Here is a 57,519-nt window from a genome sequence, read left to right as displayed (position 1 = left end):
CCTACTCCTATGAGTACTTCGTAGCGGGCCCGTCCAGAGTAACCGCCGAGGACGGTATCCATCGTTGCGTCCACTGCGAGACCAGCGGTGTCGACGAGATGTACACGTATTGTCCGAACTGCGGGGCGATCGCCTGCGACAGCCACACCGAGACCGAACGGCTTGAACAGGAGCCGGTCTGTACGGGCTGTGCAGTCACCGAGCGATTCGCGCTGAAGACGAAGTACTTCTACGACGAGGAGAACCTCGAAGCGTTCCGCGAAGAGTACGCGAACATGCCGATTCACGAGAAGGCGATGGAGAATACACTGCTGGTCGGTGGTGGTATTGTAATGACGCTACTGGTGATCCTGGGCCTCCTCGCCGCATCCGGAGTGCTCTAGATGTCGCCAGTAGCCGTCAAAACTCTGCGAGACTCCGGTTCTGTGCTGGCGTCGTCGCTCTCCCAACCTGGATGAGCTCGAACTGCGCCAGATCGACATCGACGGCTCCGTCGATTTGGTTCCGAAGCTCGTCGTCCAGCGATGCGACCTCGATCGCCGTCAGTGGTCGCTGAGTCAACGCGTAGCTGCTCGCCAAACCTGTTGGTCTGATAGCGAGCACGGAATCGGCTGGCGCGTCCCTGAGCGCACACTCCGCATCTCGGTGGGTGTAAACTCTCGCCCGCAACTCTTCCACTGGCAGCAACGCAACTGCGTCCCCGTAGTCGAGATATCCGCCCGCATCGAAGAAATGCGCTATGCTCATCAAATTATACTTAATAATTACTTTCACTTATTTCTTGTGCTGGCCGAAGGATTATTCGCCGCGAAGCCGAGGGCTGGGATAATGGGACGAGACCTCTACGTCTGTACCGCGGGTGATCTCGCTACGCGGTCGATTGCGTCACAATCACCGGATGCCACGGTCGCTGCGACCACTGACTGGCTTGAGTCGGAGGGATATGATGTAGCACCTGTCATCGACGGAGAGACAGTTGTCGGATACGTCGAACTCGACCACCTGCAGGATGCAGCGGCGGACGATCAAATTGCAGCGCACACGAACCCAGTAACGCTCGAGGAGATCATCAGTACCGACGCCACGTTCGATGAGGTACTCTCGGCACTCTACGAGGCCCCGTTTTATTTTCTGGGCGGGCGGAACCGGCTGACGGGCATCCTGACGCGTGCCGACCTGAACACGTCGCCCGCGCTGATCCACCTCTTCGACCGCATTACACTACTCGAAGAGCGCTTCCGTGAGCTCATTCTTGACGAGGCCCCTGACTGGAAGGAACGTGTATCCCTCGATCCGAATATTGTGGAAGATATCGAAGAGAGACACGCTGACGCCCGCCAATCAAACATCGAACTCGATGAAACCCATTACGCTCAGTTCTCAACGCTTGCGACAATCATTAGCAGTATCGAGGCCTGCTGGGATGCCTGTGGCTTTTCGAGTGATCACCGAGCGTCGAGCCAGCTCGACGACTTGACCAAGTTGCGAAACTCCGTTGCTCATTCCCAACTGATCGTTCAGCACACTGGCGAGGGGTTGGGAAAGGGCAGAACGATCGGGTCCGTAGAGCAGACCTACACGACACTCACTGACTGTCTGGACGCTGTCTCGACGTAACTACGGACACCACAAGAATACCCTCGAAGAACCACCTGCTTTCGAGACTTCTACAATTCTATGAGTACCGATCAAACCATTTCCTACACGGGTTCAGCGAGCAGATCGTCGAGAGCGACTGTCAGCGCCCCTTCGAACTGCCAAGTCGCCTGTTCAAAGGCTTCGTCGGTTGGGCCGTCCCAGCGAGGGAATGCGGAGTGACCGCTCACTTTGACTGTCCACTCGGCGGGCTCGTCGAATGCGTTCGTCGTCGGAAGTTCGACGACGTAGAGGTACTCCTCGTCGCCGTGGATGCCGTCAGCCGGATTCTCGACGCCGTGGCCCAGCAGGAACAGCGGCTGGTCGAGGTGCTCTATGTTGGACGGCTCGAGGAGGTCTGCTGGCTGCGCCGCATCGATTGTTCGTTCCGGGTCGCCATCCAGATAGAAGCCGACCGTCGAGAGCTTATCGAGAAACACGAACGTCGCCGCCGTGTAGGCTGGACCGCGCTCGGCACGGGTCGCGTCGAGAAGTTCCTTCAACTGAGCGAGGTCGCGCAGTACACTCGCCGGATATCCGTCTGAATGCCGGTACACCTGCGCGATCCGCTCGTCGTCGCCGTCCGTTTCACTGGGCTGTTCGACTCGTTGAACGAATCGGAGTTGACTACGTGTCGACATCGATCACCGCCGGCGCGTTTGCGCCGGCACCCATCGCCGGCGCAAAAATAACATTACATACCCTATAACAACAGTCTCAACGCCCCTGTATTATGTCAGAGTCGGATCTCTCTCGACGTGAACTCGTTGCCAACTTAATTTTGATACTATCAATAGTCGGGTTCCTGTTTGGGGCGCCTGGAGTGATTGAGGATGAAGGTGGCCCTTCAGCCTGGGGAAGTGGTGGCTTTGCGATGTTCGCTGATGGTCCAGGGGACGATAATAATCAAGCGGACTCTGAGGATCCAGCGATTTGGATTGGTGTAGAATCACGCGTCTCTGACACCCTAATAACAACTGAGCAAAAGGCAGAGGTTGAGGTTCGCTTGTCGAACGATGACCACAGACTGGCTCATGATGTAGATTTTGAACTGGTGGTCACTGAGAATGGGTATCGAGATACTGTTATCCTCCGGGATACGATAACAATCCCCGCTGGTGAGACGAAAGAGGTCACTTACGAATTTTCGCCGAATGAGGTGACACAGAGTTCAATCAGTTACCCTCACACCGTTTGGGTAGATACTGTCATTAGCTCTGATGAGGGAAGAGTCGGCCATTCTTCTCGAGCAACTTCCGGTCAAATCACGTTTAGACTGCCCCAGTGGGAGCGATTCAGAGCCCAGCTGTTCGTGTTCTCGTTTGTTGCGATAATTGTGTCTGCTTTGGCAAGCACCCGCCTACGTAGGGGCGTAATTCAACTGAGAAGCGACTTTCGTCACTCATCGTCTTCGAACTCAAGTCCACGAGATACGTTGATTGGATCTATCGGTGTGGTGAGTGAGATCACTGGCCGACTCCTCAAGCTGAGTTCTCAAGGTAGTAAGGAGCACCGTGAGAGATTTAGTGATGATCCCGGTATCTCTCTGGGTGCTCTCTTCCTGTCTTATTTAGTCTGCCTACCGGTTTTGTTACTTGCTGGGACAATCGTAATTGTCACTGAAACATTGGACGAATTCTTTGGTGGAATCACCGCCTATAACGGTACCATCATCACCTATTTGTTCGCTCTATATGTCGTATTAGGGTTCCTCGGGTACTTTGTCGCTTTAGGAACCTCTCGAGAGTAGTTCTAGTCTAAATCATATTATGCCAAGTGGGATATTTCGCTCGGCTCCTCAATATCCTCGAATTCCCCTCGCTCGACCGGCTCCCAGTCCTCTCCAGGTGCTGGACTCCACCAGTCAACCTCGTAGGCACCCGGTGCACCGAGGATTTTCACCCGTGCCGACCCATCAGGCAGGTCACGACGCAGTTTTTCGTCGACGTGAAGGTTCCACGTCGAATCCGTGTCGAAGCAAGCGAGGACAGCCTCCTCGTAGCCGCGTGTCTCCCGTGATTCTTGGAGTTCAACCTGCGTGTTGCAGTTCTTGCAGAACACCCCCTCGAAGGGAATGTGGCTGAATATCTCGTGCCCGCAGACGGGACACCAGAGGAACTCGAACAGTGCCTCACTGTGTCGGTTGAGTATTTCGAGACTCATCGTTGGACTGACCCAGTCGAACCGGGCCACCCCTCGTGCCCGGACGAAAAACAACACGACGGACATCCGCTTAGTCACCGCTCGGTAGCGTAGATGATGCGTGATGGTGCTTCATACCCACAGTCCAGACAGTCGAACCAGCGCTGGACCTTCGCCCCGTCTGCTGACTTCTCACCGACGAGGACGTCGTCGCTCGGACACTCCGGACAATTCAGCTTGGGCGCAGGCTGCTTCCGGAGTTCATCTCGGAACGACTTCGCGTCCTTCGTCCCGTACCCCTGCGACCACACCGGGTACCCCTCGACGAGGATAGCGCCACGCCACTTGTACCGGTAGGAGGCGGGGGCTCGGTGCAGGACGGCTCGGGAACCGGTCTCGGTGTTTCGATACGCGAGCGTCGGCGTGCGACTTTCTCGTGCCCAGTTGGTGATCCGTGGCATCGTCGTTAGAAGTGGACGTCCGCGGGGACGATCCAGAGGTCCTCGCTCTCTTCGAGGACTCGATCCAGTTGTTCACGGTGACGGATGCCGTTCGCGTATTCGTTGTACAGGAAGATTGTTGGCCCGTCGTAGGCGCCGACCTGGTGGAAGGCGTGCCGAGCGAGATCTTCGTCGCGCATGATCTCCTCATCGGAAAGTTCGTCAAGTGCTTCCCTCACCCGGTCGAGGTTGCGCTCGAACTCCTCTTTCGTCGCCCCCCAGCCACGCTCAAGCAGGTCTTGGCCGTCATCGGAGTCGACGGGGGCTGCAGTCGGCAATTCACCCCACCGCGCCTTCCCCGCAACGGACGTGTCCTCCTCATCGAACGTCACGTGGTAGTCGAAGACGGCGCTGGCATGTGGGTCCGCGCCGACTAGGCGGTCGAACACCGTCTTTCCGGTGGATAGTGCTTCGTCTTCTGTCGATGCTTCTACCAGAGCGTAAATCACCATGTGCATCTCGAACACCTCGAAGCGCCGACGCACCAGGAGTCGTTGCTCGCTCACTCCTGCTGCGCCGGCACCCATCGCCGGCGCTCGAAAAACCTGATCTAGCGGTCGATTTTTAGGACTCGTTCGCTCGCTCGACTGTGATGGTTAGATTGCCCGACGCGTAGTCGGCCTCGAAGTCGACGGTGAACGCATCCGAGTCGTACGCGGCGTGGTAGGCACGGTGTCGTTCGAGTGACCCCGTCGCCTTGAAGTGGAAGAACGCAGCTGCAGTGTAGGGCTTGCTCTGAGTCTCGACTTGCGTCTCGACAGAGGCCGGGAGCGCGATTTGTGGTGTGTCCGTGTCGATACTCGCAGCGAACGCCTTCGCTTCCTCGACGCTCGCCTGCGAATGTGCGGGCGTCTCGCCGGTGAGCACGTTTACCGGCGTCTCGGTATCGTCGGTGAACAGGACATCGTGGAAGGTGCGTGTCCCGAGGACTGCGTCGGGATCTAACTCGCAATCGTGGAATGGATCGTCGTCTGGTTTCTCGGGCATCAAATCACGAGCCTACGGTGGGGCTCAGTTCTTTCTGCCCCAGAAAAACCACCATCTGCTTCGACGCAAATCGCCCTACGAGCGGCTGAGTGTCGCGTCCGGAGACGGTGCTTCACCGCTCGGGATGCGCAACTCTTGGCGCTTTCCGATCCACTCGCCGAGCTTCTGCTTGAGGTACTGGCGAGCCGTCGACTGGGTGAACACACCCTTGTCGACCATATCGCCAACGACGTCTTTCAGTGCCCGGAACTGCCCCTTCAGATGGCCATCGCCGACCGGCTCGCCGTCGTGCCACCGAACGGTCGCAAGCGCCCCGTTCCCGACTGTCTCGCCGTGGTCGACCGTCTCTGAATCGTACTGGAGGCCGAACCATAGTGTCCGGTAGGCGGCTACCTCGAATGTCGTCGACACCACGAAGAACGCCTCGTGATGGAGGTAATCGAGATGGTCAGCGATAATCTCCTCGAGCGTGAGCCCGGTGGCGCGGGGCTTCGGCTCGACGACCGTCGATGGGCAGTCTTCGCCGGCGAGGTAGCTGTCGACGGCATCTGCCTCGAGGCCATCGGCCAGTTCCGCCAGCAGCTGTTTCGCCCACTTTGAGTCGGTGTCGTCGCCACCGAACGGTGTTTCGGCCGAGATTCGGTGCTTGAGCTTCAGGTTCGCTGCACCCCAATGAGAGTAGTGGAGCGTGTACTGTCCGTCTGTGCGTTCGTACGCAACGAGTGCGCGGTGGCCCATTGAACAATCACCTCACAGGACGACCCACGACTGGATCGCCCCGCACCCCTCCCGGGGGACGAACAACGCTACTCGTCGATCGGGTCGGGGGAACTGAGGTCCGCGTACAGGACCTCACCGTCGCGGATGACGTACCGCTTCGCCAGCACGGGAAAGCGGCACTTGGTAAATCCGGCTGTCTGAATGTCGAATTCTTCGTCCGGTTCGAGATATTCTGCGAGCGACCGGAGGAACTCGTGGGTGACGATGCCACCGTCGTAGTCAGGAAGCCCGTTCTCACGAGCCTCGTACACGTCGAAGCTGTCGTAGCCCCAGATGATCAGTTCGCCGTCGTCGTCCACCTCCCAGTTGAGCGTCCCGAAGCAGTGGTTCTCACAGAGTTCGCGGACTGCCTGTGGATCCGATACGAGCGCGCCGGTCGATGTCGTTGTGGCTTGGAGTGTTGCCATGGGTTGTTCTCGGGAGCGGTCTCGCGCCCCCGCACCCCTTCAAGGGGGCGAACAACCGCTCACGCTGTGACGGCCACAGGACACTGCGTTGCCGACGCGTCGTGCTGTCAGGATTCTTCTTTGGCGTCACCGTCCCCCGTCGTATTCGGTTGGGTGAGAACATCTACCCGCTCGAGGAGCGTCGTCGCGGTGCTAATTCGCTCTCGATCAGCGGGCCCCAATTGGTCGGCGTCGATACTGGAGAGGCTGCTAAGCGCGCGGTGGAGTCGATAGCCTGGGGTGTCTCGTGGGTCCATGTGTGCGCCTCCGCCAATTTACGGCGCGAAAAAACACCGGCGGGCAGTCAGCGGGGCGGTCCGGGAGTGATCTCGAACTGGTCTCCAATTAACTAACAGGACGAATCGATATCGGGATTAGTTGGTTAAACTGACACCGTCTCTATTGACCGGCTTCGGGTTCGGGCCCATAGCGAGGTGTCCCGCACCGCTGACACTCCCACATGGGCTGCCCGGTCCACTCGTCGTCGGGGATAGCCTCGAATTCGCGAAATCGATGCTTAGTCTCCCGATCACACTCCCGACACTCGAGGTGAGTTCTGTTCGGGCGCTCGCGTCGTGGCTGTTCGGTATCGGTCTTGCCAACGGATTCCTGGAGCGCAATCGCCGGCACCAGCCAGAGGTCGTCGTCTGCGTCCTCACGTAGGCTTGCAAGACGATCTTCGGAGTGAACCCCACTCCCGGTTTCCTCGTAGAGGAACGTCGTGTGCTCGCCGTCGTGACAGGACTGCGTCGTCTCTGTCCACGCCGTCCGCTCACGAGCAGCCGCGAGCAGCTGATTACCACATTCAGACGTGACCCGTGTCGCCGATGGGAGCGAGGGCCACTGATCGACAAGCCGTGGGGCCGGTTCCTCGTCGAGATCATAGATTAGCTTGCAGTCATCGACTACTGGGTCATCGTCTGCCTTCGCGAGGAGGGTAGCCGCAGCAGATCCCTTCCCGACGGCGCCGTAGAACGTCGACGCCTCAACGACTATGTGGATGATATGGAGGAGAGTCTGTTCGGCAGTCGATGTGTCCTGATCGTCGGCTGCTTCGAGATGGTTCGTGAGACAGAACCGGCACTTCGACTGGCCAGCGGGGATCGACGCTCCACAGGAATCGCACTCGGTCTCACCTTCTGTCGGGTCGTCTGGATAGCCCGCGTCGACGCCACCAGAGCGTTGCCGCCGGGGCTCGCCACTACTATTGGCGAGTTGATCGTCGGGAACGTGGGTCGCTTCGCCGAGCGGTCGGAGGGCTTCGTAGTCGGCGTACTGGTCGGTCATAGAGTGTTCTGGCCGTATCATGCTTCGTCTTCGGATTTAAACAATGGCTCTCACATCAATCAGACAACAAAATACAACCGAAAATCAGCAGTGTGGACGTTAGACAGCCAGTTCGTCCAGTGTGTCGCGGTGGGTCCGTACGGTAACCACCGAGACGTTCGCAACGTCAGCGATGTCTGACTGGGTGAGCCACCGTCCGTCTTCGCGTCCGGCCTTGTACAGACAGGCTGCAGCGAACCCGGACGGCCGAACCCCCGTGGTTGCCCCGGTCGATTCGGATGCTTCTGCCAGCTGCCGAGCCCGCTGCCGGATTTGATCGGAGACGTCGAGCTCCGAGGCCAACCGCGGAACGAACGCACTCGGCGTCACGGGCTGGGCTGGCAGGCCGAGTTCCGTATTCAGCGTCGTGTATGCGTTCGTCACCCGCGATTGCTCGACGCGCGCCGACTCGGTGATGTCGTCGAGCGTTCGCGGCCGCCCGTTACACCGACACGCGCCGTAGACACTCGCGGCGGCCATCGCCTCGATCGACCGGCCCTGCAGGAGGTCCTCGTTCTGAGCGCTACGGAAGAGCTGGCAGGCCTGGTCACGGGTCGTCTCAGATAGTTCGAGCGCACTACTGATCCGGCGGACTTCACTAAACCCATGTGCGAGGTTGCGTTCAGCTTTCGACTGAAACCGCCCACGGGTCTGTTCACGCCGCATCCGAGCGAGCCGCCGTCGCTTCTGTCCTGAGAGTTCGTTCCCGTTCGCATCGGTCCCGCGGCCGATCTCCGTCGATAACCCTCGATCGTGTCGTGCCGCCGTCAACGGAGCGCCCGTGCGCTCCCGTTCGTCTTCGTCGAACCCTCGCCACTCAGGCCCGTGGTCGATCCGCTGCTCGTCGATGACGAGCCCACACTCCTCGCAGACGGTTTCGACTGTATTGGTGGTAACCCGGCCGTCGCACTCGGGACACTGGTTCGCACTCGATTCCGTTCGGACGTCTTCGTCAAAGCCAGTTTCGTAGATGTCTCTGGTTGCCATCGTTCTCACCGTGTTCAGGATACTCGCCAGTACAGCGAGCCCCTCACCCATTGAGGGGACAATAGACTCTATGCAGAACTGAAGTGCCTATACAGGGAGTCGGGTGAACTTCGACACCTGCCGTAAGAACGGCAAGAAGTGAACCGAGGTCCTCGACTGGGGCTACACCAATATGTCACTAGACCTCTTGTACACCAGATGAGCCCTTCCTGACCAAAATGATGGGGCAGGACTAATCGTCCCGCTTCAGTGCTGCGTAGTACGGCACGCCCATCCTCACCGCGCCAATGAGTCTGTAGATGCCGTAGACGGCGCCAAGGGAGATACCGACGGTTACAGCCCCGAACTCCATCCCGAGCTCTATCAACATCGTCACACGCGGCAGCACACGACTGAGCAACGGGACGGATTGCAGGAAGAGGCCTGAGTCGAGAACGAATGGTGTACCACCGTAGACGGCGAGCAGGACGGCGTCCTTGAACTTCAGCACGCCAAAGAGGAGTAGCAGGCACACGCCACTGTAGATCCATTCGAGGTTCTCTAGAACGGCCTCCCGACCCACCGCGATAGAGGTGTCCTTGTTACCGGAGAAGTCACCTCGGATCTTGTTGATGGTCTGATGGAGGTCGTCGAACACTGTCGGATAATCAGACTGTTCCAGCATAGGTCTTGTTCCGGGTTCCACTTTCACTTCGCTTGGATCGAACTTTTGAACGTATACTCCGTTATTACACTTGGAGCCTGGAATACAGTGTCACACGCTCCAGCGCTCCATCCCCCATGTCGTCGGAACAATCGATCCTCGGAACCTGTCCGGCTTGCGACACCGAGATACCCGCAGGTATGCTCCTCATCGAGTACGAGAAGGACGACCACCGAGCGGTCTACGCGGAGTGTCCATTATGCGAGGATCCAGTTCATCCCCGGTGAGTTTCCACCCACATCCGCCCCATCGTCGAGAGCTGCGTTTCGAGACTATTTCCGACCTTCTCGCGGTCCACATACCCCTTTTCGTCGAGTTTCGAGACGTTGTACTGGACGCGGCTGCGGAACGACTCGTCGTACTCCTCACCCTCTTCTTCGGCCAGCTGTTCGGCGAGCGCCGACGTCGACGCAATCGGATCCTTCCCAAAGAGGAAGTTCAGAATGGTCTTCTCGAAATCCTCAACGTCACTGCCAGGCGACGACGGGAACTCGACGTACATCTGCCCGTCGAGGTCTCGGGCACCCTCCGTCACACCGCTTTCGTTGATTCGGTCGAGAAGCTGCACGATCTCCTCGTACTGGCTGTGCACGGTCAGGTCCTCGTACTGCTTCAGATCATCGAGCGTGTCCGCGGCGTTCTCCAGAACCTCCATCATCCGGTGCACGAGATATTCCTCCGGCGAGACGTAGTAGGTGTGGAGCCGGTCTCGAATTTCATCCATAGCCTCCTGGAACTCGGCGATTATCGAGTCGGCCGCAGTAGCGAACGCGAAGGCGACCGTGCGAGGCATCGAAGAGATGTTGACAAAAACCTCGTTATCAGCCTTCAGTTCGTCGAGGATGTAGTCGTACGCCATCGGATAGAGGGTCTCATAGTCAAACATGCCCTCGATTTCGATGGATTCGCGCTGGACCTCGACGTCAATCAGTTTGAACGAATCTTCCAATCGGCGAGTCATATTCGATGCGAGTTGCGCGGCCTTACTCGTTGCCTCATCGTCTGGATCGCCTTCGTGCGTGATGAGCACGACTCGGTCGGCCTCCATCTGTCCCTGCGAAATTGGGTAGATGAGACGCTCGAAGTCGAATCCAACTGGGATGATATGGACTCGTTCGGTCATAGTTCCCTCTGTCTGCGGTTTAGGCTAAAGACCTTCGTTATACGCTTCGTATGTGGGCCGAATTATGATCTCTAAGGGCAGTATGTATTTTAGCAAGCCTAAGAAATAGCGTTTGTGCGAACAAACGCAAACAAGACTTAAGCCTGTGCGGTGAATAGTGTCACGACAGGCGCCACCGAGACACAACCGCGCCTGAGAGATCCGACATGCCCGGCGACCGATTCCCGCACGAGTTCGTACCGAAGACCAAACCTGGAGCTTCCACCGATAGACGCCTTTTCGGCTACAACGTCGAGGAATTCCCGGCCCTCCAAGCACCGTTCCGCCGGTCGACTTGGTTCGTAAACCAACCACGAGAGGCGTTCATGCATCCCGACCAGATGCTCATCATCAACTCGATGGAGCAGAACGAGTTCCTGGTCGGTCGTACTCCTGAGGACGAGTTCGAGCGGCTACAGGAACTGGACGGGATCGTCGACGTCTACTTCCCAGGCGACCGCTGGGTCATGGACAGCGACGAGATGGACCGTCGCGAGCTCCTGAGCGAGATTGAGCGATCGGTCGAGGGACAGAAGACGCTCTACCGGATGGTTGAGGATGCCGGACTCGACGTCAAGCTCTATCCCATCATCGTGGGGTGGAAGCCGTGGCACTACGAGCACTGCCGGGAGCTGTTCGAGGTCTTCGGTACGAAGTCGTGTGCCTTCGACGGGACCGAGTACAACTCGAAGTTCAACCTCTGGGACGACCTGGAGGCCCTGGTCGAGACGCTCGGCCCGGATCGGATCTACCTCAACGGTCGGGTCTCACACGAACATCTCCTCCACGCCCCAGACGAGGTCGTTGCGTTCTCCGGGAAGACGTCGATCCTGGACGAGTGCAGGCAACCAAACGGGGAACACGACCCCGAACGGTTGACCGAGACTATCAATTGGAGGATCGAGGCCCTGCACAGCTCGCAAACAGCACTTGACGAATTCATGGTGATCAACTAATGCCACGCAAAGGCGGCGGACCACCTGACGGACGTACCGACGAAGAACAATGGCAGCCTCCGGGACGAGAGGAACCACTCCAACGGTCACTCGATATGGCCTTGGAACTTGAACTGGACGATGAGGAGGAAGACCCGGAGTTCATCTACGGCGATATCGTCCACGATACTGAGGCCGACGAGCCGATCGCCTTGGTCGTCGTGAACATTCCTGGACTCGAACTCGACGAGTGGGAGTTCGAGGACGGAGACACGCTGGCCGACAAGACTCCGAAGTACCCGGATGACGACGAGGTCATTGTAGTTACCCCACTTGATGTGCTTGAAGAGTACATGCCGAGATGGGACAAGCGAGAGGCCGCGATCCCCCTCGAAGAGCTCGTTGATGAGGAAATTCCATTCGCCCCGTTTCCGTCCCTCCAGCTGGTCCGGGTCCAGGACTCTCACCTCCGAGACTGAGATGGCCGACGAACTGTGGCCGTTCTTGGTCTTGCTTGCCCTCTTGGTCCTCACCGGAACGTTCGGGACCGTTATGGGCGCATTCGGGGACGTGGTACACCTCCTGTGTCCCGACCCATCGAACTCATTCAGCGTCTGGTGGTGTTAGGTGTCCTGCATCGTCTATGACCGAGGCCCCTTCCCGCAGGTTCGTTGGCGGTAGGTCTTCCTAGGGGTCCAGTGTGGCGGCTAACTGTGCTTCGACGATCGGTGAGTCGGTCGTCCGGCGAGCTTCGCGGAGGTGAATGCGAAGCCGTTCGCGGGCTGTGAGGGTATGTTCCTTGAACATCGTTGCTCAGGGCACGTTGTCTGCCCCACTTCCCCTCTGGCTACACACAAACACCCTCTCTCAACCCCGGACAGCCGTCTCACCGCGCTCCTCTCAAGGGTGCGAGCCCGGTCGTGGCTGCCGGCCGACCAGCGGGAGGCCGGGAGCGGAGGGTGGGGTGGCGGGGTCTGGGTCGGTCCGGCACACAGCAAAAAAGAAGATTGCCTCAACTGGCTATTCTTCCCACCACCGACCGCGCTCCGGGAACTCGATCCTGCTCCAGCCCGTGATGGCGAGACTGCACCGGCCCTGGTACCAGTTCTTCTTGACCGCTCTGAACCTGACCGTCTGCCCTTCTCGAACTATCGTTTTCCCGCTCTTCTCCCAGACCGTGAATTTCGTTCGCCCGCTATCGTCCTCGATGAGCCCGACTTGTTGAATTGAGTTGTCACTTGGGGTCCAGAGCTCAGTGATTTCACCCTGGACTGTCACTTCACCGACCGGGACGTCCGGCACATCCGCGATGGGCACGATTGCACCGGGGACCGCCTTCTGCTCCTCCAACGTCTCCAGCACCGCCTTCGTCACGTCCTGCCCGCGCTGCACCTTCTCGGCCAGCTGCTTTGCGACGACCGCTCTCGACCAGCCGCCTTGCACTTCGTCGCTGATCCGCATCGCCTGCTTGTTCACCGCCGCGAGTTCGCTCTGCGTCAGTTTCTCCCGTGGATCCGTGCGCTCCACCGGTTCGGGCTCGTCTCGGCCACACTGCTCGACGACGACCTCCCGCGTCCGCTTCGCGCGTCCCTCCTGCTGACTGAGTTCCGCTTGGGCACTGATGTGCTCCAACTCGGCCTCCCGTGCCTCGATGCGCTCTTCCTGTTCGAGGGTCTTCCCGAACATGTGATCCGGGCCTTCCTCGACCCGCGCATCTGGGTGGTTGGAATCGACTTTCGCCTGCACTTCCATGTCGACCGTCGCCCGGAACTCCGGGGTCTCGTCGACGACCTCGAACCCATCCTCGTCGACCTCGACGTCATCGTGTTTCTCGAAAGCCTGTTCATCGACCGAAACCTCATTACCGAAGACGTTCTTACTCGACATTGGAGTTCAGCTCCTGAAGGCGCTCACGCGCCCGACACCGCGATGCCTCAACATCGCGGATTTCCTCGACGACAACGACCGACAGACTCGTCTGCGCGCTCTCGCTCGCGCCTTCGCGAGCGCCCTGTGGGCGCGAGCGAGAGCGCGCCCGAGGCGGACGACCATCCAGCACCGCGCGCCGACCCGCCCGGAGCGAGCGGCCAGCGGGATATGCCCGCTCGTGTCCGGCCCGATGTGCGGGTCCGTGTCCAGGGCGACTGTCGCCGAGAACGCGCGCCGCGGTGTGGCGCGCGACAGCGCAGGCGGCACCAAGCGCTGGAACGCGAAAGCCCGCAAGGGGCGCAACCGACGGGGATACCCGCTGGCGCCGAGGGCACATCCATTTTAGCCCGGAACGGGCGCGGGCGGTGCGGAGAGCGCCCGCACGCCCGGAATGGTCGGTCGCGAGCGACGCGGAGGGCGGAACGCGGCGAGCGGTGCGGGCCATAACGGACACACCTGTCTAGCCGGCCGCGACACTCGGCGATCCAGCTACCGTCCTGGTGGACTCAGAAAGGGCGAGGCCGCCTCGGCCGTCCCCCGACCCCGCAAGCACCGCAGGCACGAGGCGCGCAGCGGTGGTCGCGGGATGCCGAGCGGCCGAGGGCTTTCAGAAACTGTATTTCAATCGTCGTGCTGCGCGTTCAATTCTGTAAGGAACTGGCCGGCTGCTGTCCCGATACGAACACCGTCGACGTTACGCATCTCGAGGTCATGCGTGGCAGTCCGAAAGGGGTGGTGGTCGACGAGAACGCGATGGATAACAGTTCGGACAGGGCCGGTCCCGTACCTGTCGACGACAGTCGCCATCATCTCGTCGAGATGTGCATCCCGGTGCTCCGTCCGGGGATGCTGTGCGCGTTCGAGCACGAGTTCGACTACATCGTCAACTGATGCGTGCTCGGGATTCTTCGTTCGTTCACGAACGTCGTAGAGAGCGTCGTTATCAGGCATTCCAAATCACTTCGAAGGATCCTCCACGGTGTTAGGGCTCTTCGAGCAACGAGCGAGCTCGCTGCACGTAACTGTTCGCGCCCCAGCTACGGGCGTCACTGATCGCATCGAGGAGCAGCCGCGCGTCGGCAGCTGATAGGTGTTCAGTTCGAACGAGCACCGAGAGTAGTGTCGGTGTCGTGACGAGCCGGGTATCAGCGAGTGAGGCGTGGATCAAGCCAAGTTGGTTGAACTCGTCACAGAGGAAGAGCGCAGCATCGAGATTATTCGCGAGCGTCACCGCCGCGTTCTCACCGTCATCGAGCGGGAACTCGACATCGAGGTCGACCGACTGTGTCGTGAATGCATCCACCTGGTCAAGGACGGCGGACGCGGCGTGTCCATGGACGTCATCGTAGGAGGCGATCTCTCGGAGCTCATCGATGACCGCTGTTGGGACGACGACCTCGTACCGGGAGAGACAAAGTGCGAGTGGATCGGGATCGTCGTCAGTAACGATTCCGAGACTCACGAGGGCGGAGGCGTCTGCGATAAGCCGCGACATCTAAGCGTCGGCGACCTCGTCGATGAAGTCCTCGTCCAACTGCTGTTTCAACACTCGGAGGTTTGCCGCCTCCTCGGCTCCGACGAGCGCTTTGAGTTGCTCGAAGGTGATCTCATCGTCGTAATAGGCGGCAGCGATCTCCTGGGTGAGTGCGTCGTCGTGAGCGGCATCTTGGAGGTACTCCCGAAGCGCGGTCACGAGGATATCTGTTCGGTCTTCCCCGAGGACTGCGGCCAGTGCGTCGGCCCGGTCGATGAGCCGATCGGGGGCCCGAAACTGCACGCGCTTCTTATCGGTGCTCATAATGTGTACATTGTGAGCCAACGCACTTAGCCGTTTTCGTGTGTACGATGTGAGCCTCACGCGGCCAAGCGTCACTCGGCCACGAGGTGTTCCTCGAGGTCACGCGTCCAGTACGTCGCGAGCTCACCAGGGCTACAGCGAGCACACAGTTGGAGCGGCCCCTCGAGATGGCCGAGTTCGACGCGGAACCGGGTAAGTGCCGCGAGGGCGTCGACGACCAGTCCGCACCCGTCGCAGGCGTGGTGGTCGCGCTCGTCGGGATCCGACCGCGTCTGGGTGGCGCAGTCGACACAGATTGGGTGCGTCATCCGTTCGTCTTTCCCCCACGTATGCGCCTCGCCCATCTCTGCACCAGGCGGTGAATCGCAGAACGCACACCCAGAAAGCGTCTGTTGCATCAGTTATCCTCTGCGTCGGCGTCGGTGGCAGCCCGCCAGCCACGATGGAACACGGCGAGCTGGGTGATCGACTCGAAGGGCGTGCTACTGGGCTCGTGGACGAGAATGCGTTGGTCAGGGATCGGCGCCACCACATCGTCTTCGACGAGCTCGCCAACGAGACGGCGGGCAGTCGTCTCATCGATGTCCGCCGTCGCGACCCGGGACGCATCCCGGTCCTGTGCAATGAGTTCGGTTTCGAGCCGGTCGTAGTCGCCTGTCGTGTCGTCGATAATATCTTGACCAGTCATAGGGACTCACGCTTCTGCACGCGCTTCGAGCGCGCCTCACGCCTCCTGGCGCCGATAGACATACCTGTGGTGCGGGCACGATGTCCTACGTCAGCGATCTGCCTCCAGCTAGCCTCATTCCTAGCCGGAAGGGAGCATGACGCTACCCCAACAACTACTGTGAGCCACCCCTCGCTGTCGGTCCCGGTCGGTCTGTTAGAGGGCGATCACGAGCCCGGTCACGAGTGTTACGAGTCCGAGTGCCAGCCACGTCGTCCGCGCTGCAAGACGCTGCCAAACCCGCCTCCCCAGCTGGCGCAATTGATCACGGAGCGCTGCCCGCCGTTCCGTTTCGAGGACCGCAACTTCGTCGTAGTAGTCACGGCGATCTGCGGGAAGCGTCCGGAGTGTCGTCTGGCACTCGCTGCAGGTGTATTCGAACTCTGCCCGGACGTGCTGCCGGCGAAATTCTTGCTCGCCGCCCTCGTCGTAGCCTGTAACCTCGTACACGAGGAGTTTCGAGACGAAGCGACGAGCCCCGCATTCCGGACAGTGGTTCAGCCTAAGCGTTGGCGTTTCATCCTCGCTGCTCGCATCGTCTGGCCACGACGGCTGCGAATCTGTGTCCTCGGTCTCTCTCGGTGGACTCGTGTGGTTCTCTGACGGCGATGCACTCGCTGCCTCGGAGTTACTGAACGTAGACATGGATTCACCTGTGACCGCGCTCAGCCGGCAACAGTCTGGACACCACAACGGCTCTCGTGGTGGTGCCCATTGTACTGAGCGCCGTCACCCTTGGTCGGCGTGATAAACGCCACTGCGGGGGAGTCGTCTACTCGTCCCACAGTACTGCAATCCGGTCTTCGATCTCGTCGAGGACGAGTCGCAGGACATCACGATGGTCGATCGGCCAGGAGTCATCGTCACCGGACGTCGGGGCGGTGGGCGGGGGATGGAAGTGGTCTCGTGTATTGTGGGGGTTTGGATGCCGGTCCCATCGGCATTCCCAGGTGTGCTCCGCGTGCTGCTCTCGATAGTGGATTGTGAAGTCGTCGTTCGTGTACCAGCGGACCGTCAGGGTTGCGTCGTCGACCGACGCTGGGTAGTACGATGATGCAAAGACGACCTGAAGCTCGAGATGGCCACTTGCATCCGTGATGGCCGCTCGGGAGACTTGTCCGGTGGCTTGGAGCCGTGTCTGAAGGAACTCGAGGATGGGGCGATCGATGGGGGCGGGGCTCCCGCCATCGCCTGTCGGTGGCACCATCGAGCGGGTTACCCGGATGCCTGTTCGCGTTCGCTACCCGTGCGTTGCTGGCGTGCGCGTTCGTAGCGGTCACGCTCCTCGCGGGCGGTCGCCCAGTCGGCGAGGTCGCTGTACACGTCGTCGATGGTCCGTTCGTCGCTGGCTTCCGCGGCGGCGACGGCGTCGACGGCGGCCGGTGACGCGGCGTCGTACGCCTCCTCATACTCGGTGATGCGCGTCGTCAGCTCACGAACGCGGTCCTGGAGTTCCTCGACAGAATGGTCGGCTGCGAGCTGGTTGATGCGTCGCCACTCGAAGTACGCGTCATTACGCTCGTAGGTGGCTGGGTGGCCGTCGTGTCGGGTAACGATGCCGAGATCGTCGAACCAGCCCAGATACTTTCGGGCGGTCTTGGGGTCACAGTCGGCGCTGTCGGCGATCGCGCTTGCCGTCGTCGGCTCGCGGGTCTGCAGGATGGTGCCGTAGATGCGTTGTTCGACGTCGTCGCTGGCGAACGCATCCTCAAAGGGAGGTGGCCCATCGGCGGCGTCTGTCTCGGACATACTCAGAATTGCAGGTCTAAGGATATAGTTCTTACTTTGAGGAATAGTTTCCCGAACAACAGTATCCTGCGATAGCCCCCATTTTGCGGCGAGATTGAGCGTAGTTAACCAACAAACAGCGCAATATAGCGAGAACGTTGGTTAATACTTCTATCTCGCGGAACCAGAACTCTCGAGGGAGGGCTTCTCGGATGAAGGTGACGCGGCGCTACTACTCGGACTGGCCACCGAAGAATCGACTCAACATAGAGGGTGATTCTGAATCGTCATCGGTCTCTCTCGCAGTACCGGAGTCTTCCTCGTGAGACTGCGCAGTCTCCCGGTCACGGGTTGCGAGTTCGTCGGTGAGCCGCTCGACCTCTGCTTCGAGAGTCTCGATCCGCTCCGTCTTCTGTTCGAGTGTTGCTTCGAGCTCGTCGACGCGCTCGCTCAACAGTCGGTTTTTCTCCGTCAGGTACGCACGACTCCGGTCTGCCTCGTCAGGTGTCCCGCCAGCTGTGACCTCGTCAGGTGTGCCGTTGGGATCTGCGGCGTCGTCGCCGGCGTCCGGGTTGTAGAACTCCGATGTGGTCGCAATCGCTCGCTCGATGGTCTTCTCGCCGTAGGTCGACCCGTCAGCGTAGTGAACCTCGTCCCATTTCTCGCGGTGGAGTCCCGACTGGCGGAACAGGTGATCCATCTGCGTCTGGTCGCCGCCGGTCCAGAATGCAAGCAAACAGCACAGCGCCATGTCGGCCTCGGACTGACTGTCGTAGCCGACCGTATTCCCGTTCCAGAGCTGCTCGAACTTCTCGCCGTTCGACGCGTTCCGTGCTTTCTCGAGGAGTTCCTCATCCTCGAGGTCGACGTCAACGTCGACGTCGACCGCATCGGTCGTCGGTGACCGGGCGGCAGCGCCACCACGCTGTTCGGACTCGGATGCTGTGTCGCGCTCGATGTCCTGGACGTACTCACGGTGAATCGCTGTGAGCGCGTCCTGACGACGTGCAACGCGCGTCGGTGTCCGCTCGACGTGGTCGCCAGTAACGGTGAAAAAGCGTGCCGTGTCATACAGTTCGACGCTTCCACGTCGGTTCCGCCCGTCTGGGAGTGTGCCGGTGATCAGGACATGATAGCCGGTGCCGGATGGAGATATCTCCGTATAGGAGTCGAGTCGCTCAATGATGTCCAGCGCTGCGTCGTCGACGTCGCCGGTTTCCGGGTCGCGGCAGTCGTCCAGATCGACGCCGACGATGGGATCGTCGTCGGTAAACACGAACCCGACGCCATCGGCGTGCTCTGTCTCGGTGTAGTCGAGTGCTGTCTCGAAACTCGCCCAGGTCTCCGATTCTGTTGCTGACGCGAACCCCCCAGCCCCTGGCGTCACCGGGATCTTCGTCGGTTTGCCGTCCCGCTCCTCTTCCCGCCAGCACACCCACTGGTCGCGTTCGCGCAACGTCTCCGGAATTGCCTCCGGCTCTTCGATCATCGGTTCACTCATTCTCACGTAGCACCTCGCATGGCTCTCACTGGCTCTGAGCCAGCACAGAACTCTCTCTGCTGTACGTCGCGATCCAATCCCTTGGTCCCAACGGGGACCCCCCGTTCTATTCTAGTTGGTTTTTGCCGTAACAGATCATCCAAATCCGCGAAATCCCGGGTTTGAGGCTCCCGATGCGTGTATACGGCAAAAACTCTCCAGAATGCTTGTGTTACGGCATTTCGGTTGATTGCCGTAACCCTTTGCCGTCTGCTGATTTCGGTGCTTCGGAGGCGATATGCATCGATGTTCCCGTAATGGGTGAGGTTTTTCCTGTTATGCAAACTCAAGTTTGCATTTACGGTATATTTGGAGCTGAGTGTGGATTGCATTGTATTCACCTCCAGCTCTATTCAGATTTGAGTGCAAGCCCCTCGTAGTATCGAACGGAGTCGCCGTTCTCACTGTCTGTGTTCCGCTCGAACATGACATAGTTCCCGAGGCGACGACCGAACCAGGGCTTGCTATCTGTATCAATCCCGTGAGCTTCAGCCCACTGTTCGTAGATTTCGTAGACATCTCCGGCGGCTACTCTGCTTTGCGGGTCTTCGACGAGGTGTGTCTCTGCGAATCGCTCAACAACCGCCTCTGGATCATCAGCAATCTCGTCAACCGATGGCTGAGGCGCCTGCTGGATATGGTCAGCCTGTCCTCCTGTCGTTCCTTCGAACTCACTTGTGGTGACGGTATCGAGTAAGGTGTCCATCGAGTACGTACCGTCAGTATCGTACACGACCGGGTCGCCTTCCTCAGGGAGAATGACGATAGCGTACGACGTGGGGCTATAGTCGGGTGTCTGGAGTTCGGCTTCGGGGACAAATGGCTTCTTGATACGCACCCAGTCGTCCTCGAACTTCGATTTCGTCTCGTAGATGTGTTGCTCACCGTGCTCGTATACCACGTACTCGTCGGCAGCGTGGTCGTAGCTGTAGATGGCTGGAACACGGTCCTTCGAGAGTTTTTCAAGTGACGGGAGGCGGATGTGTTCCGTCCCGCTGGTATCACGAAGGACGATCTCGTCGCCATCACGCTGCCAGATGTTCTGGGTCCCGTTCTCGTCGTCGGTCGCCGGACGGACGGCCGTCACTCCACCTTCTTCGGTCGCCCCGCCGTTGAACGTGAGATTCGAGTCAGTCGTGTAGAATCGCGTCTCACCATTCTGGAGGGTACGGACGGGTGGCGTGAGAATGCCGTCGACACGCTCGGCCCACTCAGTTTCGTCGTTTCCTGGTCGAACGACAAACAGCGGGATATCTCCTGCTGCTTGGGCCTTCCGGAGGTTCGTGAGTACCTTTGCGGGATTCTCGGGTGTCGTCGTTTCGACTTCGATGGCGAATCGGTCGGCAACGTCGGGGTGGCTCGCCCTTGCGTCAGGTTTCTCGCTGCCATCCTGTGCGAGGATCGAGACAGTGAAGCCCAGTGCGGTAAGCTCTTCTTCGATCTGGAGGAGTGCTGCGTCGTGAGCACTCCCACCAGCGGCCTGCACGCTACCAGTATCGGGTGTCGAGACATCCTCTCCGGCTTCAGTGAGTCGGATGCGGAGCTCGTCGGCGTCGATATCGATGGTCGTATCGAGGTATCGTGATCGTTCTCGGATGTCCGCGAGTGCATCATACGATGGCGGCTCGGCGTCGACATCGTCGAAGAGCCGCCTGAGTTCGTCGTCAACTGCTTCAACGGCCACCCAGCCGTTCTCCTCGCGGCATCCCTCTCGGAGCTGAAGACTCCGAACCACCTTCGCAATCGCGACATCCAGGTCGTCGCTCGCGATATCGAGGACCTCGTGTCTGTCGGCAGGTGTGCTCGTTGTTGAGGTGTCTGGCTCAGCCGGCACACCGTGTTCGTCGCTGATGTTCTCGTGCATCGAGGAGAGTGTCTCGGTGAACTGCTCCTCTTCACGCTCAGTGAGCGGGGATTCGCTCTCGGGGTGCCCCGGTGGAATCGGGAGTGGTTCGAGACTGAACGGATACGGCCCTGTTTCACCGAACGTCGGGCTTGGCAAGCTGGCGATCCACTCTCCGCGCGGCAACGAACGAATCCGATTGGCGAAATCCGCGGGGTCCATCTCTTCGTGGGCCATCGCACGTGCCAGTTCCCGGTCGACGTTGATTTTCCCGATGAGTGAACTGCCAATGTTGTTCAGAGCATTCAGGTAGATCTTCCGCCCACCTTCAGCCTCCATTTGTTCGGGGAACTGCATCGACAGGCCAACAGAGAGCCGGAATCCCCGCCCTTTCTCGAGGAGGTCGTTCATGATGTCGGAGACCACGACCGATGCTGCCTCGTCGACGAGCAAGTTCACGACGTAGTCGTCCGAGTGCTGGGAGAGCGCCTGTTTGCGATCTTTGAGAGCTGCATCGAGATTGGTCAGGATCACACCGGTCATGATCCGGGCAGCGTCGTCGCGGAGGTCTCCGAGGTCGAAGAGGATGACCGTATCCTCGTCGAGGACATCCCGAAAGTCGAACTGGTTCTCGGTATTGTTGAAGATCTGCCGCAGGTGCGTATCCTGTGAAATGTACGCAAGACGGTTTCCGACACCGCCCATCACGTTCGCGAAGGTGTTCGAATCTAACTGGAGTTGCCGTCGAATCGTCCGGGTGACTTCCTCGTCGCTCGACCGTGGAGCGTCGCCGATGTTCTCGTTCGGTGGCCCGGCCTCCCAAAGCTGGTCGACGACGTGTTCGAGCTGTCGGTGGGCGAAGTAGTCCGTCGACGCTCGGTACTGCCCGTTCTCACGCCCGTATTCCTCGTCGAACAGTGCCTTGATGAGTGTCTTGATGAGGGTTGGGGCTACAGTCGCCCGCTCGTAGCGGTCGGTTCCCATCACGAGCTTCAAAATCTCCTCGTAGTGGTCGGCCTTCCGTTGGACGGCGTCTTCGCGGCGCCGTCCACTCTCCATCGACGGTTCGAGATCGAAAAACGAGAACCCGGGGAGGACGTCCGGGATTGGGAAGTGGACGACGTTCTCTTCGAGGTCAGTCATTCCGAACCGACGCGCGTGAGCCCGCATGTAATTCTGGGCCATGTCGTCGTTCTTCGGGATGATGAGGATCGTCGGCCCCTCGGTGTTGGCGTACAGCGACAGCATATCGTTGATGAGGGCTTTCGACTTCCCAGAGCCGGTTGTTCCGAACCGGCCGTAATGAGTGGGCAGCAGTCCGGGTGGAATGTGTGTCGGCACGTCTTCGGCCTCGCCGGTGTCGTCGAGGGCATACCCGATTGCCATCCCGTCTCGGAACTCACTCATGAGGTCCTGGTGCGGACGGGGCAATGGATTCCGACTCTGCTGTTCCGCACGTGTCCCCCGTGTCCCCTCGACAGTAAGCTGTTCCGAGGAAGGGACGAGTACGAAGTTCGCGAGTTCTCGGCCACTCAGGACGAACTCCGGACGGGTCTTCCCACGGCCGGTCGTGATCTCACGATCCAAGAGCCGCTGCAGCGCCGCTCGTGCGTTCCGTTCTTTCGTGGCTGCCCGGAAACCGCTGTCGCGTACCCGTTCGGCCGCAACCTGGTAGTACGGCCCGTCAAGCGGGTCGAATACTGGGACAAGTGACTGTATCCGCTCATCGAGATCATCGTGACCGTCACCACCGGATGGAATCCCGACTGCTCGGATGTCCGCGGTGAACGACCGCTTCGGATTTTTCGCCTCGATTGCCGCGACACGTTTTGCAACCGCGTCGCTCAGCTGGTTTCTGTCCCGGCTCTCCGACTGATCGTCGAGTTCGAAGAGGGAGCCAATAATTTCCTGAGCGAGTGTGTCTCGTCCGTCGATGACGTCCTCCTTGCGGAGGTCGGCATCGGACTGCCAGCTCTCGCGTCGCTGGAAGACGACTTGGAACGCTACTGGTGCTGTCGCCTCCATTAGGTGATCGACGAGCGACGCGAGCGCACCCCCTGGTTGATCGACCGCGGGGAGTTCTGCTTCGTCGTCGGCAGTAAATGGTGAGAGTGAAGTCATCCAGTCCTGCTTCCGAGTCGCCGACCCTTGCCACCGCACGCCGAGTGGGGAGACGGATTCGGTCGCTGGCCGGGCGAGTATCGTCCCCTCCGATGTTACCGTTGGTTTGGCAAGCGTCGTGAGTGGCTCATCCTCGGGAATCGCATCTGGTGGGGCGAGTTCGAGGACAGTATCTTCGGTTTCGATGAAGTGGTCGGCAGACTGATCGCTGACCGTTCCCCCATCCGCGACTGATTCGGCGTCCCCTGACCCCGCTTGACCGTTGTCGTCAGTCCCACGTTCGTATTGCTCGTCAGGACCGAACTCGTACTGGAGGTCGCCCGACTCATAGTGCTCGACGAATGTCTCGCGGTCGAATTCGACAGGCTGTACGAGTCGGGATGCGATGTCGACCTCGGTACGCTCGATGTCGAACGTCTCGGGATAGACCGACCGGAGCCGCTTCTCAAGGGTATCCAGATGGTCGTCGGCACCGTAGTAGAATTCGACGGGGTCATCTTTCCCCTCGCTCAGCGCGAGGAATTCGAAGCGTAGCGGTGTGTCGCTATGGAGCGGATTGAGTTTGTCAGCTAGGCCTGTCGAGTCCGTTGAGGTCAGTTTGTGGAGGCTCTCCAGTGCCTGCGGCAGACGCTCCGGATTGAGCCGTTCGGAGGTTGGCGTCACGCGAAGGTACTCACGCATCGTCGTCACCTCCCGTTTCACCGCCATCAGTCTCTGTTGGCGTCCGCTCAGGTGTGTGTTGTCCGTTGTCGGTCGCTCGGCTTTCAATATCGTCTTGGAACGCCTGCACCTCCGCGTCCACAGCATTCTCACCAGTCCCGGGGAGTGAGTCTCGCCGTTGCTCGGTTGGCTCGAAGTCGATGACCTGCTTCTCCTTGGGCATCGCTTTGACCTGGATCCCACGCCACTCGCCGTCGACGCCCACGAGGGCCTCGGAGAAGCCGGCATCCTCGTTACCAGGAACGGCGTCCTGGACGAACCGCATCTGCGCGTAGTTCAGGCCGAACTCGTCGGCCCACTCCTCGTCCATCCCGTCGAGACGGTGGAACTGCTTGACCGCACACTGGTCCAGAATAGCCTCGCTCTCGGCGTGCTCGAAGAACTCGTCGACCGTCTGCGTGACCAGTCGGATCGAGAGGTCGTGGTGCCGGTGGTGGCGGAACACCGTCTCAAGGAACGCCAAGCTCGCGGCGTCCTGCATGATGTAGCGGGCCTCGTCGATGTAGAACACGACCTCCTTCTCCGAGACCTTCGCTCGCTCGTAGACCAGCGAGATGAGCAGCTGCATGGTCAGCGCCGTACTGCTGTCGACGCTCCCCTCCTGCTGGGCGAGGTCGAGATAGATGACCTTCTCGTCCCGGATATCGAAGTCGGATTCCTGGCCGAGGTTGGCGTGGCGACCGTCGTCCTCGAAGGGGCGGAGCTGGTCGAGGAGCCACGTCGCATCCTCCTTGATCTTCACTGCCTCTTCGTCGGACCGGACGACGAACTCCTCGGGGTCGTCGACCATATCCTCGAACACGTCCATCATATCACGGATGGTCGGACTCGGATTGCTGTGCGTGGAGATGTCGTCGGTGATACCCTTCCGCTGGTAGGCACGTTTGAGGGCGAGTTCGAGCGTGGTCCGTCGGTCGCCAAGCGAGATGCCCCGCAGCGCGAAGAAGTTCGTGAGGAAGCTCATCGCGTCGTCGAGCTTCTCGTTGAACGGGCTCGCGTCCTCGCCCATCGCCCGCTGGACGTGTTCGGGTGTCTCCCGAATCTCCAAGGGGTTCAGCCCGAGTGTCCCGCCGACTGTGATCCGCTTGGCGTCGAGCGCCTCTGAGACACCAGCCCAGTTGTTCAGCGGTTCGAGGATGATGCCGATCCGGTCCTTGCTCTGCTCGATCGACCGGATGAAGTTCTGCTTGGAGCTGAACGACTTCCCCGACCCCGTGTCACCGACGGTGAACATCGCGTACCCGTTGTCCCGCGCGAACGGGTCGATGACGACCGGGCTCTGGTTGTCCTTGTGAATCCCGAACTCGACGCCGCCCTCCTCGAGGATCGTCGCGTTGTGCGGCGAAGACAGCAATGCGCCGACGGCGCCGCCGAGCGCAATCGACGTCCGGCCGAACTCGTTGTCGCCGATGGGCGCGGCGGATTGGAGGGCGAGATCTTGCCGACAAATTGCGGTCTTCGGCGTGAGGTTCGCCGGATCGTCGCGGAGGGCACTCTTGACCGTCTGGACGGCATCTCTGAGTTCGTCTTTCTCGTCGGCCCGGACGGTGATGAACATCCCTTGGTCGAACACGTTCGCGCCGTTCTCGACGGCCTTGTACGTCGCTGCGGCCTCGTTGGCGCGTTCCTGCAGGTAGGCACTCCGGATACTCTGTTCGAGGTCAGCATCGACCTGGAGGTCGTCAGCGATGTCCTGCAGTTCGTTCCGAGCCCGCTCCTGATTTTTCGGCGTGATATGAGCGGTGAGATCGAACTGGACGTCGGTCATCTCGAAGAGGTCGCTCAGATACCCGTCGTTGGGATAGTCGGCATAGTTAGCGATGTACAGCGTCGTCGTCCACTGCTCGCCGACCCGTGCGGCTCGCGTTTCCCACTCGACAGCTCCGGGCGCGGTGACGGTCTTGTGCGACTCGGAGATGTCGTCAAGGAGCTTGCGTTCGGCCTCGCCTTCTTCGAGTGTCTCCTCGTCGAGGACATCGGTGAAGTTTACCTCTGGTTCATCATCCGCAGTGAAGCGGTCCCAGAGATGCTTGCTGCCGACGCCAAGGCCGAGACCCACCACAAGGGCAAGTACTGCACTCTCTGCTGGCGTCAGATTCTGGAGCCACCCGGCGACGGAGCCAAGCGCGCCACCACCAGTCTGGAGGAGCACGTTACGCATCGTGTGGGTCCTCCCGGCGCGAGTGGCCGATGATCGATTGGTCGCGAACGACACGCTCCGCCTCGTCGTAGTCGTGTTCGCGGCCGTTCCAGAAGTCCATATTCAGGACGAACAGCTCGACCGTGCTGAGTCGACGTGCGGACCACCCCGACGCCTGCTGGATGAACTCGGATCGCACGTCGTTGACGCGACTGTCGAGCTTCTCGAACATCTGCGCACGACGTTCGACGTCGGTGAGGTCCTCGCGGCGGGTGACGAACGGGTTGAACAGGAACCCGATGACGGGGAACTGGGTCAGCTTCTCGGCGGGGGTGCCCTCGTCGCGGAAGCGGTCGTACACTTCTATCGGGCTGACTTCAACGCCGATGTAGTACCGGACCTGCTGAATACCCCGGTCACGCATCTCCTTCGGCCGTGTTTCCCGGTACTCTTCGAGGAGTTCCCGGAAAATCGGGTTTTCCGTGACGTCTTCATCAGTGAGGCGCTCCTCGATGGTCTCAGTAATCTGCTCCACCGGAAATGAACGGGTTGTGGCGTGGAGTTTGAGCTTCGAGTCCAGCTCTTTGTTAGCGAACTCTTCGCCGGCGTCTTGCAGCTGCGCCCAGTCGTCGGACATCGCGAAGTCCATGTTGGCCGGATCGATCTCGATGAACGCCTCCATCGCGCCGTCTTCACGCTGGATGGCACCAGCGCCCGGCCACGCCCGCTTGATGTTCGTGAGGTCCTGCGTTCGCTCGTCGGGCTTGAACGGCGTGTAGTTCGCGAGTCCGCCCTCGTTGCGCTCTGACTCGTTGGTACTCGTGTCGGCGTCGACGGGCGCACTGAACGTGACCTGAGGTCGCTTGAGGTAGCGATAGACGTCTTTGGTCCACGTCCAGGCGTTCAGGTGGGTTGGTGAGACGTAGATGACGGCGACGCCAAAGCCAAGCCCGCCAGCGACGAACGGGAGGGCCAGTGATTCGATCCCGGTGAGGCCAGCGATAAACAGCCCAATAATGGGGAAGGCGATGAGCATGCCGACGTCTCCTTCCTCGATATTGAGATACGGGATGCGACTCTCCTCGCCGAACTGATCCATGATGCGCCGTGCGGCCGCGTCTTGATCTGCTGACATTGTTAGTGGATTCCTCGATCAAATTCCATCCCACGGTCGTCACTCGCCGATTCCGCTGTCGCTCCACCTGGGTCATTCTCTGTTCGACGGTACGATGGCGTCCCGCCATCGTCTCCTCCATGACCACCGCGGGCAGCCGCTTTTTGCGCGACGGCGTGGCCAGCGGCGGCTTTCGGCCCCCACCGAGCGGCGGTCGTCGCGACGCCGGCGCCACCGACGTAGGCTCCAGCGGCGACACCGCCAACGAGTGCTGCGCCTTTCGTTGCACCGCCGACGACTTTGGCCGTCAACGGCGTCGCGTATTTGAATGTCTTCCACGTGATGTAGAGGGCGACCAGCGGGAGGGACGCAGCAACGAGATATTTGAGGAACGCTGTTCCGGGTGTGAGCGTCCCACCGCCGTAGATCAAGTCGTACCCCTTGAGGACCATCGCTGCCGGGAGCGGGAGGACAGCCAACGGGACAAACCGTTTGCAGAACCCCATCGCGATATCGGATACGACCGGAATGTTTCCGTAGGCCAGTGCAAATGCAATCGGCATTCCGTACAGGTAGACATACAGCAGAATCATCCGGATGTAGAACAGCGCCTCCAGCGCCCACATCGAGATTCCACCAATCACGGCGAACAATAGCCCCAGCCCTGGGTTTGTGATGGCTGCGCCCAAGAACTGAAGCATTGCAGAGGCTACGGAGGAAAGCTCCGGCATTAGTGCAATGGTGAACCCGTCGACGAGGTAGAGTGCGAGAGTTCCAACCCAATACCACGTAATGATTAGAAAAGCACCGACCCAGGCCGTCTTCTTCGTTTTTCGGGCTTCGTAGGTACTTCCAATATTGAAGATCCGAACCGTGTGACGGCCCTGAACACTCATCACAAGGAGCAAAAGGGCAACCAGCATGATTTCGCCGCCGATGAGAGCATCGTGAATCGCTGGCCAGGGTGCGTTGGTTGGTTCACCGAAGACAAATGCTCCGTTCGTCTCTGGGGTCGGGGTTCCGAACATTCCCTCAGTCAGAGTCTCATACCCCGACCTGAGACCGTCCATGAAGAGCCCGATGAACCAATCAACGACGCCTTTGATACCCTCAAGAACGACGTCAATGAGATCAACCATCGTCAGGCCTCCGTGATCGTGACCTCACAGTCTGTCATCTCGTCAGACCCGGAATACTGGACATTGTAGGTACTCGTGACCCGATTTCCACCGACTCGAGTCTCGACGATAACCGTGAACTGCCCGCTGTTACCATCTGGGGAACACCCCATTCCGTCCTCACTCTCTGAACCGAACGGGAACGAATTACTGAACAGGTCGGCCGTCTCGCCAGGGGAGACCACTACCCGGTCGGTTTCGTGCATTCCACTACCTCTGGGGTTCTCAATTGGATTGGGAACGTCCCCAGAGAAGATTAGTTCAGTTATCGCTTCCGGACCACTTCCTGTGTTCTCTACCGTGACGAATGCCTCGCCATTCTTGATCCGGTCTGTCTCGCTCTCACCATAGACTTCGTCCCACGACTTATCTGGGTTATTCCGATAGAGTCCGACATCCTGTATCTGCATCTCTGGACGGAGTTCAGTCGTTGTCTCAACTACTGTCTCCTCCCCTTTCAACGCGAGTACGCGATATTCACCGGGCGCATATGCGGTGCCGATCTCAAACGAGACCTGTTGAGCACCCGCAGCTACGTCACGCTTCCCGAATAGCTCGTCGTTCGGTTGGATGAGATTGACCTGGTCAATGTCGGCCTCTCCGGAGAGTTCGACGACGAGTGTTGTCCCCTCAACAGTAATACGCGTGAGTGGGCCTTTGCCATCTGGAGAGGTCGTTCCGTCACCAGGCGTTCCAGAACCGCCATTGTCGTTCAGACAGCCAGCGACGCTCATGAGGGCAGCACCTGCGACTGTTCGGAGGGCGGTTCGCCGACTGATGTGTGGGTGGTTTCTAGTCATAGACTATGGGTTCCGTTGGAAGATGTCTTCTGGACCGAGCATTCGGAGGAGCCGCTTGCCTGCGTAGAACATCACAAGAAACGGGATGAGCTGCCAGCCAACCTCGAAAATGAACGCGAACCAACCGTCGATGGTGCCAAGCGGGTGCCAGCGAGCAGTAGCCGTCGCACTCACATATGCGGGGTTGTGCCCGAGCCACGAACCCGGATGGTACCGTGCCGTGTAGATACCCGGCTCCTCGATCGTCACGATCGCCACCCCGGAGGCGTTGGTCTCGACGCGTTGCTCCGCGACAGTGATGTAGCCGTTGCGAGTGCTCCCGACGATTGGATATCGTCGGTCGGGATCGCTGAGCACGATTGGTGCGCCGGTCTCGTTGTCTCGGAGTTCGATGCGGAGTGTGGCCTGACTTTCGTTCTGCTGGAGCACCTCAACCGTCAGATTACTGCGCCGGAGCTGCCGCTCTGAGCTAGCGTCAGGTGCCACAATCGAGGCGTTCACGCCCCGTACGATCCCCGCTACCTGGAGCGCGTCGCGGTCGACGTTCTCGGCTCGAACGGCGACGCCGTACGTCGTCGTGTACGACTGGTTGACGATGTCGATGTTGATGTTCTCACCGAGCGTTCCGTCCGGAGACGGTCGGTCACTGCCCCAGGTGTCGATAATCTCTGGGCCATCGCGAACTGGTTCAGCACGCGGGCCGATTCGCGACGGGTACGCGTGGACGTACACGGGGATCGCATCCGACTCGACGGTGGCGCTGTCGGTCCGGTTCGACCTGACGAGTGTATCCCAGTTGGTGTTCCGAGCGGTGTAGAACCGCCAGACGCCACGCACTCGTGCGCTTCCATTCTCCGTCAGCGTGTACCCCTGCCACGGTCGGGACTGGAAGATAGCCACACCAGCGTCACCATTGGGGTACTCGGCGTAGTAGGGGTACGCCGAGAGGTCGTAGATCTCGACGGCGATCGAATCCGAGACGTTGAGCGACTCGGTACGATACGTGACCTCGACATCGGTCTCGTCGCCTCGGTCGATTCGCGTGGTCTTCTTCAGCCGGACGCTGATTTCGGCTTCAAGCGTGAGCTTTGCACTCCAGTCATCCTCGATCTGGTAGTCGAGGGCCGGCGTGTGCGAGCCGTCGCGCTCGACGATGGTTTCGCTGTCCTTCTTCAATCGAACCTCCTCGACCTCGTTGCTCGTGAGCGACCACTCGATCGTCGTGTTCCCCGAAGAGCTTCCGTTCGGGACGCGAACGCGATAGTCGACGAACCCCCGCATCGTGCCGTTCGGCGCAATATAGAGCGGTGTGTCACCCGACTCCAAGTGACCTCGCGTCGACGGCTGTACTGCGAACACCGTGGCGTGGGCGTCCTCGATAAACACGCCATCTTCGAGCGACGCGTGGCGCGGATGTACGGACGTATCCGACCCACCGGGTTCGAGATCAGCGAAATCGTTTCGCGTCCACGTTGCAGCTGTCGCCGGCGGGCGCGTGAACGTGATGTCCGTCCCGTTTGCGAGCTGGTGCATCGCGGTCCGGCTCTCGCCGTAGCGCTGCTGGTATTCTTCCTGGGTGATGTAGTTGTCCGCGTCGCGAGACCACAGCGTGGCTGATTCATTCTCAGTGAGCCCATTTCCCTCCGTGCCTGGCCGTGGCGGGCTTGCAGTGACGAAACCCGTGACTAAACTCGTCACGAACAGGGCGGCCATTAGCACGGAGAGCTCTCGTTGTGTCATGGGGGCTCGCGACGGGGGTGGTAGTCGCCTACCAGGGGGCGAGGTCGACGCACTGCGCCAACGGGAGGTTCATCATCGACCCAGCGACGGTGTAGAGTGGGCCGAGGGCGACGAGGACGACCGCGGACTTCATCGCCGACCGTTTGTGCCGCTTGAGGCCCTTCTTCTGCTCGGGCGTGATCGTGAACATCTCGATAAGGGAGTCAGCCTGCCACACGACTGCGAGGCCGACAATGCCCAGCGCCGTGGTAAGCTGGAAGAAGCCCTCGATCATGCTGGGAAGGTTGTCCGCACTACAGACGGCATTCGTCTGTGCGGCGGCGGGTTCCACAGCGAACAGGCTCAGGGCGACGACGATGAACATAGCTTGCCTAGGAAGCCTACTCGATGCCGTGGACTGGCTGTCGGGGCGATTCGAAGCCGTCTCGGAGGGCGTATTGTCCTGTGACATAGCGGGTTACTCCTCTGCGTCGTCGACGAGTGCTTTCAGATCAGCGTAGCGGTTGGTCTCGTCGACGATCTCGTCTTTCGTGTAGCCCTGTTCGCGGGCCCGTTCGAAGAGATCTCGAAGCTCGTCGGGGTCGACGTCGCGAAGCTCCATCTCATCTCGGAGGGCGCGGCGATAGAGGGCGGACCCGTTGATATGGCTGTTCCACGTCAGGTACAGATCATCGATGTCTTCGATGGTGACTGCCCGTGTGATCATATGTGCGGGGTGGGTATGCACCGGTTGAGCCCCGGTCCATGGTGGTGCGATAGCTAGAAGATCGGTATATGCTTTCTGGCCACCAACTGGCGCAAAAATCTAAAGTAAATTATAACCGGAGAGTTCGTTCACCTCGCAAAGGTACCGTTAACCAACAATGGGGTTAGATTCCGTTGTCTGTTGGTTAAGGTTAGGATGGCCTCTACTCGAGTTCCACGACCTCTCCACGCCCGTTGTCGAGGATTTCTCGCACCTCGGCCAAGAGTTCCTGACCTTCCTCGTGGAGCCTTGTCCCTTCATCGAGATCACACTCATCCGCATCGAGCTGCTCAATGATTTCTTCGACACGGGTCAGCCGGTCGTGGATCTCTTGGTCGTTTGCCACGCTCAGATCACCCCCAACCAAAGCCCAGTGATAGCCAACAACAGCAACAACAGCACAGCGATTGCGGCCTTGTAGTAGACCGGCGGGAGGCCCTCGGGTACGGCCGCCTCGTCGACTGCTTCGGCAAGCTCCCGTTCATGTTCGTGCTCTTGCTGGAAGGTTTCGTACGCGGCGTCGAGTTGCTGTGCCAGCGGCTTGACTTCGCCCGCCAAGAACTCCTCGCGGGAATTCACGATATACTCGCCGGCGGCGGTCGGCGTGATCGCGGCCATATCCGCTACCCGATCCGCGATCAACCGGTCGTCTGTATGGCCGATTGCCGTGACGATCGGCGTGTTCGCGGTGAAGATCGCCTCCGCGACCCGTTCGGTGTTGAAGGCTTGGAGGTTCGAATCACTCCCACCGCCGCGGCCGACGATGATGGCGTCGACGTCCTCTGACCGGTCCAGATGGTGAATCCCGTTCGCGATAGACGTCGGGGCCTCCGATCCCTGGACGGTCGCATCCTTCACTAGGATGTCGACGGTGGGGTCCTGCTCGTGGATCGCGCTCTGGATGTCGTAGCGAGCATCCCCTCGGAATGAGGTCACGACACCGACCCGCTCTGGGAACGCCGGCGGGCGCTGTTTCTGCTCGTCGTCAAACCAGCCACGCTCTTCGAGTTCGCTTCGCAGTCGTTCGACGGCAGCCGCCTGGTCGCCGTCGCCGACGACAATCACCTCCCACGGCTTGAGATCGATTTTCCCACCCTCAGTCCAGTAGTCGATATCGCCTTCGAGGATGACTTCAGTTCCGTCATCGAGGTCAGCATCCATCTTCCGATAGCGGTTTGCCCAGAGCATACAGGGAAGTTCGGCATCGCCGTCGGTGAGAGTGAAATAGAGCGCAGTACTGTTCTGATGGAGATCCGTGACCTCCCCGATACAGCGGACGCCGTTGAGGGCAGGCGTGTCCTGGACGACCGACGCGATCCGGTCGTTCAGCTGTGACACGCTAAGGACCTCTCCTGCATCGGGCTCGGCTGCCTGCCGTTCAGCATCCGGTGCGTCCGCCATACACGTCTACTAACTTTTGAACAAGATCCTCAAAAAGCTATCTTCCTGCTGAGTATACCACCTCACCAAGGGAATCGTAGTAGGGAACAACCCAGATATCAACAGACCATATCGCTTGTGCAGCGTAGAACTACCCCGTTAGCTCCCCGTCGTCGAGTTCTTCATTTGCGACCTCGATCAGTTTCTGCAGTCTGTCGTCGAACTCGTCCTCGAACTCCGTATGTAGTGCGTCATCGTACATTCGAAGAGTTCGCCCTAGCCCAATCGCAGCAAGCCATTCTTGGAACTGGTTATTATTCATATCATCAACCGATTTACTCAATGCATTCGTGTTTGACCCCGTCGCCCAGAGCTGAAGAAGATCGAGGTCGTTTACCATCGCAAGACGAGCGAAATCCGCAAACGCGGCGCTCACCTCTCGAGAGAGTTGGGTATAGGAGACAGAATCTCGGTCAAGTTCCTGTTCTCCGCCTAGTAGTTCATTGACGTACGAGAGCGAACGCAGTGACAGAAATCCATCTCTATCGACCGTCATTGGTGGATCGCTCTCCGACTCTGCAATCTCAGACAGTGCTTGGCCACAGGATCCGCAGTAGTGGTGGACCGCCTTGACTTGTCTCCCACAATTCGGGCAGTAGGGCATACTGTGAGCTACGAGTCAGAGGTACTGGGGGCTTTGCCGGTTTGGGAGATTGCCGTGCGAATCTGAGAGGCTTCCTTTTAGTTAGAGCTGTAGCGGAGTGGACTTTGTGAGCTTCTGACTCGAGTACCACGATCCATCTCACGCACCGGGACAAGGTTATTTTGTCCGTTCTGTCAATACCGGAGGTATGGTTAATCTGGTTTCAGTAGGGGAATTCAATCTCGACGAAGGGGCCCTCCACGCGGCTGTCGATACATACCTCGATTTCAAATCGACTGATGAGGACCAGAGAAATTGGACCCGAGAGGTTCTGAATAGCGGCCATTCGTGGCTCAATCAACGGGACCTGACTGCGGACACGGTATCGGAATATACGTCGGAACTGAGAGAAGCAACGGGAGATGAACACCCAATTCTGTCCGAGGAAGACTTCGACGACCTGGAAGCGAAGGTAGCTGACGACGCTGGAAATTTCGTCGAGGACCTGGTAGCGCTATTCGAAGATGAGAGTTCACTCGAAGATCGCATCGAGCGATTCAGGACGAATCAAGATATAGATCTCACGGTCATTAGTACTCTCTTGACGACTTCCGACCCTGACCGATATGTACTATACGACGAGGAAGGCTTTGAGACGCTCATTCGTTACTTCACTGGGTTGCACAGTCCCGATCTCGGCGATCTCTCTGTCGGGAAAAGATACGAGCTCTATCGGGACTACTGTTCAACAATCCAAACGGACGTTTTGAGCGAGAAACGCGCTGACGCCACGCTCCAAGACGCTCAAGAGTTCGTAGGTACTGTAACGCACTCGGCGGAATGTAGATACAACTTCATTCTCAGATACCTCTTCAGACACACTAGCCGGTTAGAGGAATTCGAGGACGAAACCTCTGTGTTCCTCGACGAAATTCGCACGCTACCACAGGCATTTCTCAGAGAACAGCTTGAGGCGTACGAAGGACGCCAGAAAATAGCCAAAATCCGGTACGATGTGCTCGATGCCATTCTTGACGATGCATCCGTAGATATCGACGAAATCGCCGCACGAGAGAATGCAAACCACGAGAAGAACATCATGAACTCGTGGGACGACTACAAGATCCTCGCTCAGATTTACTACAACTATGCCAAAGACCGTGTAGAGGCGTATATCGAGGATTTGCTCGATTATCTACGAAACGAGATAGACGCTGACCAACTGTCTACTCACTACGTCACCTACCAGGGCGCAACCAACATCCCGAGTACTCGCTCGTGGGCTGTTCTGTATCCGAGCGTTCTCGGAGATCACAAATCGGCATATCAACTGTACATCTATTTCTATCCCAACGAGATTGAATACGGGATCGATAACGGGAGCGACGTCCCTCGAAAGGAATACGATGACGAGTCGTTCGAGTCTGAAGACGAAATATCGATCCAGAACGTGGTCGAAGCGTACAGAGAACGGTTGGACACGTTCTGGAGGTGGAACGAAGAACTGATCGAAGAACCGGACTCCGCCGAGTACGACGAGTTACCGTGGTTCGAGACCGTCGAAAAACATCTCCAGCGCAAGAAACAGATCGTTTTCCACGGCCCGCCAGGAACCGGGAAGACCTATGGAGCGCTCAACTTCGCCAAGTGGTGGATAGACCGGGGGCTGGACGAGCAAGACCACTTCGACGACGCTGTCGAGGACCGCCTTCGGATGGTAACGTTCCATCCGACGTTTTCGTATGAGGATTTCATCGAGGGGATAACGGCGAAGACCCGTGACGGCGACCTCGTATACGAACCCGAGGCTGGCGTGTTCAAGGAGATGGCTGAGGACGCCGTCGAGGCCTACGAAGACGCCGACTCGAAAGCAGATGCCCCCAGATACATCCTCATCATCGACGAAGTGAATCGGGGAAACATCCCAAAGATCTTCGGTGAGACGATCACCCTCATCGAGAACGACAAGCGACTCGGCGAGCCGAACGAGATGAGAGATGAGCTGCCACATTCAGAGGACCGGCTCGTAGTGCCCCCGAACCTCTACATCATCGGGACGATGAACACGGCCGATCGGTCAATCGCCCTCGTCGATGCCGCGATACGTCGGCGGTTCCGATTTCGACACTTCCCGCCGAACTACGAAGTTCTCTACGATGAACTTGGCTTCGATGGTGAACAGGACGTCAAAACCAAGGCGTCAGTCGAGGAAGGAGAGGACCTCGGTGCTCTCTCGATTCTCGCACTCAGTGCTATCAACGAACGTATTCGGGACAGTGGGAACCTCGGGAAAGGCAAACAGGTTGGTCACTCCTACCTCATCGGTGGGACCACGGACGAGCGTCTCGTAGAGTCCTGGAAGAACGAGATACTCCCTTTGCTCGATGAGTACTACTTTGGAGACATGGAGCGGCTCAAAGAGCACATATTCGATGGCGGGGGTGAGAGCCTATTCAACTGGAAGGAACAGCGGATCGCCGATTTCGATTCCGACGCTCTCCGTGCCGCGCTTTCCGAACTCGTTGGCGAGGATGGTGAAGTGGAGTGACAACGGCTGACCTGATAGAACTGTCCGAGTACGACGAATCAGACCCAATCGACCTGTCCGATGACGATATCGAGATGATCGAATCACAGGTCGACGGGTTACGAGTGGAGTACAGACGAGGCAAACAGGTCGTACTGCACACGGATCATCGAGTCGGAGTCGTTGCCCTCCCCGATGGACCCACTATTGAGATACAACCGAAAATCGGGGAGCCGAACCTAGTCACGCTGCTACGATACGCAAACGGGACAGAACCAACCCACCTCTCACACGAAACGCAACTCGAAAGCGGGACGAATTTTGTGGACACGGTAGCAGCCCTGTTTCTCGAAGAACTGGAAGCAGTTCTGTCTCAGGGCCTTAGGAGAGAGTACGTCGATGTAGAAGGAACAGAAGAGTATCTCCGGGGCAGATTGAACGTTCAGAGACAGCTCGCAGGCGGTCCCGGTAAGACGGATTTCGAGTGCGATTACGATGAATTCACCTACGATACCACGCTAAACCAGGCGATTCTCTGTGTTGCGAACACGCTGTCGTCGCTGGTGGATAGCACCGAGATCGCTGGCGAACTACGCGAATACCAATCGCGGCTCAGACGACGAGTGACGCTCCGCGAAGTTTCGATCGAGGAAGCCGAACGGATCGAACTGACTCGCCTTACTGATTACTATGAGAAGGTTCTGGCCTTGTCTCGCCTCGTGCTGAAACACATCTACATCGAAGACATCGTCGCCGGTGAGGGTGCATCGTACTCCCTGTTGATCGGAATGAACGACGTGTTCGAAAAGGTAGTAGAGAGAACAGCACGCGAAACCGTGGACGGACGAGATGGCTGGAGCGTAGAAGGTCAGGCTCGAACCGACAATCTACTCAGAGGAAATCCGTCGATTCGTATGCGACCTGATTTCGTAGTCAAACGCCACGGTGAGCCAGTATTGGTCGGAGACGCCAAGTGGAAGACCCAAGTCAAGAATAACGACGTCTATCAGGTCGTAGCGTACCAGACTGCCTATGATGCGCCAGGTGTGCTGGTCTATCCAGACAACGATGGTGCTGTCGAGAATGACTACTCCGTGAAGAACGGGTATAGTTTAGCGATGTTGGAGCTACCGACCGGGGTGAATACTACAGATGTTGGTGAATTCGGTCGAGAAAACGCTGAGCGATTTTTCGCTTTTCTATCCCGGACCCTGGGTTGACAACACGGAGAGAGGAGTCGTGAGCTCTCGAACCGGATTCCCTTTTGATCGGAGGTGTAGCCGCGGACCTCACGAGCTTCTGGCTTGAGCTTTGTTCAGGAGAGTCAAACCGAACTAGAGTCCTATTGCGTGTAGCAAAGACCTGATCTTGAATCGCTCTCAGAGCGAATCTCGCACCAAATCATCGAACTCGATCAGGATCTGCTCAGGTACAAACTGTTCGAAGGCCACCCATCCATCCGGAAATCCAATTGTTACTCGCGGATGCAGCGGTTCGCCGTGTTCCATCGAGCGGACGTCAGTCGGGACGGTGACGAGTCCCGTTGCCGCGTTGAGTTCCGTGTCACCACGCTGGAGTAGGTCCTCGACGATCACGTCGGTACGGACGTTGGCTACGTTCTTAGCCTCCGGATCCTTTGACCGAACCTCGATCTCCCGCGAGCTGTCTCGTGGGTTCGTATTCCTCAGTCGAAGCGTCGAATATCCATCAACGCAGGCATCCTCGAACCGACCCCGAAACCCGTTATCGAGGAAGGAAATTCGGGTTGCATCATCCAGGCCAAGATAACTCAGCACTGCCTGTAGTGACGCGTCTGCGGTACCGTCGTCGGAAGCCCGAACGGCGAGGAGCTGTGTCCTCGGTTTGAACGTTGCGACGGTCGTTTCCCGGTCGTCAGAGGAGAGTGTGAGTTGTGTTTGTGATCCGGTTTCCGGCACTTGGCAGACGACGTAGATACGGTCGTGGTCCCTGATTGCTGTCTCGACATCTGGGCCGTATGCTCCAGAAGAACTCTCGTTATTGCTTCGTCCGAGGGCGTCGTCGGGGGAGAGTTGATGGAGGTGGTTGACCCGATAGTAATAGACCGTGGGTTCGCCGGCGAATCTGAGTTCGGAAGCGGCTCGCCGAAGTTCGACCTCGGATAGCTCGTTGAGGAAACTCTCGAAATTCTTGTCATCGACATCGATAGAGATCTCGGCTGCCTGGAGGACACGCCGGCGAGCGGCTCGGGTCGGCAAACTCTGGATGAGGTCTTGCGGTGAGGCTTCGTTCTGAGTAGGGTCAATAGGGAGGTACATATCTGAATCAGACACGTTACTACCAGTCGTGGTGTGGCCGTTGGAAGTTATATGTTAAGAACATCTGATTTACCACCAATAGATGGATGCCAGCAATCCAGACGAATTAGTACGGAGCATTCGAGAGCAATATTTGACTGATTCTCCGGATCTGGTGAGGACGAGTCTCCACGGGCACTCGAATGTCGTCCAGATGAACTTCGCCTCAACGTATTTCCCACTCGAATTCATCCAGAATGCAGACGATGAGGGTGCCAGTGCTGTCCGTTTCCAAATCCGAAAGATCAACGGAGACTGGTGCTTAGAAATTCTCAACGACGGTCGTGAGTTTACCGATAGTGCACTCGCGGGCCAGGATGGAGGCTCCGGTGACGTCAAGGACGACGTAACTGGACTGTGTGCCGCTGGCGTCTCACCGAAGCATCCTCGTGATCACATCGGTTTCATCGGGGTGGGGTTCAAATCAATCTTTGAGATCAGTCAATCCGTTGAGGTTCACTCCGGTCAATTCCACTTCTCGTTCGATAGAGAACGGGCGGAAGAGCACGGTGATGATATTCCTTGGAGAGTTGTCCCCTGGAGTTGTAAGCCTACGGAGGAGACAGATGTTCCTACGAAGATTGACGGAACCGAGTATACTACCCGGTTTGTTGTCAGGCTGGATGAATGGGGCCAACAACTGCTTTCCGATGATGAACTCTTTGAACCTCTCCGGAGCGAGAACATCGACCGACGTGTGTTTCTCTTCTTGAAGGACGTTCGTAAGTTATCTATCGATGATAATTACTCGGACAGCTCAAGGCGTATTAGTCGGACAGACGAGGTTCATGATGATGGATTAGCCTCCTCCGTTGAGAGAGCGAAACAGGGGTTTCCCAGTTCAAAGCAGGAAACGCTCAGAGACGAGGCAGACGCGCAGTTTGATCCTATCGAAGTTGTAGAGCTCGATGAGTCGTTAGTGAATGGCACGACTGAGGCGGATACGTGGGTACTGTTCAAACATCTTTGGGAGGTGCCGGATAGCATTCAGGAAGATCCGAAGACTGAGCAGTATATGCGAGGAGGTGTGGACTATCGTGAGGTGTTCATCGCATGTATCGTAGACGAAGATGGTGGCTTCGCTCGGCCAGAGAGCGGGACACTGCATACCGGCGTATTCAGCTATCTCCCTCTCAAAGAACTCGAGACTGACTTCGACTTTCTCGTTCATGCGGACTTCCTCACACCTGCTGACCGACAAACCATCAAGCAGGAGCTTCCATGGAACCGTCAAATCGCGCAGGGCGTAGTTGAGTGTGCGAAGGATGTCCTCGATGTCGTTGCTGGTCACGACTCCTGGTGGACCGACCTGGGCGTCTTCGTACCGGAGGGTCAAGGAGACACGTTCGTAACCACGGAAATTGTCGACAAAATCCACGAGTATGTCGAGAACTCGAAATTGGTCCGGGATCAGACGGGTCAGCGAATCAAACTTGACGACTGCCAGGTGGTTGACGAACACATTCGCGAAGCTTTCGACGCTGATCAAGTAGAGGAATCGGGTGCTGACCGTCCTGTTCACGAGGAACACGAGGAGATCCTTCAGACGATTGCTAACGGAAGCTCACTCGGAATTCACGACTTCCTACAGAATCACGATGTAACCTATCCTCTTGAAGAACTCACCAGTGACACTCGAAAAGATACGTTCGAAGAAATCTATAACAGTATCTCGACGAAAAATCCCTGGAAGCAATCTAGGACCCTCAGTTCGACTGGTATTCCCCTTGAAGACGGAAGAGTTGTAGGAACTGATGATGTGGAACAGGTCTACCTTCCGCCTGCTGAGCTTGACTTGGGTGAGTTCGAAACTGCGAACCCGCTACAGGAAGTCAGGTCTTCCCTTAATATCGTAGATAATGACCTTGCTGACAATGAGGAGATTCGGTCGGTGCTGGATGGCAACAACGTGGAAGAATTGACCGAAGGAGCGCTGATCGAAGAATGGCTCCAGACCGTCGATTGGGACACTCTCTCGGCGAATGATCGAATCCTCGTAGCGGCAATGCTCTGCCGAGCATCGAGTGATGGTGAGTGGGAGGTCGGTGAACACACGCCAACTCTCCGACTACAAACTGAGAATGGCTCCTGGCTTTCACCGTCTCGGCTTCTTCTCGGTGAAGCCTACGAGCCGAATGTGGCTGATGAGACAGATGCCGTGTGTCAAGATCTCCAAGCTGCACCTTGGTTTACGACAGAGACTGTGACTGGAAATCTCGGCATCTTCGCCGAAGCAGGTGCCGATGCCCTCAGAACTGGTCCCCGGTACGTTAGCGAACGGTACCTGGAAGCATTCGACGAACTCGACATCGAGGATTGGAGACCGTTTCTTCGAGAACACGGGGTCGACTCGATGCTCGGAAAGAAACACACCATCGGGGCGCTGGGTGAGCTCTTCGTGAAGTTGCAACTGGAGGCGAAGCAAGGCGTTGACGTGAGGCAGGCGAAAATCGGTCGGGATTTAGATGTCGGGTCTGTCGGCGACCCCGATGGACAAATCATTGAAGTCAAATCAACTGCAGAGTCAAAACAGGATTTCAATCTGAATACTACGCAAACGCAACTGCTCGAAGCTGAGTCAGACCGATACCGAGTGTACCGAGTGACCGAAGTTCTGTCGACTGATCCCACCGTCCGGTATGCAGATGCAGAAACGGCACGCGGTGCTGGGACCTTCAAATTGGAGTTCTCAAGCAGCGACTGGCAGCGGGACTCTGCTGTAATGAAGACGAGGACCTCTTACTGAGGGCAATATCACTATTGTCCTCCCCCAATGTTGGGGTGACCGGCTAGCGTATTACCAACTTTAGTGCCCCTCGCAAAAATAAAGCGTCCTGATCTCGCTATTGAACTCAGTATGCTACAGTAGCCCGGCAATGAATCGTGGCCTGATTGGATTTCGGAGCAGTTGGTCCGAGGATCGTGTTTTCAGTGACTCCGAAGCTCTATTTTCGACAGGACGTGCAGCAAGTCGCTTGGCCGTCGAGCCGGAGGGGATTTTCACCTGAAAGAGTTGATCCGCAGCGCTCACAGGCCAGTGATTCGGTCACACCGATGCCGTTCCCGTAGCCGACACGAACAGAAGTTTGAGTAGTGGAGTCAACGACCGTCACCTCGAGTTCTCCCTGTTCATACTGGAGTTCGGTCATAATCAGTGGCTCAACTACTACCTCAAGACTGTGCCTATTACTGACCTCTTGACGTTTTTGAGGAAATCCAGCTGAACGGGCCTCCGTCAGCTCGGCTAACTCATTCTGTAACTCCTCACGTTTTGATTTCAAATCCTTGCGTTCCTGTAGCGTTTCCAGCCGCTCAGCTTGACTTTCAGTCTCTTCGATGGTTGCACTGAGTTTCTCGATGTTATTAGATACAGCTGAGATCTCTGCTTCGAGTTCCTCAATGCGTTGGTCCTGCAGCTGTCGATACTCGTCTAACTCTGCACCAGCAGCGCGAGTTGCACCCTCTTGGATCTCCGCAATCGTTGGTTGGACCTGCTTGATGATGACTTCGCCTATGGTATCGATTGCCTCCCGGGCAGTGCTCTCGTTGAGAGTCGTTGCAGTGGCTTCAATGGGCGCCGAATCAGGTGTCGAATGGGCGAGCAGCCGGTCCGTGAGCGCTGGTAGCTCCCCCATGGAGTTCGCATCGACGGCACCGGTACGAAGGACAGCTGTCTGGTACTCACTGACAGTCTCGATGCCGATACGGAATAGTCCGACGACCGCGGTCCGATCGTAGTACGGCATGAATTGCGTGCTAGCAACGGACACCTCGCTCTCGACAAGCCAGTCAGGAAGCTGAATCTCGGTATCCGCATCCATCAGCTCAACACGGCCAATTGGGGCCTGATCAGCTGCTTCCCGCAGCAGCCCCTGAAACGTCTCGCTTTCGGGGTGGAGAGCTAATTCGTTACCGATACGCTCTGGATCGCTGGAACACACAATAGTCGTCGTTCCCGTATTCAACAAGTCTGTGGTTGCGGTTTCCGGAACGGTGACGACGAGTTCGTCGTCCCGCTCCTGCACTGAACATCCGGACATTTCGAGATATGTCTTGGCAAACCGCTCAACACGGGCTTGCGTGACGGATAAAGACGCGTCACTCATCGTCGGCCCCCAGGTCGAACCCTTGGAATACGCCGCTGTTGAATTCCTCGACCTTTTGTGCCAGCTCTCGCTGTTCCTGCAGGTCGACAGCCATGGCGTCGAAATCGTTCTCCAGATCGACCTCTGAGCCAGCACTGACTAACCGTTCGAAAATTTCGTCCTCGAAGCTCGTGCCAGAGTCCTCGAGCCTGGTAAGGATTGAACTCAGCTCACCGACCGATTGTTGGAAGAGATCGATCTTGTGGTAGAGCCGATCAAGCACGTATTCCTCGATAGTGTCCTCAAGCGCCATATTAAATACGTAGACTGCACGCTTCTGCCCGATCCGATGAATACGCCCAATCCGTTGTTCGACCTTCATTGGGTTCCAGGGGAGGTCGTAATTGACCATAATATTACAAAACTGGAGGTTTCGTCCTTCGTTCATCGCGTCCGTCGAAACGAGAACCCCACCGTGTTCTTGGAACTCCGTAACGATCTCCTCTTTTTCTTGGCTCGAGTGGCCGCCATGGAACGCGTGAGTCGCGTAGCCTTCTTGGGCGAGGCGCTCCAGTAGCTGGTCTTGGGTGGCACGGAACTGTGTAAAGACGATGACCCGCCCCATCTCTACCTGCTCGCGGGCTTCCTCAACGATATCCAACAGCCGCTCCTGTTTCGTGACCGTCTCAATCGCGTCTATCTTATCGAGGATCGTCTCTAACTCATCTTTATGAGTGAGTTCTCCTTGTTCGTAGAGGCGCTTCTCGATTGTTTTCCGGAGCGCTGCTGGGCTGGAGACGACCTCCTTCTGGAGGAGCATCAGGACGAGTTTTTGTCCTTGGTCCCGGCTATAGGCACCTGTGACGTATTCGGAGACGGCCTCATAGAGCTCGCGTTCCGCTTGGCTCGGCTCGAAGGTCCGGGTATCGACATGGCGCTCCGTGAAGTCGATATCTGTCTCTTCGCGCCGGTTTCGAATCATCACTTGCTGGAGACGCTCTTGTAGCTCGTTCCGGTTGACCAGCGTCTCCTGATCGCTGTTGATGAAGTAGCGATGGAACACTTCCCGGGAGCCGAACAGCCCCGGTCGGAGGAGGGTGACGATGTTGTAGAGGTCTGTAAGATCGTTTTGGATCGGTGTGGCAGTGAGGAAGAAGGCGTAGTCGTACGAGATACGCTCGATCAGGTCGTAGCGATCGGTATCTTCGTTTTTGACGTAGTGGGCTTCGTCGAGGACTAGCACGTCCCAATCGCGGGCTAGAACGGTCGCTCGATGCCGATCGCTCTTTGCCGTGTCGATGCTGGCGATGATGTGATCGTGGGCGTCGAACCCCTCGAACTCGTCGTCGTAGTTGCACATAAACTCCAGCCCAAACTTCTCCAGCATTTCACCCTGCCACTGCTTGGCGAGTTGTGCCGGGGTCAGGATGAGGACTGAATCGTCAGTGTCTCGGAAATGCATCTCTTTGAGGATCATCCCGACTTCGATCGTCTTGCCGAGACCCACCTCGTCCGCTAGGAGAGCCTTCCCGTTCATATCGAAAAGTGCCCGGTAGGCGGCGTCTACCTGGTGTTCTAGCAGTTTTACTTCCTCCTCATCGACGGTCGTCAGTGATCGGAGCTCCTTAGATGCCTTCCCGTGTTGGAGGCGAGTAGCAGTCAGGCTGGCCCAATGGGCTGACGGGGTTGGTTGCTCATCGCCGAGTCGCTTGAGGAGGTCCTCTGGCGGTTCGTGCGTGACCTCGACCGACACGAGGTCCTCATCGTCCATACGCGTTAGACGGAGGTGGCCGGGAAATACGTTATGTAGACAGATTGTACAGCGAGGAAGTGTCGGCGGTCGTTTACTGATCCAGATACTCGTCGAGAGAGATGTCGACGCCGATCATCCGCAGGTACGTCTCGTCGCCTGTGGCTGTCGCCAGTCCCTCACAGACGTCCGAGAGGTCGTCGTCGCTCCAACGTTCGAGATACTCGGACGTGGCCTTACCTTCCTCGAAGCGGTAGCGCAGGAAGTGTGCCTTGTCCAGCGGCGTGGCGTCGCCCTCCTGGACCTTATCTTGGACGTAGGCTTGCCGGCCTTCGTCACGCCAGTCCAGCAGCGAGAACGTGCCACCATCCATCTCGACGAGTTCCATCTGCTTGAGTTGGTCTTCGGAGGCGTCGGAGTGGCGCAGATGTTTGTTCAAGTCGTCGTAGTTAGGATTGTACTCCTCCAGCAGGTCAAGGTAGATCGCCTGCTCGCCACGGGTGTTGTCCTGGATAATGCCGTAGATCTTCTGGACAACCTCTTTTGCGGTCATGATGTCCTGTCCGCGACGGACTTCCCCGTGGTGTTTCGAGTACTCCTGGAAGCACTTGCCCATCTCAATGACGCCGATGTCGCCGCCTTTCAGCTCGCGGTTCTCTTCAAGCACCGCTCGGGTCTCCTTGGCGGTACGGACAATCCGGCGCCGTAGGGCATTCCAGGCGATCGGCTGGCGCTCGTCGGTGGGTCTGGCGACAATAACGATGTCGAAGGAGACCGACTCACCGCCGATGAACTTCATCATGTCCGAATTTATCGGATATGTCGCAGTAACCTCAAATCCAGTATTACAGAGAGATTCGAGCAGTTCTCCCCAAGATTCTTGATCGCTGTGATGGTAGGTAAACGATAGAAATCCGTCATCTTTTAGCGCGTGATGGATTACCTCCAAAGCTTGTGCCATCTCGCGCTCAAAGTCTGCGGCGGATTTATTCAGATACGGGTTCGTAACGATTGATTCAGCACGAGGCGTCTTGGCTTGGTCAAACCCAGGATATACGTCTTCCAGGAGAACTTTCTGCCAGACGTAGAAATAATCGGCAAGCTCAGAATAAATAATATTGTCATAGTACGGCGGATCGGTGATCACTGCATCATATTCGTCTTCTGCATCTATTTGTCGCATATCCCCCTGATAAACAGACGAGTTATCCCCGATCGGCTGAGAGAATTCTCCTGTCTCAGCCTTATTCCCTGACTCATCGAAGTAACGATCTGTCGGAGCTTGGGCATACTTGACTCCATTAAGCACCATTTCAAATGTACTTTTGAATCGACCAATCCCGTACTCAGTCCCCCACAAATTGCCTTCGGACGACGCTTGTGGAGGATCGAATGAATTCGATTTGAACAAGTTCGTCGTGTGGTTCCTTGCTGCTTGATAAGGAACCATCATGTTGTTGAAATTTAGCACCTCAGAGAATGTAAGCAAAAGATATTCCTTCGTATGCTGATCTGGGATCTTCTCAATAGATTCAAGCAGTTTCGCCAAACAAAGCAACTGGCGCTCGTTGAACATATCTACCCAATTTTCATATCCATGGTCAAACACCGGGTTCCGCTTAGAGGTCATATGACCAGCTGGGATTTTTTCACTCGGAACGTACTCGTGCAAATCCGTCCTAGTCTCCCACTCCCGCTTTGCTTTCTCGAAAAGATTCTTATCTTCAGGTTCTACTTGCTTGTATCCCTTCGTCTCGCTTTTATTTCGTCCGCTTTGATCACAGTCTGGACAGTAGTATTCTAGTGCGTACTGTCGGGTGTTTGCTTTACCCTGCTCCGCGATCGCATCTGTGATCGATTCCTTTTGCCCGCACTCGGGACAATTATAGTATCCGCCACGACTGACATTCCCCTCCTTCGGGACGAACTCGTGGTCGCATTCACCGCACCTGCTCTCACTCTGCCAGTCGTCGGTCCTCGTGACGGCATCACAATCAGGACAGAGTACGTTGTACCCCGGATCGTCGACATATCGCTCCTTCGCTACCCGGTAGTCATTGAACAACGGAACAGTATGTCCACAGGAGACGCAGTCCAGTTCCTTCACCCAGAAGTTGTACATCACGTCCGCCTCGTGGTCCCCATTGGGACAGGGCGTCCGGTAGTATTGGAGGAGCTCCTCGGCGACATCCTCCTTCACCCGCTCAAACGCTTCTTCGAGTTCCTCAGGATCAGTTTGGCCAGCCTCCAACTCCTTTTTGCTGACGAACCAGGCCACTGGGTTCAGATCGTATCCCACTGTTTCGGCGCCGAAGCGCGATGCCTCAACAAGCGAGGTCCCGCCACCCATAAACGGGTCCAAGACTTTCTTGTCCTTGATGCGGACATCTTTGGGGTAGAACTCCCAGAGCGACTCGGGGTCCTCCATGTCCACATCTGAGACTGCACGCAGCAGGTCCGCTTCATCGATACCGTTAGCCCCGAGGCTCTGGTTCTCACCAGGTTCGTACACTGAAACTTCCGACTCATCGGTCTCGTCGTCGAGCAGTGAGTACAGTGAGATTGCCCGGAATAGACAGCCCGGTCGCCGTGCCCACCACTTGTGCATCGTGTAGACCGGGCGGTAGTGCTGCTTGGCCCGCGACTCCTTCTCTGCAATCTCATTCACGCGCTCGATCGGGAACCCCCGTTCGATGGGGAGTTCGGTTCGGTCGCCTGACTGGTCGCTCCGTGGATTCCGAGACATTTACTATCAATAGAGTGTTTGCTCTCTGGGATAAAACACCCGACTCGTAGAATGTGCCGCAGCCGAGCCCGCATCATTTAGCATCTACGCCAGGCGAAGATACGTCCAGAGGGGGATTTGGAGAATCGGCAACGGTCCGCTGCGGTCGATGACTACGCCGTCGTTGGTTGCCTCTCGCGCGTTCGTGACCACGATACCAAAGGGAGCGCTCCCGTCGACGGCAACGTCCCCTCGGCGCGTCCCAAAGTAGCTCTCGTCGTCAACGACTGCCTCTCGTTGCTCGGCGACGGGGTCGGGGACCGCAGCGTAGTGCCGTTTTGTAAGCGAGTCTTCGTCCTCCAATCCACCCGTCCGCCGGAGGAAGGAAACGAGCGAATCGTACGTATCCGTTCCGGACCTACGTTCGAACTCCGTGAGTGTGTGATCCAGCGAGAGCACCACCGGGACGGGCCGACCGTCAACTTTCAGCACGAAGTCGACGACACCATCATCCGCTGACCAGTGTTTCACCACGCCTCGTTTGGGGTCCCATGGATCGTTCACCGCTTCGGAGAGTCGAACCGTATGATCGTAGGCCATCGCGCTCCAGAGGTCGGGAGCGAGCTCCGGCTCCTGACGCAACGCATCTCTGAGGTCAAACTCGCCGAATGCGGCGGGGACGCTCGGGTCGCGGTGATAGAGACTGATTGACCGTGGCCGCTTGTTCGCGTACGCCGAAACCCCGCCGACCAGGCTCAGTTCCTCAAGCACGTGGAGGTACTGTTCTCTGAGGGTTCGCCGGTCGACATCGAGAACAGTACAGATATCGTCGAAGTCAACTGGCTTAGTCGGCCGATCGTTCGCAACGACGGCCGCCAGTCGGATCGGACCAGGTGAGTCCTTGAGTCCGTAGAGCCGGTCCGCCACGCTGGTCACCTCGTCCCTGAGCTCCTCGACGAGGTCCGCTTGGAACTCTCGAAGCGGGCGATTCCCTCTGTTTCGAAGTAGCTGCTCGAATCTGTCGTCGCTAAGATCGACGCCATCACGGTCAAGCGTCGCGGTGAGCCGCCCCCCAGCGACGGCGTAGGTCGTGAGCTCTCGGCGGAGCGTAGATGGCTCCAGAACTCTCTCGCCCTCAGCTGTTCGAACGTGCTCTGCGAAGGTAGCCACCTCTCCATTTCGAACGGCAGCTCGGAAGGACCGTCGCGCGCCCTGGGGAGCGAACCGCTGCTCAAGTGGCGCCACGTTGAGGCGTCGATATCTAAGTCGCAGATACTCTTCGAATCCAAGATGATCGACTGACTGGAGCCCCCAGTCGTCTGTTCTTGTGTCGAATTTCGGGTGATTGATGAGCTGATCGTCGGCGAACGTCGAAGACGGCACTGAGAGAACGACCGTCACGTTATTTGTCTCGTCTATGATCTTGGCTAGTACATCTAGCCAATTAGATTCGGCGTCGTCGCCCCGCCGACTGGGCCGCCGTAGCTCATGGAACCCTTCGAGGAAGAGGAACTGCCGCTGGTCTGATGTCACCACATGGGTCTGAAAGTGATCAATGACTCCGTGGAGCCCAGTCGTTGGTTGGACCTGATAAAGCGGTGATGCCCGGAGTGGGAGATAGAGAACGTTTTCGGGCGGAACGATGAGTTCGCTGGCCTGTGCCCGGAGCTCAGCATCCTGGATATACTGCTCCTGAAACCCTTGCTGGAGCACTGTCCCGATAAGCTGTTCAAGAACTCCCGCGGTTTCTGTGCTGGTCACGCCTCCAACGACGAGGAACCGCTTGTCATCGGCGGCAAGAACTTCTACTGCATTGCGATAGGCTTGACGTTGAGCATCGACACCACCAGCTGGATCGAACTCCCCATCGAAGCGCCACCAGGGGTTGTGTGATTCCAGTTGCTGGATTAGATGGTGCCCGCTAGTGTATGTCGCGGGGTCAATAGGCATCTCGGATACTGATTATTGACGGTATAGGCACATATAGATGCTGTTATTTTTCTCCGTATACAGTGTCGAACCATCCACGTATCTCCACATATTTATTTATCGTGTCGGTTATTTTGATGGGATAATGAGTCACGAAGGGGCCTTTACTGACTACACTGAGGAGGAAGCGAGGGAGTTCTCTCAATGGATCCTGAATAATGAGAACCAGGGCCAGGAGTTCCTTCAACAAACCAACGATCCAGACGCTATTCGCTATCTCGTCGAAGAAGAGCAGATCGATCGGAACTTCCGGGGGTCGAATCAGTCGATACGTGAGAGTATCCTCACCAACGAAGACGCGCCACTTGATGTCAAACAAACAGTCGCGCAGCGTAACAAACAGTTAGCGGATATTCTAGTCCCGGACAACGTTCTAAAAAACGCTCGAACTGCTATTGCACTGGGGAAGCCTGTCGTTCTGTATGGCCCTACGGGAACCGGTAAGACCTATTTCGCGAAGCAACTTGCGCTGGAAACCTGTATTGACTACTCGATTCACACGGCGACGCCAGCTTGGACACCCGGCGACATCACGGGGAGTATCCAACCAGAAGTTGACGGCGGGGAGATTAGCTACCACCGTCGATCCGGATGTGTGTCTGAAGGGATTGAGAAGGCCCGGAAGTACAAAGATAACTGGGGAGTCATCATTGACGAGATAACCCGTGCGGATATCTCTCAGGTATTCGGTCCGTTGTACACGGCAATCGAAGACGATGAGCAGGTCATTTTCCGGAATAAAAGGGGCGAGGAGCTCACCTTGACGGATGAGGTGAAGCTGATCTGTACGATGAACATGTCCGATCGAACGGTCAACGAACTTGACAATGCGATCACCCGGCGGTTCGCGATGATTGAGCTGAGTCGTTACGACGATGAGGATCGGAAGGAACTCTTCAACCGATGGGTAGGTGGTATCGGAACTGGCGTCGCAATCAACACAGATGAACTCATTAAGTTGTTTGAAGAACACCATCAGGGCATCAACAGTGGCACCACCACAAGTGCAGATGGGGGCATCATGGAGATGGGACCGATGCACTACCAGGACGTGACCCAGTTCTTACAGGAGGCCTGTGGTGACGGTGGCCAATACAATGGAGACGAGGCGAACGCTGTGGGGCAAGCCTTTGCGACCTACATCACGCCGCGGCTATTAAATACGGCTTCCCTACCGCAGATCCGCCGGATTGCAGCGCATTACGAAACGCTCAATGACGAGTTCGAGGAATTCAACCTCCATCCCGCCGTCGACCTTGCTCAGCGGCAAGCCGAAGCCGAGCAGCGGGAGATGGGAATTGGAGATGTATGAGTGAGGCGATCCATGTCGAGTACGGTGAAACTCAGGCTGCAGTGCAGGAACAGCAGAAGCTCGTCGTAGAGGGCTGTCCGACCGACATAATTCAGGAACTCCGCGCTGCAGGGTTCACACAGCGGGGAAGCCGGTTCGTCAAGCAGCGACCTCGACTTCGCGTCAACCCGACTGAGGAAGACGACGCACTCCAAGTGCTGTCCGCCCGTCTCGTCGGGTCGGCCCTCCACGTGACTGCGGAGGACATCGTTGGGATGGTGCAGCTACTTCCAGGGTTGAGCGTCCACGTCGAACCGAAGGTCGGGTGGGAGGCCGCGTTCGAAATGCTGCTAACAGTCTACGATATCGATCGAACTCAGTCATTTTACGGTATCCCACTCGACGAGTTAACTGCAGACAATACTGCTTCGGAGAAGATCATCAGTATCCTGGCGATCAACTATGTTGCAGGGATGCGGACAGTCCGTCGGAACGGCGTGATTCGTGACCTGCAGATCACCCGTCGGCAGGGGTTCGAGGGCTATGGCTCGGTTGACGTCGAACAGACGTTGGTTGATCAGACTGGGCCGACACAAGCCCCGACATGGATCGAGACGGAAGTTGACCACAGTAATCCGGTTAACGAAGCCGTGTTACTGGCTGGGCGAATCCTTCTCCGCATGCTGAGCCGAGGAGAAGGGACGTCTCACCCGCGAACTGAGACCTTACTGTCGATGGTTCACCGGGAGGTTCAACGGCTTGAATCGCTTGGTGTCAAGGACTCGCCGCGCAATATTACTCGCTACCGGTCGCTAACGATCGAAATGTTGCCTCGACAACGACATTACTATCAGCGGGCATTGCATGCCTCCCGTTCGATCCTCTCGTCGGTGTTACTGGGTGGGGCTGGAAGCGGCGCCGAAGAGCTGCTTGTCGACTATGCGTTGAGCATGAACGGGCTGTTCGAAGATTACTCACAGCGGGTAATCGAGGATATCCTCCAAGACGTAAAATCAAATATCGACCGTCTCGATAGCCTTGAGGGCGTCAAATGTAGTCGAGAGTATCCTCTTCAGCCGTTCGAAGGAAACCCACGAGCGAAACACGAACCCGATCATCTACTACATGGTCCACTCGGCCCTATTGCGATTCTAGACTCCAAGTATTACGAGGAGGGATCGAATCCTGCTAATGAGTCCGGGCCGCGCTCTCGGATGTTTACGTACGCCTATCTGACCGGGTGTAACCGGATGGCATTCCTCTGCCCTCAGTTAGAGGCGATGGATATGGCGGTCCAGCAAACTGACGGCGTTGTCAATGTCGTCACATCCTCAGACAAGTTTACCTGTGAGCGATATCGGTCGAGCGTCCGAGAGTACGTCTTCGATGCCTTAGCAGAAGAACATCCGGAACTACGAGTGTTCGAAGCCTTGGACTCGAACCGTATACTGGCTCTTGAGGGGGCTACTGAGTCGGACCTCCAACGAGTGTCCCATCTCGATGGACCATTCACCATCGACAACGAGAGCACATTTACAAACCGGGTCGTCGCCGCGATTAACTTCTCACGACACGGACCTAATAAAAACGACCTTCCAAACAAAGGTCGATTTACCCAGCGGCGAATCGAGGAACACCTGGCTGCAGAGGATGAAAGTGGGAATCCTCGCTACCCGAAGAACAGAGCAACCTGTGTTCCTATCTACGATCCTGACGGTGAGGGCGAGTATGGGTCTGTACGACTGTATTTCCTCATTGATGATGGGGCGGAACTAATCGTTGACGTTTCTAACCCGATCAAACTTCTTTGACTTATGTCACACCCGGTAGGGTGAGACGAGCCAGCCGTCGCTCCGACGTTTGAGTCTCGATCCAAAAACGGTCTCAAGTTGATAGAACTCCCCATCATGTTCAAGTTCGAACGACTCCCCGACACTCTGGAAGTTTCCCTCGACAGCGAACTGGACCTTGGGGAGTGGCGAGAGGCCGTTTAGATAATCGCTCTCGCTTCGCATGGTATCAACTACTTCACGGCGAGTCTCCTCATCGTCTGCGAGGACGGACTCTAGCCCGACAACACAGAGCTCCTCAGGAACCTCGTGTTCATGAAGCATCTTGATGAACTTATCTACCGGAACTTGGTGGTCTGCAGTCTTCCGGTCTGGCCTCACGATATTGTACATACCGCCGATCGCGTCGAGATCCCTCATTAAGTCGAGACTATCAGGGTGACAGCGGATATATTTTGGTGGCACCATTGAGCCTTGTTCCCACCGATAATTCATTAAAATCCCATAATTAAATAGTTGTAAGCGGTAGGTTTTATCAGGAGATATGTAACCGGCCTCGGTAGTATAGCGTCTGTAGACCTACATCATTCCTACGAGGTTCGACTACGACCGACTTATCGCGCGGCGTGCGACCCCTTTAGGGCTTTCGGAGATTTCACCAATGCCCGAATTCACGCTCGAACACATCGCTCCGGACGAGGCAGTTCGCCTCTACCTGTGGACCGGCAGAACGAGTTAGCCGAGGCGAGTGACGACGGCGTCTACCGGCGTATCCTCGGTAGCGACCAAACTATTGGGGACTACTAATCTGGTCGTCGTTACGATTCCGACTTTTCGCTCTGTTTCGAGACAAATTCTTCAATGGAATCGTACTCGCTTCTGATACTCCGATATGCCTTGTTACTCATCCGGCGGATAGATTGTGGCTGGTAGTTAGCTTTGTAATCACAGACCTCGTTTAGTGCCTCACGGGACACGTCTATATTTTTGAAATTCATGACACTATAGAGCATATCCGCTGAAATATCTCCCCAATATTCTCGACTGATTACATTGCTCTCGAATTTGTACCCCGCTTGTCCAAAGTATCGATAGTGATCGTCGTGATAGAAGAGTAAATAATCTCCCTCGGTCATTTTGTCGTAGAATTTCTTGTTCAGGTTGCTGTTCTTCACTCCCCATATCCGCACATTTTCCGGCGTATCCACTCCATCAAGATCTGATGTGTGTATCGGTAGTTCAGTGAGATTGACTGGTGAAGTTACTGTTCGCTCAAACTCCGGGGAAGTTACCGGAATCAAGAACGCGTCTCGACTCATTATTGTGTCTGTCTTACGCCGTACCCAAAGTTTTGCCCTTTAGTCCCTTTCTCATTCACCGCGGGCAATTTTCTACAGGAGAATCGATAGATTTGCTTGGGTACACTCACAGGACTACTGACCCCCAAGTATCTCCCCGTAGCCCACTGGTCTCCCTAACGGGTTCCCTAGGGTGACCCAATCTACTACTCCTCGTGAATGTTCCCCATATGTCACGATGCCGTCAGTGGTCACAGAGGTGCAGTCACACGACGCCCGTTACTGGCGACCGGGTGAGACGACCTGTTTCCCTGCCGGGACAGCCTCCACCACAGAGGTTGTCGTGACGAACGTCGCTGATCATCAGTGGCGGCCGTGAGCAAACGGTTACGCCCTGATTCGGGAATGGTCGCGGAGGTTATGATGTGATCCCCTTCTTCGCTCATTTCCCAACAAAACCCAAAGGGTGAAAACAACAAACCTCGTCGACTCAGTTCAAGAGCTCCCGGTAGGTGTCGTCGTTCGTTTCCGTCGCGAGCCGGTCGGCGAGGTCAAGCAGCGAGCTCGTTACGTCAATAGACGACCGAGCGTCGTTCAGCTGGATGGGGGTATCCTCAGCAGCGAACGCTCGAAGACGTTGAAGAGTGTCGAGGTCACTCCGCGCTTCGGCGGGGCACTCTTCGATGTAGGTCTGGCGTGCATCAGTGGTCCAACCGGCGATCTCGAATCCATCGTCGTCAAGGATCATTTCTCGTTCTCGGAGGTCGTCGGGGTCAATAGTCGTCCCTCGGCAGAGTCGGACCAGATCCTCCTTGGTTGGCTCATCCATCGAGAGCAGCGTGAGATAGACGTCGGTGACATCGACAGTGCCGGTGACAAGGTCCAGAATCTCATTGACGATCGCTTCAGTATCCATAAGCTCTCCCCGATTGTGGACCTGTCCAAAGTGCGTGGAGTACTTTTCGAAGCAGGCACCCATCTGGACGACGCTCTCGTCCCCAGCTGAGAGCGTCTTTGCAGCCTCTAACTGCTCCTGGACGCGTTTCGTCTCTTGGAACAGGCGCCGGCGCAGCGCGTTCCAACTGATTGCCTCTCGCTCTTCAGCCGGGCGTGCGACGACGACGACGCCAAAGTTGAGCTCCTCGCCAGCGGTGAATTCGGAGAGCCCGGCCGAAATCGGATACGTGGCCGTCACATCGAAGCCGGCCCCGCATAGCCCCTTAAGTAACCCAGCCCAACTATGCGGGCCTTCGTGGCGATAGGTGAAGACGAGCGTACCGTCATCGGCAAGTAGACTGTTGAGCCGCTCGAAGGCCTCGCTCAAGCCCTCTTCGAATTTATTGTCGTCTGCCCCTATCGCTGGGTTGGCAACGATACTCTGCTGATGTGGAGTTCGGGAGGGATCAAACGAGTCGTATTCGTCGGCTAGCAGCTGGCGCTGCCAAACGTAGAAGAAATCGCTGAGTTCCGAGTAGACGACGTTGTCGTAGAACGGAAGGTCAGTGATGACTGCATCGAACTCCCCATCAATGTCAACCTCCCGTATATCCCCCTGGAGGATTTTGGTGTCCCCGCCGACGGGGGTATCAAACGGCTCGGTTCGCTGCATTTCGCCGTCGTCGAGATATCGCTCGACAGGTTCATGCGCCCACTCGACGGCGTCGAGGACGTGCTCCCACGTGTTGGTGAAGGTCCCACGGCCAGCCCGTGTCCCCCAGGGGTTGTTCTCGACGTATTCGACAGGCGGGAAGAATGAGTTCTGCCCGAAGATGCTCTCTACCTTCGCGCCGGAGGTATTGAAGCGGGCAAAGTTATTCTGGAACTGCAGTGTGTTGCTGAACGCCAGTAGGAGGAACTCTCGGGCGTCATCGTTGTCAACCTCGTCGATGGCCTGGAGAAGTGTCGCTAGGCCGTACTGTTGCCGGGAGTTGAACATGTCCGCCCAGGTTTCGAAGCCGTGCTGGAACACGTCGTTCCCGCTAATCGAGGAAGCCTGTGTGACAGCCCCTTTGGGAATCGCTTCATCAGGGATGTACGCAGAGAGCTCCGTCGACCCTGCCAGCCGTTTGGCGGCGTCGTCGTACCGGTCCCGATCGGCGTCAGCTGCTGGCTTGTAGCCCTTGTACGTCGGTCGATTGTGACCGGCGTCTTCACACTCGGTACAGTAGTATTCGAGGGCATAGAGCCGTTCACGGTAGGATTGTCCCTCCGCGATCGCATCGACGATTGCGTATTTTTGGCCGCACTCTGGGCAGCCGTAGTTACCACCACGGGAGACGGGGCCATCTGCCGGTGTGAACTCGCAGCTACAGTCAGGGCAGACAGCGGTTTCTCGATAGTCGCTCGTCAGGAAAACCGATCCACAATCCGGACAGAGCACGTTGTCACGGTCGCTGTCGTCATAGCGGCCCGAAGCGACTCGATAGTCCTTGAAGAGCGGGACAGTATACCCACAGGAAACACAGTCTAGTTCACGAACCCAGAAACCGTATGTCACGTCCGCTTCGTGATTGTCGTTCGGACAGCCGGTCCGGTAGTGCGAACGGAGCTCGTCAGCGACTCTCTTTTCGACGTCATCGAATGCTGTCCGCAGTTCGTCCGGACTGGCAGAACTGGCCTCAAGGGCTTTCTTCGTGATGAACCAGGCCACCGGATTCAGATCAACGCCGGTGGCGGTAGCCCCGAACCGAACCGCCTCTAGCAGTGTCGTGCCCGCCCCCATGAACGGGTCCAATACGCGCTTGTCGTCGATGGACACGTCCTGTGGGTAAAGCTCCCAGAGTGCGTCTGGCGTCTCCAGCGAGACGTTTTCAATCATCTGTGCGATCTGACTGCTTGAGACACCAGCGTCGGCATCCTCGGTGAAGTCCGCTAGCGTCGACGTACCATCGTTGCCCGGACTCGACACGGAAACGGTCCCCGGGTCATCGACTAGCGAGTACAGACAGACAGTTCTGAAGACACTGCCGAGGCGCCGGGCCCACCATTTGTGAAGGACTGAGAGTGGCCGATAGTAGAGCTTTGCACGACTCTCACGCTCGGCTAGATCGTTGACACGGGCGATAGGGAACCCGCGGGCGATCGGTGGGGCTGTGTCGTCTCTGGGTGAATCAGGCATAGGAGTGAGTGGAACCGTGATTGTATTTCAGTTGTCGGGTTACTCGAACTCGATCATCACATCGATATCCGCGGCTGATTCAGGGAAGGCCTCGAACATCGTCGTGACCGTGTCGTGTGACTGGCCCAGTTCGAGTTGGAGGTCAACGTGGACCTTATTCAACCCGATCTCCTCGAATATCCCCGGGCCGCCAGTACCGTCAGTGGTGGTATAGGAGATCGATCCGTAGCTAACCGAGCCAGTGATATCGCTCTCAAGCCATTCATCGCGAAGGTCGGACACACTGTTACCGGTGTAATCGAAGGTCTCGCCACCAGTTCCGTACGTCTTGAATCCCGCACCAGGGAACCACTCGCCAGAGTCGGCTGACCCCGTGGCGCCGACGACGTAGGCCGGCTTATCCTCCCCGAGGTTCGCCAGCAGGAAGTGCCGAATCGCATATTCGGACTCATCAGGGACGACGTTCGACTGGATCTCGTCCACATCGAAGTCTCGATCTTCCTCCATATCGCGAACGTCGTCAAGGATGCGTTCTTCACTTTCCTCGCTGACCCAAGGGACGACCACGACGCGTAACGGGTCACGCTCGCCCAGTGAGCCGAGGAACGACCAGTCGTCCTTGATCTTGTGGCCGTCGGAGAGAAGACCCGTCACCGCAGCACGGAACGCGGTCTCGGTCTCTTCTTTCGGTAGGTATACATCGGAATCGCCGCGAATCGCCGTCAGCACCTGGCTGGTGTCTGCTTCGCCAGAGGCCTCTAGCACGTCTTCGATTCGCGACCGGACTTCTTCTGTCCCGATCTCGGTAACATTAGAGACATCACGAAGTGTGGCGTCCGAGCGAGCCATGTCGATAATCTC

54 protein-coding genes (2 of these 54 running past the window's edge) are annotated in these 57,519 nt (G+C 57.5%); 11 read left to right on the top strand and 43 right to left on the bottom strand.

The features are described from left to right. Window positions 1-383: the end of a restriction endonuclease gene (locus tag DMP03_RS12590; protein ID WP_152120889.1), read on the top strand. The gene continues 982 nt to the left of window position 1, outside the view; 383 of the gene's 1,365 nt are visible here — the last part of the coding sequence; the start codon falls outside the window, past its left edge; the stop codon is at window positions 381-383. A 16-nt stretch (window positions 384-399) separates the two neighbouring features. Here DMP03_RS12590 and DMP03_RS12585 read toward each other — a convergent pair whose 3' ends face one another. Beyond that, window positions 400-747, bottom strand: coding sequence for a hypothetical protein (locus DMP03_RS12585; protein WP_152120888.1), 348 nt, complete (start codon window positions 745-747; stop codon window positions 400-402). Between the two features lie 81 nt (window positions 748-828). Between DMP03_RS12585 and DMP03_RS12580 the strand changes: the two genes are divergently transcribed. Beyond that, window positions 829-1,617 (top strand): CBS domain-containing protein, encoded by a 789-nt coding sequence (locus DMP03_RS12580; RefSeq protein WP_235908767.1) that lies wholly within the window; start codon window positions 829-831, stop codon window positions 1,615-1,617. An 83-nt stretch (window positions 1,618-1,700) separates the two neighbouring features. On the opposite strand, the gene DMP03_RS12575 is transcribed toward DMP03_RS12580, so the two are convergent. Then, window positions 1,701-2,276, bottom strand: a complete 576-nt coding sequence (locus tag DMP03_RS12575) for a hypothetical protein (RefSeq protein WP_152120887.1) — start codon at window positions 2,274-2,276, stop codon at window positions 1,701-1,703. A gap of 92 nt (window positions 2,277-2,368) precedes the next feature. Here DMP03_RS12575 and DMP03_RS12570 point away from each other — a divergent pair, with 92 nt between their 5' ends. After that, window positions 2,369-3,385, top strand: a complete 1,017-nt coding sequence (locus tag DMP03_RS12570; RefSeq protein ID WP_152120886.1) for a hypothetical protein — start codon at window positions 2,369-2,371, stop codon at window positions 3,383-3,385. A 17-nt stretch (window positions 3,386-3,402) separates the two neighbouring features. Here DMP03_RS12570 and DMP03_RS12565 read toward each other — a convergent pair whose 3' ends face one another. The 10 genes from DMP03_RS12565 to DMP03_RS12520 all read right to left on the bottom strand — a co-directional run bounded on the left by DMP03_RS12565 (window position 3,403) and on the right by DMP03_RS12520 (window position 9,440). Beyond that, window positions 3,403-3,798 carry a DUF7567 family protein gene (locus DMP03_RS12565; protein ID WP_152120916.1) on the bottom strand — a complete coding sequence of 132 codons (396 nt, stop codon included), beginning with the start codon at window positions 3,796-3,798 and terminating at the stop codon, window positions 3,403-3,405. Window positions 3,799-3,872: 74 nt separating this feature from the next. Continuing rightward, window positions 3,873-4,238 (bottom strand): DUF7568 family protein, encoded by a 366-nt coding sequence (locus DMP03_RS12560; RefSeq protein WP_152120885.1) that lies wholly within the window; start codon window positions 4,236-4,238, stop codon window positions 3,873-3,875. Between the two features lie 5 nt (window positions 4,239-4,243). Further along, window positions 4,244-4,735, bottom strand: coding sequence for a hypothetical protein (locus tag DMP03_RS12555; RefSeq protein WP_152120915.1), 492 nt, complete (start codon window positions 4,733-4,735; stop codon window positions 4,244-4,246). A gap of 106 nt (window positions 4,736-4,841) precedes the next feature. Further along, window positions 4,842-5,264, bottom strand: coding sequence for a hypothetical protein (locus DMP03_RS12550; RefSeq protein WP_152120884.1), 423 nt, complete (start codon window positions 5,262-5,264; stop codon window positions 4,842-4,844). Window positions 5,265-5,339: 75 nt separating this feature from the next. Further along, on the bottom strand, window positions 5,340-6,002 hold the full coding sequence (locus tag DMP03_RS12545; protein ID WP_152120883.1) for a DUF6735 family protein: 663 nt from the start codon (window positions 6,000-6,002) through the stop codon (window positions 5,340-5,342). A 68-nt stretch (window positions 6,003-6,070) separates the two neighbouring features. Next, complete coding sequence (locus DMP03_RS12540; RefSeq protein ID WP_152120882.1) at window positions 6,071-6,451, bottom strand: hypothetical protein; 381 nt, start codon at window positions 6,449-6,451, stop codon at window positions 6,071-6,073. A 107-nt stretch (window positions 6,452-6,558) separates the two neighbouring features. Continuing rightward, a complete protein-coding gene (locus DMP03_RS14690; RefSeq protein WP_152120881.1) occupies window positions 6,559-6,747 on the bottom strand; it encodes a hypothetical protein in 189 nt (62 codons plus the stop codon). 142 nt (window positions 6,748-6,889) lie between these two features. Beyond that, the gene (locus DMP03_RS12530; protein WP_152120880.1) at window positions 6,890-7,777 is read right to left on the bottom strand and encodes a biosurfactant protein 1; all 888 of its coding nucleotides are present in this window, start codon (window positions 7,775-7,777) and stop codon (window positions 6,890-6,892) included. A gap of 99 nt (window positions 7,778-7,876) precedes the next feature. After that, the gene (locus DMP03_RS12525; RefSeq protein ID WP_152120879.1) at window positions 7,877-8,803 is read right to left on the bottom strand and encodes a transcription initiation factor IIB; all 927 of its coding nucleotides are present in this window, start codon (window positions 8,801-8,803) and stop codon (window positions 7,877-7,879) included. A 232-nt stretch (window positions 8,804-9,035) separates the two neighbouring features. Continuing rightward, complete coding sequence (locus DMP03_RS12520; protein WP_137685129.1) at window positions 9,036-9,440, bottom strand: hypothetical protein; 405 nt, start codon at window positions 9,438-9,440, stop codon at window positions 9,036-9,038. Between the two features lie 143 nt (window positions 9,441-9,583). Between DMP03_RS12520 and DMP03_RS15005 the strand changes: the two genes are divergently transcribed. After that, window positions 9,584-9,733 (top strand): DUF7837 family putative zinc-binding protein, encoded by a 150-nt coding sequence (locus tag DMP03_RS15005; protein WP_363463562.1) that lies wholly within the window; start codon window positions 9,584-9,586, stop codon window positions 9,731-9,733. Here the strand turns inward: DMP03_RS15005 and DMP03_RS12515 are convergent. Next, on the bottom strand, window positions 9,721-10,629 hold the full coding sequence (locus tag DMP03_RS12515) for an HFX_2341 family transcriptional regulator domain-containing protein (RefSeq protein ID WP_152120878.1): 909 nt from the start codon (window positions 10,627-10,629) through the stop codon (window positions 9,721-9,723). The genes DMP03_RS15005 and DMP03_RS12515 overlap by 13 nt on opposite strands. Window positions 10,630-10,835: 206 nt before the next feature. On the opposite strand from DMP03_RS12515, the gene DMP03_RS12510 reads away from it, so the two are divergent. Both DMP03_RS12510 and DMP03_RS12505 read left to right on the top strand, forming a co-directional pair. After that, the gene (locus DMP03_RS12510) at window positions 10,836-11,624 is read left to right on the top strand and encodes a hypothetical protein (RefSeq protein WP_152120877.1); all 789 of its coding nucleotides are present in this window, start codon (window positions 10,836-10,838) and stop codon (window positions 11,622-11,624) included. Window positions 11,625-11,719: 95 nt separating this feature from the next. Continuing rightward, window positions 11,720-12,082: a hypothetical protein gene (locus DMP03_RS12505; protein WP_152120876.1), complete on the top strand. Its 363-nt coding sequence runs from the start codon at window positions 11,720-11,722 to the stop codon at window positions 12,080-12,082. Window positions 12,083-12,623: 541 nt separating this feature from the next. Here DMP03_RS12505 and DMP03_RS12500 read toward each other — a convergent pair. The 21 genes from DMP03_RS12500 to DMP03_RS12390 all read right to left on the bottom strand — a co-directional run bounded on the left by DMP03_RS12500 (window position 12,624) and on the right by DMP03_RS12390 (window position 33,770). Next, entirely contained in the window at window positions 12,624-13,490 is an 867-nt protein-coding gene (locus tag DMP03_RS12500) for a DNA-binding protein (protein WP_152120875.1), read from the bottom strand. Window positions 13,491-14,153: 663 nt separating this feature from the next. Further along, window positions 14,154-14,483 carry a hypothetical protein gene (locus DMP03_RS14685; protein ID WP_121513376.1) on the bottom strand — a complete coding sequence of 110 codons (330 nt, stop codon included), beginning with the start codon at window positions 14,481-14,483 and terminating at the stop codon, window positions 14,154-14,156. Between the two features lie 31 nt (window positions 14,484-14,514). Beyond that, window positions 14,515-15,027, bottom strand: a complete 513-nt coding sequence (locus tag DMP03_RS12485) for a hypothetical protein (protein ID WP_152120874.1) — start codon at window positions 15,025-15,027, stop codon at window positions 14,515-14,517. Further along, entirely contained in the window at window positions 15,028-15,330 is a 303-nt protein-coding gene (locus DMP03_RS12480; protein ID WP_058365798.1) for a hypothetical protein, read from the bottom strand. A gap of 71 nt (window positions 15,331-15,401) precedes the next feature. Beyond that, window positions 15,402-15,728: a DUF7558 family protein gene (locus DMP03_RS12475; protein ID WP_152120873.1), complete on the bottom strand. Its 327-nt coding sequence runs from the start codon at window positions 15,726-15,728 to the stop codon at window positions 15,402-15,404. After that, window positions 15,728-16,018: a hypothetical protein gene (locus DMP03_RS12470; RefSeq protein ID WP_152120872.1), complete on the bottom strand. Its 291-nt coding sequence runs from the start codon at window positions 16,016-16,018 to the stop codon at window positions 15,728-15,730. The genes DMP03_RS12475 and DMP03_RS12470 overlap by 1 nt, the downstream gene beginning before the upstream one ends. 195 nt (window positions 16,019-16,213) lie before the next feature. Further along, complete coding sequence (locus tag DMP03_RS12465) at window positions 16,214-16,702, bottom strand: hypothetical protein (RefSeq protein WP_235908765.1); 489 nt, start codon at window positions 16,700-16,702, stop codon at window positions 16,214-16,216. Between the two features lie 127 nt (window positions 16,703-16,829). Then, window positions 16,830-17,264 (bottom strand): hypothetical protein, encoded by a 435-nt coding sequence (locus DMP03_RS14680; RefSeq protein ID WP_152120871.1) that lies wholly within the window; start codon window positions 17,262-17,264, stop codon window positions 16,830-16,832. Between the two features lie 8 nt (window positions 17,265-17,272). Continuing rightward, window positions 17,273-17,806 carry a DUF7342 family protein gene (locus DMP03_RS12455; protein ID WP_152120870.1) on the bottom strand — a complete coding sequence of 178 codons (534 nt, stop codon included), beginning with the start codon at window positions 17,804-17,806 and terminating at the stop codon, window positions 17,273-17,275. A 211-nt stretch (window positions 17,807-18,017) separates the two neighbouring features. Continuing rightward, entirely contained in the window at window positions 18,018-19,286 is a 1,269-nt protein-coding gene (locus DMP03_RS14385; RefSeq protein ID WP_172967152.1) for a phage NrS-1 polymerase family protein, read from the bottom strand. Window positions 19,287-19,674: 388 nt separating this feature from the next. Then, on the bottom strand, window positions 19,675-23,997 hold the full coding sequence (locus DMP03_RS12440) for a conjugal transfer protein (protein ID WP_235908764.1): 4,323 nt from the start codon (window positions 23,995-23,997) through the stop codon (window positions 19,675-19,677). Then, window positions 23,963-26,170, bottom strand: a complete 2,208-nt coding sequence (locus tag DMP03_RS12435; RefSeq protein ID WP_152120868.1) for a VirB4 family type IV secretion system protein — start codon at window positions 26,168-26,170, stop codon at window positions 23,963-23,965. Before DMP03_RS12435 ends, DMP03_RS12440 begins: the two co-directional genes overlap by 35 nt. Beyond that, window positions 26,163-27,284, bottom strand: a complete 1,122-nt coding sequence (locus tag DMP03_RS12430; protein ID WP_152120867.1) for a hypothetical protein — start codon at window positions 27,282-27,284, stop codon at window positions 26,163-26,165. The genes DMP03_RS12435 and DMP03_RS12430 overlap by 8 nt, the downstream gene beginning before the upstream one ends. A 2-nt stretch (window positions 27,285-27,286) precedes the next feature. Next, entirely contained in the window at window positions 27,287-28,402 is a 1,116-nt protein-coding gene (locus DMP03_RS12425; protein ID WP_095637965.1) for a hypothetical protein, read from the bottom strand. 2 nt (window positions 28,403-28,404) lie between these two features. Next, the gene (locus tag DMP03_RS12420; RefSeq protein WP_152120866.1) at window positions 28,405-29,241 is read right to left on the bottom strand and encodes a hypothetical protein; all 837 of its coding nucleotides are present in this window, start codon (window positions 29,239-29,241) and stop codon (window positions 28,405-28,407) included. Between the two features lie 3 nt (window positions 29,242-29,244). Next, window positions 29,245-30,981 (bottom strand): hypothetical protein, encoded by a 1,737-nt coding sequence (locus DMP03_RS12415; RefSeq protein WP_152120865.1) that lies wholly within the window; start codon window positions 30,979-30,981, stop codon window positions 29,245-29,247. A 28-nt stretch (window positions 30,982-31,009) separates the two neighbouring features. Next, the gene (locus tag DMP03_RS12410; RefSeq protein WP_122106700.1) at window positions 31,010-31,432 is read right to left on the bottom strand and encodes a hypothetical protein; all 423 of its coding nucleotides are present in this window, start codon (window positions 31,430-31,432) and stop codon (window positions 31,010-31,012) included. 6 nt (window positions 31,433-31,438) lie between these two features. Continuing rightward, window positions 31,439-31,687 carry a hypothetical protein gene (locus tag DMP03_RS12405; RefSeq protein ID WP_049987855.1) on the bottom strand — a complete coding sequence of 83 codons (249 nt, stop codon included), beginning with the start codon at window positions 31,685-31,687 and terminating at the stop codon, window positions 31,439-31,441. Between the two features lie 202 nt (window positions 31,688-31,889). Continuing rightward, window positions 31,890-32,072, bottom strand: coding sequence for an exodeoxyribonuclease VII small subunit (gene xseB, locus DMP03_RS12400; RefSeq protein WP_152120864.1), 183 nt, complete (start codon window positions 32,070-32,072; stop codon window positions 31,890-31,892). A 2-nt stretch (window positions 32,073-32,074) separates the two neighbouring features. Then, window positions 32,075-33,127, bottom strand: coding sequence for an exodeoxyribonuclease VII large subunit (gene xseA / locus DMP03_RS12395; RefSeq protein ID WP_152120863.1), 1,053 nt, complete (start codon window positions 33,125-33,127; stop codon window positions 32,075-32,077). A 130-nt stretch (window positions 33,128-33,257) separates the two neighbouring features. Further along, window positions 33,258-33,770: a zinc ribbon domain-containing protein gene (locus tag DMP03_RS12390; RefSeq protein ID WP_235908757.1), complete on the bottom strand. Its 513-nt coding sequence runs from the start codon at window positions 33,768-33,770 to the stop codon at window positions 33,258-33,260. Window positions 33,771-33,957: 187 nt separating this feature from the next. Between DMP03_RS12390 and DMP03_RS12385 the strand changes: the two genes are divergently transcribed. Both DMP03_RS12385 and DMP03_RS12380 read left to right on the top strand, forming a co-directional pair. Further along, window positions 33,958-36,297 (top strand): McrB family protein, encoded by a 2,340-nt coding sequence (locus DMP03_RS12385; RefSeq protein WP_152120862.1) that lies wholly within the window; start codon window positions 33,958-33,960, stop codon window positions 36,295-36,297. Continuing rightward, window positions 36,294-37,496: an McrC family protein gene (locus DMP03_RS12380; RefSeq protein ID WP_152120861.1), complete on the top strand. Its 1,203-nt coding sequence runs from the start codon at window positions 36,294-36,296 to the stop codon at window positions 37,494-37,496. The genes DMP03_RS12385 and DMP03_RS12380 overlap by 4 nt, the downstream gene beginning before the upstream one ends. Before the next feature lie 159 nt (window positions 37,497-37,655). On the opposite strand, the gene DMP03_RS12375 is transcribed toward DMP03_RS12380, so the two are convergent. Then, window positions 37,656-38,588 carry a hypothetical protein gene (locus DMP03_RS12375; RefSeq protein WP_235908755.1) on the bottom strand — a complete coding sequence of 311 codons (933 nt, stop codon included), beginning with the start codon at window positions 38,586-38,588 and terminating at the stop codon, window positions 37,656-37,658. A 118-nt stretch (window positions 38,589-38,706) separates the two neighbouring features. On the opposite strand from DMP03_RS12375, the gene DMP03_RS12370 reads away from it, so the two are divergent. Continuing rightward, entirely contained in the window at window positions 38,707-41,358 is a 2,652-nt protein-coding gene (locus DMP03_RS12370; RefSeq protein WP_235908753.1) for a protein NO VEIN domain-containing protein, read from the top strand. 199 nt (window positions 41,359-41,557) lie between these two features. Here DMP03_RS12370 and DMP03_RS12365 read toward each other — a convergent pair whose 3' ends face one another. The 4 genes from DMP03_RS12365 to DMP03_RS12350 form a co-directional block, all read right to left on the bottom strand. Then, window positions 41,558-42,718: a hypothetical protein gene (locus DMP03_RS12365; RefSeq protein WP_152120860.1), complete on the bottom strand. Its 1,161-nt coding sequence runs from the start codon at window positions 42,716-42,718 to the stop codon at window positions 41,558-41,560. Then, entirely contained in the window at window positions 42,711-44,468 is a 1,758-nt protein-coding gene (locus DMP03_RS12360; RefSeq protein WP_152120859.1) for a DEAD/DEAH box helicase, read from the bottom strand. Before DMP03_RS12360 ends, DMP03_RS12365 begins: the two co-directional genes overlap by 8 nt. 73 nt (window positions 44,469-44,541) lie before the next feature. Further along, on the bottom strand, window positions 44,542-47,193 hold the full coding sequence (locus DMP03_RS12355; protein WP_152120858.1) for a DUF1156 domain-containing protein: 2,652 nt from the start codon (window positions 47,191-47,193) through the stop codon (window positions 44,542-44,544). A gap of 84 nt (window positions 47,194-47,277) precedes the next feature. Next, window positions 47,278-49,122, bottom strand: a complete 1,845-nt coding sequence (locus DMP03_RS12350) for an ATP-binding protein (RefSeq protein WP_152120857.1) — start codon at window positions 49,120-49,122, stop codon at window positions 47,278-47,280. Between the two features lie 121 nt (window positions 49,123-49,243). On the opposite strand from DMP03_RS12350, the gene DMP03_RS12345 reads away from it, so the two are divergent. Both DMP03_RS12345 and DMP03_RS12340 read left to right on the top strand, forming a co-directional pair. Next, a complete protein-coding gene (locus DMP03_RS12345; RefSeq protein WP_394351040.1) occupies window positions 49,244-50,473 on the top strand; it encodes an AAA family ATPase in 1,230 nt (409 codons plus the stop codon). After that, a complete protein-coding gene (locus tag DMP03_RS12340; protein WP_152120855.1) occupies window positions 50,470-52,263 on the top strand; it encodes a hypothetical protein in 1,794 nt (597 codons plus the stop codon). The genes DMP03_RS12345 and DMP03_RS12340 overlap by 4 nt, the downstream gene beginning before the upstream one ends. 6 nt (window positions 52,264-52,269) lie before the next feature. On the opposite strand, the gene DMP03_RS12335 is transcribed toward DMP03_RS12340, so the two are convergent. The 4 genes from DMP03_RS12335 to DMP03_RS12320 all read right to left on the bottom strand — a co-directional run. Continuing rightward, window positions 52,270-52,662 (bottom strand): hypothetical protein, encoded by a 393-nt coding sequence (locus tag DMP03_RS12335; protein WP_152120854.1) that lies wholly within the window; start codon window positions 52,660-52,662, stop codon window positions 52,270-52,272. A 398-nt stretch (window positions 52,663-53,060) separates the two neighbouring features. After that, on the bottom strand, window positions 53,061-53,561 hold the full coding sequence (locus tag DMP03_RS12330; RefSeq protein ID WP_152120853.1) for a hypothetical protein: 501 nt from the start codon (window positions 53,559-53,561) through the stop codon (window positions 53,061-53,063). Window positions 53,562-54,030: 469 nt separating this feature from the next. After that, the gene (locus DMP03_RS12325) at window positions 54,031-56,658 is read right to left on the bottom strand and encodes a DUF1156 domain-containing protein (protein WP_152120852.1); all 2,628 of its coding nucleotides are present in this window, start codon (window positions 56,656-56,658) and stop codon (window positions 54,031-54,033) included. Window positions 56,659-56,697: 39 nt separating this feature from the next. Further along, on the bottom strand, window positions 56,698-57,519 hold the 3' portion of the coding sequence (locus tag DMP03_RS12320) for a DUF499 domain-containing protein (protein WP_152120851.1). It continues 2,394 nt past the right edge of the window; 822 of the gene's 3,216 nt are visible here — the last part of the coding sequence; its start codon lies off the right edge, out of view — the gene reads right to left on this strand; its stop codon occupies window positions 56,698-56,700.

This window comes from Halosegnis rubeus, from assembly GCF_009184545.1.
GTDB lineage: Archaea > Halobacteriota > Halobacteria > Halobacteriales > Haloarculaceae > Halosegnis > Halosegnis rubeus.
This window is presented reverse-complemented; position numbering and strand designations above follow the sequence as displayed.

Bases quoted from the DNA above. Each gene is read 5' to 3' on its own strand.
- DMP03_RS12585 (WP_152120888.1), bottom strand. From the start codon at position 747: ATGAGCATAGCGCATTTCTTCGATGCGGGCGGATATCTCGACTACGGG.
- DMP03_RS12580 (WP_235908767.1), top strand. From the start codon at position 829: ATGGGACGAGACCTCTACGTCTGTACCGCGGGTGATCTCGCTACGCGG.
- DMP03_RS12575 (WP_152120887.1), bottom strand. From the start codon at position 2,276: ATGTCGACACGTAGTCAACTCCGATTCGTTCAACGAGTCGAACAGCCC.
- DMP03_RS12570 (WP_152120886.1), top strand. From the start codon at position 2,369: ATGTCAGAGTCGGATCTCTCTCGACGTGAACTCGTTGCCAACTTAATT.
- DMP03_RS12565 (WP_152120916.1), bottom strand. From the start codon at position 3,798: ATGAGTCTCGAAATACTCAACCGACACAGTGAGGCACTGTTCGAGTTC.
- DMP03_RS12560 (WP_152120885.1), bottom strand. From the start codon at position 4,238: ATGCCACGGATCACCAACTGGGCACGAGAAAGTCGCACGCCGACGCTC.
- DMP03_RS12555 (WP_152120915.1), bottom strand. From the start codon at position 4,735: ATGCACATGGTGATTTACGCTCTGGTAGAAGCATCGACAGAAGACGAA.
- DMP03_RS12550 (WP_152120884.1), bottom strand. From the start codon at position 5,264: ATGCCCGAGAAACCAGACGACGATCCATTCCACGATTGCGAGTTAGAT.
- DMP03_RS12545 (WP_152120883.1), bottom strand. From the start codon at position 6,002: ATGGGCCACCGCGCACTCGTTGCGTACGAACGCACAGACGGACAGTAC.
- DMP03_RS12540 (WP_152120882.1), bottom strand. From the start codon at position 6,451: ATGGCAACACTCCAAGCCACAACGACATCGACCGGCGCGCTCGTATCG.
- DMP03_RS14690 (WP_152120881.1), bottom strand. From the start codon at position 6,747: ATGGACCCACGAGACACCCCAGGCTATCGACTCCACCGCGCGCTTAGC.
- DMP03_RS12530 (WP_152120880.1), bottom strand. From the start codon at position 7,777: ATGACCGACCAGTACGCCGACTACGAAGCCCTCCGACCGCTCGGCGAA.
- DMP03_RS12525 (WP_152120879.1), bottom strand. From the start codon at position 8,803: ATGGCAACCAGAGACATCTACGAAACTGGCTTTGACGAAGACGTCCGA.
- DMP03_RS15005 (WP_363463562.1), top strand. From the start codon at position 9,584: ATGTCGTCGGAACAATCGATCCTCGGAACCTGTCCGGCTTGCGACACC.
- DMP03_RS12515 (WP_152120878.1), bottom strand. From the start codon at position 10,629: ATGACCGAACGAGTCCATATCATCCCAGTTGGATTCGACTTCGAGCGT.
- DMP03_RS12510 (WP_152120877.1), top strand. From the start codon at position 10,836: ATGCCCGGCGACCGATTCCCGCACGAGTTCGTACCGAAGACCAAACCT.
- DMP03_RS12505 (WP_152120876.1), top strand. From the start codon at position 11,720: ATGGCCTTGGAACTTGAACTGGACGATGAGGAGGAAGACCCGGAGTTC.
- DMP03_RS12500 (WP_152120875.1), bottom strand. From the start codon at position 13,490: ATGTCGAGTAAGAACGTCTTCGGTAATGAGGTTTCGGTCGATGAACAG.
- DMP03_RS14685 (WP_121513376.1), bottom strand. From the start codon at position 14,483: ATGCCTGATAACGACGCTCTCTACGACGTTCGTGAACGAACGAAGAAT.
- DMP03_RS12485 (WP_152120874.1), bottom strand. From the start codon at position 15,027: ATGTCGCGGCTTATCGCAGACGCCTCCGCCCTCGTGAGTCTCGGAATC.
- DMP03_RS12480 (WP_058365798.1), bottom strand. From the start codon at position 15,330: ATGAGCACCGATAAGAAGCGCGTGCAGTTTCGGGCCCCCGATCGGCTC.
- DMP03_RS12475 (WP_152120873.1), bottom strand. From the start codon at position 15,728: ATGCAACAGACGCTTTCTGGGTGTGCGTTCTGCGATTCACCGCCTGGT.
- DMP03_RS12470 (WP_152120872.1), bottom strand. From the start codon at position 16,018: ATGACTGGTCAAGATATTATCGACGACACGACAGGCGACTACGACCGG.
- DMP03_RS12465 (WP_235908765.1), bottom strand. From the start codon at position 16,702: ATGTCTACGTTCAGTAACTCCGAGGCAGCGAGTGCATCGCCGTCAGAG.
- DMP03_RS14680 (WP_152120871.1), bottom strand. From the start codon at position 17,264: ATGGTGCCACCGACAGGCGATGGCGGGAGCCCCGCCCCCATCGATCGC.
- DMP03_RS12455 (WP_152120870.1), bottom strand. From the start codon at position 17,806: ATGTCCGAGACAGACGCCGCCGATGGGCCACCTCCCTTTGAGGATGCG.
- DMP03_RS14385 (WP_172967152.1), bottom strand. From the start codon at position 19,286: ATGAGTGAACCGATGATCGAAGAGCCGGAGGCAATTCCGGAGACGTTG.
- DMP03_RS12440 (WP_235908764.1), bottom strand. From the start codon at position 23,997: ATGGCGGTGAAACGGGAGGTGACGACGATGCGTGAGTACCTTCGCGTG.
- DMP03_RS12435 (WP_152120868.1), bottom strand. From the start codon at position 26,170: ATGCGTAACGTGCTCCTCCAGACTGGTGGTGGCGCGCTTGGCTCCGTC.
- DMP03_RS12430 (WP_152120867.1), bottom strand. From the start codon at position 27,284: ATGTCAGCAGATCAAGACGCGGCCGCACGGCGCATCATGGATCAGTTC.
- DMP03_RS12425 (WP_095637965.1), bottom strand. From the start codon at position 28,402: ATGGTTGATCTCATTGACGTCGTTCTTGAGGGTATCAAAGGCGTCGTT.
- DMP03_RS12420 (WP_152120866.1), bottom strand. From the start codon at position 29,241: ATGACTAGAAACCACCCACACATCAGTCGGCGAACCGCCCTCCGAACA.
- DMP03_RS12415 (WP_152120865.1), bottom strand. From the start codon at position 30,981: ATGACACAACGAGAGCTCTCCGTGCTAATGGCCGCCCTGTTCGTGACG.
- DMP03_RS12410 (WP_122106700.1), bottom strand. From the start codon at position 31,432: ATGTCACAGGACAATACGCCCTCCGAGACGGCTTCGAATCGCCCCGAC.
- DMP03_RS12405 (WP_049987855.1), bottom strand. From the start codon at position 31,687: ATGATCACACGGGCAGTCACCATCGAAGACATCGATGATCTGTACCTG.
- xseA (WP_152120863.1), bottom strand. From the start codon at position 33,127: ATGGCGGACGCACCGGATGCTGAACGGCAGGCAGCCGAGCCCGATGCA.
- DMP03_RS12390 (WP_235908757.1), bottom strand. From the start codon at position 33,770: ATGCCCTACTGCCCGAATTGTGGGAGACAAGTCAAGGCGGTCCACCAC.
- DMP03_RS12385 (WP_152120862.1), top strand. From the start codon at position 33,958: ATGGTTAATCTGGTTTCAGTAGGGGAATTCAATCTCGACGAAGGGGCC.
- DMP03_RS12365 (WP_152120860.1), bottom strand. From the start codon at position 42,718: ATGAGTGACGCGTCTTTATCCGTCACGCAAGCCCGTGTTGAGCGGTTT.
- DMP03_RS12360 (WP_152120859.1), bottom strand. From the start codon at position 44,468: ATGGACGATGAGGACCTCGTGTCGGTCGAGGTCACGCACGAACCGCCA.
- DMP03_RS12355 (WP_152120858.1), bottom strand. From the start codon at position 47,193: ATGTCTCGGAATCCACGGAGCGACCAGTCAGGCGACCGAACCGAACTC.
- DMP03_RS12350 (WP_152120857.1), bottom strand. From the start codon at position 49,122: ATGCCTATTGACCCCGCGACATACACTAGCGGGCACCATCTAATCCAG.
- DMP03_RS12340 (WP_152120855.1), top strand. From the start codon at position 50,470: ATGAGTGAGGCGATCCATGTCGAGTACGGTGAAACTCAGGCTGCAGTG.
- DMP03_RS12335 (WP_152120854.1), bottom strand. From the start codon at position 52,662: ATGAGGGATCTCGACGCGATCGGCGGTATGTACAATATCGTGAGGCCA.
- DMP03_RS12330 (WP_152120853.1), bottom strand. From the start codon at position 53,561: ATGAGTCGAGACGCGTTCTTGATTCCGGTAACTTCCCCGGAGTTTGAG.
- DMP03_RS12325 (WP_152120852.1), bottom strand. From the start codon at position 56,658: ATGCCTGATTCACCCAGAGACGACACAGCCCCACCGATCGCCCGCGGG.